Source organism: Mechercharimyces mesophilus (genome assembly GCF_059818345.1).
The window spans coordinates 1381995-1439665 of the sequence record NZ_JCBAPH010000001.1 but is presented as its reverse complement, the minus strand read 5'-3'; the positions used below and the strand labels follow the sequence as shown (position 1 = coordinate 1439665).

Here is a 57671-nt window from a genome sequence, read left to right as displayed (position 1 = left end):
CCCTTGGAGCGGGAGTGTTTAGAGACTGGACGGGTGCTTCGATTGAGAGTGAAGGAATGAAGCTAGGTTGGGACATATGGTCAGGAGTGGACCATGCTCTAGGTTTGAAGGATCATTTCAAATCCTTTAAGGAAATGCGAGGTACTGCTCGTAATGTATTTAATGGTGGTTCGCAAGGGGCAAGTGGTCTGTTTTCAAAAGCAGGCAATTTCTTTAAGGGTGTTACTAAATCTCCTGGGTTTAATGCGATACAGAAAGTAGGTGGGAAAGCACTTGGTGGTTTTGGAGCCGCCATCAGTGGTGTGGAATTCGTCTATAATGCTGTGAATGGCAATTGGGAAGATGCGGCTATGAACATCGGCGAGGGGATGATGTCAGCTTCGCTATTTCTAGCAGCTTCTGGGGCAGGAGCACCGCTCGCAGCGGGTATCGCTGTTGGTGGAGCTGCCATTTATGGTGGTGCCCTAGCAACCAAAGCATACAGATCAAGTAGAGAAGAATAAAATGATGGTCCCCACGGATTTGCAAGTCTTACATCCGTGGGACTATTTCTTTGATGGAGAGTGATTTTCTGATGGATATACTCAAGACATTCTTATTTGGTAATAAAGTACCATTACCTGAAGAAGTAATAGATAGGATGAGAGAATATCAGGAAAAGGGTGAAATAACAGATCACTTTTTTTGTAAGATTATGATGAATGAAGACGGCTATTATGAAATTACTTATAGTGATCCTAAAGATCCGTCAGCAATAGCCAAACTTATCGTAAGAGAAGATGGTACCATTCCTTCTGTGAAGGAAATTTGTCGTGATAATTTCAAAGATGTAGTATGGATTTCCACAGGGACAGATAATGCGGGCGCTTTTTTTGAAAAAAAAGCGAAAAAGTGGTCTAAGTACCCAATGTATCCTTACGAGAGAATAATCAAATTGTTATCACGTGTTAATGATGTTAACTGGTATGAATTTCCGATAGATACAAAAGAAGAATGGGAATCTTTTAATCAAGTTGCGACGGAATATATCAATAAACAGAAAAAAATTCGAGAAGGTTATGAAAAAGGAATAAAAGTCCTTGATGGACTCTTTAAGACACATATAGCTACTTTGGAGGATTGTGATAAACTTGACTTTTATTATACTGTAATGGTTCGTTCTGCATACGATCAAAATGATATTCAATTGAAAACGTATGAGGATCGTAAGAAGTTCCTCCGATACTTGCTTTCTCATACGAAGTGGTTTCAAATTGGTCGCTGGATAACAATATTTGAGTTGTTTTATCACCACAGTAGATTATTAAATGAGAAAAAATTGACCAAAGAAGATCATGTGGCTATTGAAAAAACATATGAGGTTTTAATTAATAACTCGAGGTTGTACCATGGTGATTTCTATTCTGATATTCGCTTAGCATTACGAAATCCTAAAGATGTGACGTGATTTGGTGGTGTACCTATTTTACCTACGTTTCCCATTCCTAATGGGCGGATGCGTACTGCACTATATTGAATTGAAACGACCGAAGCATCGTGGCAAGCAAAACGGCTACTAATATCACGGCGGACGTAGCGATCATAAACCCTTCAATCGGACTTCAATCAACACTCTAAAGACAGGGCAAATTTAGCATAGCGATCAAGGAGATCAGTTTACTTTCAAAGCGTTTGTCCGGTTCTGTGAGAAAAACGAGGTTCAACAAAGCATGAGTCAGGCAGGATGCCCATACGATAATGCACCCATGGAGTCCTTTTTCGGCAAACTAAAAAATGAACACCTTCATCATTTCGTCATCAGAGACGATGAACATCTCAACGTTCTCATCACGGATTATATCTTTCGTTATTACCATCATGTAAGACCTCACAGTGCTCTAGGTGGAAAAACCCCTATGGAGGCACGTTCATCTTAATCTTATTCTACTCACCGTTACAACTTTGCTTGACCAGGTCAGTTCCATTAGAGCAGATTTACTCGGGTGATAGTGGGGTGAAAATTGAGTTTGATGATGAGCAAGACGAAAGGTATATGATTCATTTCAAACCATTTCAAGGGGTGAAAGTGACAACCAGAGATTGCTTTAATATGCTCAGTATTCAAGTTAACGGTAGATTTAAAAGATGCCTCTTAGTAAATGAGAACTCCAATTGGATAGAAGCCCTTAAAAATGATTTAAAGCTAAATGATCCTTCTGCAGGTTTTCTAAATCAGGCGCATCATTACATTCTTCCATTAGGGGACAATATTGTGGAAATCGTTTCTTGGGATAATTTCACTTTAAAGAAAGTGTCAGAATGATATTATAGATGAGCCATCTCCCCGCCTCCTTTTTTGACAAAATCCGCGGGTTATGCTAGAATTCATTTGTTATTGTATCTAGAGACTGTCTAGACATTAGCTGCACCAGGGATACCCGGGGCATATAACCGCTCAGTCAAGGTTGCAAGAGGAATATTCCCACCTAGGGGCTGGCGAGACTGGACAAGAAGGAGGGACCCGGATGATGTACGCACTAATTCAAACCGGCGGCAAGCAGTACCGTGTTCAAGAAGGAGATACTCTCTATATTGAAAAGCTAACCGCTGATGCTGAAGAAACCATTACCTTTGACCAAGTACTATTGGTAGGAAACGATGGAGAAACCAAAGTAGGTAGCCCATTGCTCGATGGTGCGAAAGTTTCTGCTAAAGTAGTAGAACATGGCAAAGGCAAGAAAATCACGGTATTTAAGTACAAGCCGAAGAAGAACTATAAACGGAAAAAAGGCCATCGCCAACCGTATACCAAAGTACGGATTGAGTCGATCGAGGCGTAATTTCCATGATACAAATAACGGTGTATCATGATCAACAGAATCGTCTTCAACGGGTAGTTGTGACCGGACATGCTGACTATGCGGAGTACGGAAGTGACATCGTGTGCGCAGCGGTCTCAGCGGTCACGATTGGACTTGCCAACGCCTCAGAGGAACTCTTGGGTGTGCAAGTTCATCAAGATACCGATGGAGAAGGACATGTTGATTGTCGAATACCGACAGAGATGGAGCAAGAGCAGGAAGATCGAGTCCGCTTGTTGCTGGAGGCGATGGTGTCATCGCTCACTTCGATTGCTGCCTCTTATCCATCCTATATCCAGCTTATTCATCAACCATCGTAGGAGGTGGATACCATGCTAAAACTGAATCTCCAGTTGTTCGCTCAGAAAAAAGGAGTGGGCTCGACAAAGAACGGTCGGGACAGTATCTCCAAGCGTCTGGGTGCGAAACGTGCAGACGGGCAAACCGTTACCGCAGGGAGCATCTTGGTACGTCAACGCGGAACCAAGATTCACCCAGGCGTAGGCGTGGGCCGTGGTGGCGACGACACCTTGTTCGCAAAAGCGGATGGCGTTGTACGCTTCGAGCGTTTGGGTCGCGATAAAAAACAAGTAAGTGTGTACCCTGTAAGCGTTGCTGTAGAAGCTTAATTCCTGCTTCGAAGGAGCGAAATCCCCGGAACTTGACCGGGGATTTTTTATTAAGATGAAGTGTGGGAAGAGGAGGGAGCTTATTTGATGGGGATAGGTTGGAAAAGATGGGGTGCGATTATGGGTCCTATCTGGTTCTTCCTTGTTTTATTGTGTGTGCAGGACTGGGGAATCGTGGCGCAAGGGGCGATTGCGTGTGCGCTGGCAGGGAGCATTCTCTGGAGCTGGTGGCTACTAAGGCGATACATAAAACATGATCAAGGTGTGGAACAATCGGAAAAAGCGGTTTCGCTCATTCGCCGTTTGCGCCATGATTGGATGAATCATATTCAGGTATTGATGGGGTATACTTCGCTTAATAAAATGGAGCGCATTCTTCCCTATCTCCAGCGGTTAGCTGGACAGGCTATGGAAGAACGTGAGATCCGGCGTGCCTCCTACCCGCCTTTGGTGTTGTTTTTGATGGGGATGAATGAAGCGTTTTCTACGTGGCGTTGGTGTGTGGAAATCGACCCGGACTTTACCCTTAAAAGGGAGAAAGAAGGGGAATGGCTCTTGCAGGTGATCCAGGAGACGTCGATTTTCTTGTCGGAGCAACCCATGGAGGGATTTGAACATCCCCATCTCTTCCTGCACATAAAAAGAGAAGACGAAACGCATCCACTTGTCCTCTTTTCTCTTCACGAAACACATTTTGATGCTCTTGGATGGACGGAGAAGGATCGGAAAAAGCTATTACAGAGACTAAAAAGAAAAAGAGCAAGGTTAGAATGGCAACAAACGGCGCGGGAGATTCGTATAACTCCCTTATAAATTGAAGATGGATAGGTAAGGTGGCGAGAAGCATGTTTGTCGATAAGGTGAAAGTCTATGTGCGAGCGGGCTCTGGTGGAAATGGAAGTGTTGCCTTCCGGCGAGAGAAGTATGTGCCCAATGGTGGACCAGCGGGTGGCGATGGCGGACGAGGAGCCGATGTTGTCTTTCGGGTAGAAGAAGGCCTACGCACCTTGATGGACTTTCGGTACAAAAAGCATTTTAAAGCAGAACATGGAGAGCATGGACGGAGTAAAGGGCAACATGGGAAAGGACAAGAACCGTTAGTGGTGCTCGTCCCTCCCGGAACCGTGGTGCGAGATGCAGAAACGGGAGAGAAAGTGGCAGACTTAACCAAGCACGAGGAAGAGCAAGTAGTGGCGCGCGGTGGGAAGGGTGGACGAGGCAATATCCGCTTTGCTACCCCTAGGAATCCGGCACCTGAAATTGCAGAGAACGGGGAGCCAGGACAAGAGCGCACCCTGGAACTGGAATTAAAGCTCTTAGCGGATGTTGGCCTAGTGGGCTATCCCAGTGTAGGGAAATCCACATTGTTGGCATCCGTCACCGCAGCAAAACCAAAGATTGGGGCGTATCACTTTACCACCCTCGCTCCTAACTTGGGTGTGGTGGAGGTAGAAGATGGGCGTAGCTTTGTGATGGCCGATTTGCCTGGTCTGATTGAAGGGGCGCATGAGGGAGTTGGACTGGGACATCAGTTTTTGCGGCATGTGGAGCGGACACGCGTCATTGTGCATGTGGTGGATATGTCAGGGTCGGAAGGGCGCGATCCGTACGAAGACTGGGTGCAGATTAACAAAGAGTTACGCCTCTACAACGAGAAGTTAGCCAATCGTCCACAGATTGTGGCGGCCAATAAAATGGATTTGCCTGATGCAGAAGATCAGATGGAGTTGTTTCGCGAGCAAGTAGGGGAAGACGTAAAAGTGATCCCCATCTCGTCTGCTACCCGGCAGGGATTGCGGGAGCTCTTGTATCAAGTGGCGGATGTCTTGGATCAAGCGCCGGACCTTGCGGGCGAGGAGACAGAGGAAGTGGATCACAAGTTGTATCGTACGCCGATGGAGGAAGAAGCCTCCTTTACGATTCGCCGTGATAATGATGTTTATGTGGTCGAGGGAGAAAAAGTGGAACATCTCTTGGCGCGGACCAATTTTCATTATTACGATGCGCAATTGCGGTTTGCTCGTATCTTGAAGAAGATCGGGGTAGAGGATGCCTTGCGTGAACAAGGAGCTGTCGAAGGAGATACCGTTCGGATTGGTGAAATGGAATTTGAATTTATGACGTAAGGAAAGGATCGCCTGTGGGAAGGCGATCCTTTGTTTGCGTATTATATCCCTTCCTGTTCACGGATTTTTTGTAACAGTTGTTTGGAGGCACTGTCTACTAACTGGTATACCTCTTCGAAATTACCGGTAAAGTAGGGATCTGGAACTTCGGTATAAGTGGTGCCAGGTATGAAATCGGTTAAGCGGTGAAGTCCCGTAATGGGGTCTGTCAGTTTTTTTAAGTTGGTGATGTTGCTCTCATCCATAGCGATAACATAGTCAAAAGTATGAAGGTCCTTGGTTTGGACTTGACGTGCGCGTATGCCTGTATACGAAATTTTTCGTTCGGTGAGTAAGGAAGCGGTACCGTGGTGTGGGGGTTCATCAATATGCCAGTCGCCGGTGCCGGCAGAATCAATGTGAATCTGTTCACTTAACCCCGCTGTATGGACATGATGACGAAAAACGGCTTCTGCCATAGGGGAACGACAAATATTTCCCAGACAGACGAATAGAACAGATACCATATTTATCTCTCCTTCTATATGTGTATGAAAGTGCCATAACCTTCACTATCATAAACGATTCCCTGATGGGAGAACAAGCAAACTGTGGTATAATGGCGCAAAATAAAGCTTTCTTGTCCATAGATACGTGTGCTTGTCTGCGGTTGTAAAACTGAACCAATAAGTGTGTTTTATAGGAATTTTGCATTTCATAAGGAGGATCGCGCATGAGTGAGTATGAAGAGACGTATTATTTAGTACGGGCAGATTGCTTACCTGAAGCCATGAAAAAAACAGCGGAGGTGAAGCAGCGTTTACTAACAGATGAGGTTGCCTCTGTGCAAGAGATCGTACAAGAAGTAGGCATTAGCCGGAGCTCTTTCTATAAGTATCGTGAAGCCATTTTTCCTTTTAATGCAATGATGAAGGAGAAAATCTTGACGCTGTCGATCTGGCTAGAACATCGGGCAGGCTTGCTCTCACAGGTGTTGTCATCTACAGCACAATCCGGAGCCAATGTCCTTACGATTCATCAGACGATTCCCTTACAAGGTATGGCCAGCGTCGTTCTTGCAGTAGATACAACTTCTTTGCGAAAGGAGACGATGGGGTTTATTCACATGCTAAAAGAATTGGAGGGAGTTTATCGGGTGGAGATTATTGGACAGAGTAACATCTAAGAGAATGGATTGGGTCTTTTTTCGGAAGAATGGCAGCAAACATTTATCATATGCATAAGATAGAGGAAGTGCTTCTTTTGAGGAGGGAAAAATGTGAAGATTCACATTGCACAAGAGAAAGAATCGATGTGGAAGATAGCAGATAGGTACGAAGTCTCTGTTCAAAAATTAATGGAAGCCAATCCAAATGTGGAGGACCCGGATGACTTGGGTGAAGGGACAAAGATTCGTGTACCGAGTGGAAAAGTGCGGATCAATGTGTCAAAAGAGAAAGAGGTAGCTCCTGATGAGCAACATGATGTTACCCGCTTCATGCAGCCACAAGGCCCAACTTTTCCGACCAATATGATGGGTGATTTACCTCCTGTACCCGATATGCCGATTCCCCAGCCACCGACGGGATACGAGGGTTATCCATCCGCGCAAGGAGAAGCCCCTGCTCCTCCTGTTTGGACGGAGCCAACAGACGAAGCGGCATGGTTAGAGGAGATGGGATGGGCTCCTCCGCACGGCCCTGCAAGACCGGCTTCCGATTGTTGTGGCGGGGGGCAAGGGAGCGCGGCAGGTCCTTATCCTCCTGCTGGATCCACTATTTATCCAGGAATGGATGATCATTTAGCGAGTGAGCGTCCTTATCCGGAATATGGAGGGATGCCGTGGAATCATTATGCTCACTATGGGTTTCAGCGGGGGCCGGATATCTACCCTGAAGCAAGTGGTTACCCGGGGTATGGATATTCTCCGGAGAGCCATGGATACCAGAGGTTTTCGATGCCACCCGGAGGTGCGTCTCCTTCTGGGTATGGTATGTACCCCGGTGTCCATCCATATGGATTTGCACCACAAGGAGGCTATCCTTATCCTCCTCATCAGGGGGCGATTCAGGCTTATCCCCCTTATCCACAGACGGGAACGTATGCGAGCAACCAGCAAGCGATGCCTTATCCAGGTTATGGAGCAATGCCCTGGAGAGAAACGCATGCTGAACCCAGTTTTACTCCAGGAAACAACCCTTCTCCTTCTGCTTTTACGCCATCTTATCACTCGAATCAAAGTGAGACAGCAGGAAATCCATTCGCTCAGCCGCCAACCGATGCTTTCACAGGTTCCGCTCCAGTAGCCTCATTCTCACAAGGGCCTTCTCCATCTCTTTCAAGTGCACACATGGAGGAAGAGGATTATTCCTTTACCATCAATGTAGATAGCAATTGGGAAAGCAGTTCAGCAGCAGATGAATGGTAAAGCGTGAATCCTGCTCTTATTGCACATTGGGAGCATTTGATCGGGTCTTCTATTTTTCAACTGATGCAGCATGGAAAGTACCCGATAATACGTAGTTACCATGGAGATTGGCTGGTCAAAGAGATTCGCGCTCCACAGCACAGTCGTTGGTGGATGCAGGTAGATAGGGAAATGCGCATGCGTGGGTTTGACTGGATCCCACAAGTGGTATCGGATCATCAGAGGTGGCAACTCTCGCGCTGGATTGAAGGGAGAAAGGCAGACTACACGCAAGTAGAAGATGTGGAACAATCCATAGTCAGGTTGGCTCATTTTCATCGGCAGGGACAAAGGTTGACCACAGCGTGGAGGTATCCGCTGGAGCAGGATCTCTTTCATCAACGACTCCACCGCCGCATCCATGACTTTCGGTGTGTACTGGGAAAGCGAGACAAGATCCCTGGTAAGCCGGGGGAAATTTTGCGTGAACAAGGTTTGCTCCTTTATACACAAGGGCTTCATGTACTGAAAAGGTTGGAAGAAGAAGATCTTGCTTCCGCAGTGATGGAGGAAAGAGTAAACAAAAGCCTGGCCCACCGGGACTTAGCGAATCATAATTGGATCATCAACGCTCGAGGAGCTTGGTTGATTGACAACGATACCGCCAGTTATGACTTTCAAGTCGGGGATGTATGGCAATTCCTTGCCCGGGTGATGTCGGAGAATAACTGGAATCAGGGGCTATGGGAGCGGTTGTTGGGTCATTATGTGCGTATTCGCCCCATGACACAGCGCGAATGGAAGTTTCTATTCTTATTATGCGCTTTCCCCAATGAGTTTTACCGTGAAATGGTGGGTCTTGTGGAGAGAAAGAGTGGCTACCGACCGGAGAAGACGATTCCTTACCTTGAGCAGCTGGTACAGCTCCTTCCTCATTGGCGTCGCTTTCTACAGCGTGTTCCCCGCTGGTAAGCGAGGAGAAGCTTGTGGTATGATAAATAGACAAATAGGAAACTACTTTTTATCGTGATGAGGCAGGGGAATTCCCCGCGGGATAGTACATATCGATCACGATAGGAAACGAGGAATCCAACATGGAAATAGTTGAAGATATGTTAAAACAAGCTTCTTTTTTACGATTAGATGAGGAAAGAACCGTTAACCACCTAGCTGAAGAGTTGAAGAAGGCGATGGAGAAGGCTGGCTTTACACGAGCGATAGTTGGTTTATCTGGCGGGATCGATTCCGCACTAACCCTTTTCTTGACGGTTCGAGCGCTAGGTAAGAAAAATGTTGTCGCAGTTCGTATGCCCTACAAACATAGTAGCGCAAGCAGCTTGGAAGATGCACAAAAAGCGATTGATGAATTGGGAGTGGAGTCGCTCACGGTGGATATCACGCCACAAATTGATGCGTATTTTGCGAACTTCCCGGATGCGTCTGCTCTGCGTAGAGGAAATAAAATGGCGCGTGAGCGGATGAGTGTCTTGTACGACCTGTCTGCACAAGAGGAAGCGTTGGTGATCGGGACAGGAAATAAATCCGAATGCTTCCTGGGTTATGGAACGCAGTTTGGTGATCTCGCGTGTGCGATCAATCCCTTAGCGGATCTCTACAAAACGCAAGTTCGTCAATTGGCTGTTTACCTGGGTATTCCCGCTTCCATCATCACCAAAGCACCCAGTGCAGACTTGTGGCAAGATCAAACGGATGAGGGTGAGCTGGGCTATTCCTACTTGGAAGCAGATCGCCTCATGCATTTTATGATTGATCGCCGTTTTTCTAAGGAAGAATTGTTGAACGAAGGATTTCAATCTGAACTTATCGAATCCGTTATTAAGCGGATTAAGCAAAATCATTTTAAACGCTTGTTGCCAGTAACCATCCCTATTAGCGAGCGTACCATGACGGTTGACTATGAATATTTGCGTGGGCTAGGCCTGTAGAGAAGGTCCGTTATTTGATCATGTTCACTTCAATTATATAGGCAATATCGATATTCCGGCATGGGCTCAAGGGTGAATCGCAGTACGACTCTCCCTTGAGAGAACGATGCCGGTTTTTCTTGTAGTACAAATGGGATAGGAAGAGGGGATACCCGATGGCAGGTCATTCAAAATGGAAAAATATCCAGCATCGCAAAGGGCGGCAGGATGCGATTCGGGGAAAGTTATTTGCTAAGTTCGCACGCGAGATTTTTGTCGCGGCTCGGCAAGGAGGAAGCGACCCGGAAACCAATCACAATTTAAGACTGGCGATTAGCCGTGCAAAAGCAAATAATATGCCCAATGACAACATTGATCGAGCGATAAAGAAAGCAGCGGGTGCACAAGGTGGAGACGAATATGAAAGAATCGTCTATGAAGGTTACTCTCCAGGAGGAGCTGCAGTGATGGTAGAAGCACTAACCGATAACCGCAATCGTACAGCGGCAGATATGCGCCATATTTTCTCGAAAAGGGGAGGAAACTTAGGCGAAGCCGGTTGTGTTTCGTGGATGTTTGAACGGAAAGGACGCTTGACGGCTAAATGCGATCAAGTAAACCTCGATGAGGAGGAGATGATGCTCTTAGCCATTGAGTGTGGGGCAGAGGATATGGAGACCGAGGAGGATGTATACGAGCTACGGACGACACCGGAAGCCTTCTTGGAAGTAAAAAAACGGCTAGAGGAAGAGGGCATTGAGTGGGTTGAGCAGGAAGTGACCATGATTCCGCAAAACTTTCTTGTGCTACAAGGAGAAGAGGCAGAAAAAAGCATCGATCTGATGGAGGCATTAGAAGATCATGACGATGTACAGCAGGTGTATGCCAACTTTGATCTAGCGGATGAGGAGATGGAGTAAGTGAGTGAGATGAAAAACCTATTATGGGGAGAGAAGGTGCGTTTGACGGCGATTACGGAGGCCGATTGTGCGATGATCGCGCAATGGTTTGATAACCCCCATTTTTGGCGTTACTATGACGCCGTCGCCTATCCGCGAACGGAGGCACAATGCAAGAAATGGCTCCTGGCAGAGCAAGAGAAGAGCAATGGCTTTCTCTTCGCGATTCGTTCGATCGAAGAGGATCGCTTGTTGGGTATGGTGGAGTTGGATGGGATCTTGTGGCCACATCGGAGTGCGTGGGTGGCGATCGGGATCGGGGAAGAAGCCAATCACCATCACGGACTGGGGACGGAAGCTCTCCAATTACTGATGGCATTTGCTTTTCAAGAGTTAAACTTAATTCGTTTGCAACTCAATGTGTTTTCATTTAATGAAAGCGCGATTGCCCTCTACGATAAACTAGGGTTTACACGTGAGGGAACGTACCGCAGTTTTATTGAACGCGATGGCAAGCGCTATGATGCGTACCTCTATGGGTTATTGCGTGAAGAATGGGAAGCGCAAGCATGAACGAGGGACAGTAGAGAAAATCAGGGAAAAGAGAGAAGAGCCCCCGTTGTGAAAAGAAACTTTTCACAACGGGGGCTCTCTGCTTAATTTTCTTGCTGGAACTGTTCTCGAATCGCCTCCATCCGCTTTCGATTGACACCCATGTCGGAATAACCTACACGGGAAGACGAACGAAAGTGGATAAGTTTCTTCTCCTCATCGATCCAGAACTGAACATCATCAATGTAACGCATGATGAGGGAGGTGCATTCGGCGTGAATGTACTGCTCCTCTTGTGTCATGATCTTCGTGCGATCCATCGAGTTTAAAATGGCGAGCAATTTCTCTTTTGCTTCGCTAGCGGAAACAGAATAGGGAATGGGCTCAATAGCATGTGTCTCATCCTCTGCTTGTGTGGAAACACAGTTCGGCTTGTTGGGACAAGGAGCAAACTGTCCCTCTTCGACACCCAAATTTGTCGGGCGTGTTCCCATTCCTGTTTGCATTAGAATCAGCCAAGCTACCGCCAGCGCAAGAACCGCGATGATAATAAATGTGCTCACTTTCTTTCCTCCTCTACGCATGAAAGTGGCGAGGCTATTCCGTAACTTCATCCGCTATATAGCCCCATTTGAGTGAGTAGGCAGAACCATAAGGGTGACGGATGATGTCCATAACATTGCGGCGAACAACATAAGATTCCCCAACATGGTAAAGCGGGATCACAGCAGAATCCTCTTTGATTAACTTAATTTCGGCTTTTTCGATGAGGGCCAATTGGTCATCACCTGTGCTGGCATACGCTTTTCCGATCAATTGGTTAAATTCATCACTTTGATATCGCCCAAAATTCATGGTACTGTCTTTGGTCCAGATATCCAAGAAGGTCATGGGGTTGTTGTAGAAGGCGAACCAGCCGGACAAAGTAAGGTCGAACTCTCCATTCGCTTCTTTTTCAATTTTTTGTTCACGCGGGAGCGCGTTGAGTTGGACATTAAGTCCTAGGTTTTCTTGGAGCATCGTTTTGATTCCGACAGCCATCTCTTTGCGTTCATCATCGTAGCATAGCATCGTAATGCGAGTAGGGATATCGCTTTCGCTCATATTTAATTCTGCTAACCCTTTTTCTAAGTACTCTTGTGCCTTGTCATTGGCATTCTTGGGAATCAATTGCTCGTCGGCATATTGGCGGTAACTCTTGTCGTTGTAGGTGGTAACCGTTGGTGGTACCAATCCATCAGCCACGACGGACCCATTATTTAGCGATTCGATGAGGCGCTGTCGGTCGATCGCATAGCTAATCGCTTTGCGGATATTGGCATTTTGGAAAAAGGGTTTATCACTGTGATTGACCTGAATAAACTCAGTGGCAGCAATTTGTGTAGAGTCAAACTCAGAGGTGTCCTCAAAGGCTTCAACGAAATCACTGCTAAGGCGTGTGATATCTACATCACCCGCATTAAATTGGTTAACCCCAGCGGCAGTATCTTTTTCTACTTGAACGTCCACGCTGTCTAAATGAACCGCCTGGCTATCCCAGTATTGATCATTTTTCTTTAGTTTGACCACTTTGTTCTGCGAGATGTCCGTGAGAACAAAGGGTCCGTTATAGACCATTTTGTCTGCGCTTTTCGCATAATCCGCTTTATGATTTTCTACAATATCTTGTCGTAGAGGGGCAAAAGTGGGCAAAGTAATCCGACTGAGAAAGTCTGAGACGGGTCGATCCAAATCGACTTGTAACGTACGTTCATCGACGGCCGTAATTCCTACATTTTCAGCATTGGCTTGTCCAGTATGGTAGGCTAGAGCATTTTTAATAGGGAAGAAGACGAAAGCCATCTTGGAGTCGGTCTCCGGATTTAAGGCGCGTTTCCATGCATATTCGAAATCTTGAGCGGTAACGGCTTTTCCGTCACTCCATTTTGCGTCACGTAATTTAAAGGTATATGACCTATTGTCATCGCTTACATTATACGATTCAGCGATGCCGTAGGTTGGACGGTTATCCTTGTCCAGTCGCAATAAACCTTCAAATGAGTTATTAAGGATACTAATCGATAAGGTATCACGAGATGTGGACAAATCTAGATCGGAGATAGCGGCTGGGACGTTAATCACAATGTGGTTATCTTGTGCACCCTTTCCGCCCTCTTCATTTTTGCTGTCCTCACCAAAAATGCCGCAGGCGGTAGTAGAGATGAGGAGAGCAAAAACAAGTATAAAAGAAGATAGTTTACGAGTGTAATGCATGAATGGTCCTCCTTGAGAATGCGTATAAGATTGAGAAAAATACACGTGTTTTAATTCTACATAGAATGAATAAAACCCTCTTTCTTGCTTTCTCCAATCTTTTCAACTAGCTTCATTATAGCATAATGTCAATGAAAGAGTGAGGGTGAACGACGATCCATGAGGTCATAAACAACAGGAATAATCACAAGGGTTAATAGGGTGCTACTCAGTAAACCACCAATTACGGTAATGGCAAGGGGTTGTTGAATTTCGGTTCCTTCTCCCCAGCCGAGTGAGAGTGGGATCAATCCCAGAATGGTGGTTGTCGCTGTCATCACAATGGGACGAAAGCGGGTCAGGGCAGCTTGAATGACCGCTTCACGGGCAGGTTGGCCCGCTCGGTTTTGTTGGTTGGTATAGTCTACGAGGACGATTCCATTGTTTACGACGATTCCAGCAAGTACGATGAAACCGATCATAGCCGTCACACCAATGGGGGTGTGGGTAAGAAATAATGTGAGTGCTACGCCAACAAAGGTAAGGGGGAGGGTAAACAAGATGACAAATGGGTATTTGTAAGACTCGAACTGCCCAGCCATGACAAAAAAGACGAACAAGAGAGCCAAGATACCAGCGAGGAGAAAGTCAGAGGTGGTATCGGCGAGCAGTTCGGAAGCGCCAATAAAGGAGACATGGAGGGCAGTGGGCAAAGCAACTTCGTCCAAGCAATGACGTACTTGCTTTTGATACTCTCCAAAGCTGGTATCGCGATAACGGAGGGTAAATTGAATAGAGTCTTCTTGATTGCGCCGGTTTAAGGTGATCGGTCCGTCCGCGATATGAAGGGAAGCTACTTCATGCAATTCGATTTCTCCTGTTTGTGTGGTCAGAGGGAGTTTCTCCAGGTCATCGGGTGAGGAAAGGTAGGAAGAAGGGTACTGAATCCGCACCTCGATCTTTTCTCCATTTGCCTCCTCCAGTTGGATACCATGGTTACCACGTGTTGCCTGAGCGACCGTTCCACCGATATGAGCCGGTGTTACTCCGTATGTCCGCGCTTTGTCTGCATCGATTCTTACTTCTAATTCCGGACGGATTTTTTCTTCTGACGTTGTGACTTGAGAAGTTGAAGGCAAGGATTCCAAAGCTGTTTTTATCTCTTCCTTGTGACCATCGAGGAGATCGCGATTGCCACTTAACACAAACTCCAGAGTATGAGGAGCCCCTAAGGTTTCGAAGGAGGACTGTTCTTTTATTTTAATTTTTGCATGGGGGTCGATTGTCTGTAGAGGAGAACGCAAGCGTTGGATGATTTCAGAAGTGGATTGCTTTCGTTTGTTTGCATCGACGGCGGTGACATAAAGCTGGGCGATATGACGTCCACTCTCTCCGGAGAATGCTCGCTCATCTTGTGCACTTCCGATAAACGCTTGATAGGACGCTACCATCTCTTCTTTCGCTAAAAGCTCCTCTGCTTGTTCGGAGACTTGTGTGGTTTTTTTGAGTCCGGTTCCTGGTGGCATCTCAATTTTCACGGTGAAAACCCCTTCGTCCGAAGCAGGAAGAAACTCCGTTCCCACTCGAGGGAGTAAAGCGATCCCACCAACGAAAAGAAGAAGGGATAAGAGTAGGACCCACAAGCGATGAGAGAGAGACCACGTTAAGAGTGAACGATAAATAGCATAGGTGCGGGGGGAAGTATGAACAGAGGGTGAGCGTGGCGGACGGTGCTTCATGATAAGGACGAAGAGTACGGGAATGATGGTGAGCGAAACCAGTAGAGAGGCAAGCAGGCTAAAGGAGACGGTTAGAGCGAATTCACGGAAGAGATTGCCGATCAAACCTCGGACAAAGATGACGGGGAGGAAAACAGCCACGGTGGTTAGAGACGAGGCAGTAATCGCTCCTGCCACTTCCGTGGCTCCATCGATGGCGGCTGTTTGGATGGGTTTATTTTCTTGATAATGACGGTGAATATTTTCGATGACCACAATGGAATTGTCTACCAACATGCCTACGCCTAAGGTAAGTGCCCCGAGCGTCATGATATTTAAGGTGAAGTTTGAGAAAAAGAGCAACACGAAGGTAGCCATCAGCGAAGTGGGAATGGCTAGTCCGATAAGGAGTGGACTACGCACAGAGCGTAAGAAGAGGAAGAGAACCAGCATGGCCAATGCTCCACCTGTGATCAAGGTGAAACCCACATTTTGAATCGATCGTTTGACATACGTTCCCTGATCAAAAATAGGAATAAGATGAATGCCTGATTCCTGGTTAAAGCGATCTAGTTTTTGATGAATCGCAGTGGACACCTCTGCCGTGTTTGCTCCGGATTCTTTAAATATATCCACACTGATACTGGGCTTTTGATTGGTCCGGGTTATGGTGCTTTTCTTTTCACGAACGGAGGCGATTTCAGCCACCTCTGAAAGGAGGACTTCTTTACCTGTTTGGGGATCGATGGTGATGGGAAGAGACTGGAGCTCCTCTACTCCATCCAGTTGAGCAACCAGACGGGTGGTAAGGTCTTGCTCTCCTTTCGCCACGATGCCACCGGGTAAGTGAACCTGACTGGCCTCAATCTTTTGTTGAATCATCGTTTGTGTAAGCTGATAGTCACGCAACTTATCTGGATGTAAGGTAATCTCAATTTCTTTTCCGCTGAGTCCGCTCTCATTTACACTGGCTACACCATCAATACGGGCCAGAGATTGCGTTATCTTTTCCACCCAATCCGCTGTTTGTGTGGCTGTCCCGTTTTGGAGAATAGCCACCTGCATGATGGGGAGGGCGACTGGATCAAAACGAAGAAAAGTAGGAGCTCCTACTTCCTCGGGAAGAGATGTTTGATTGATACGGGCAAGGATATCTTGTTGCAAGGCGACGATATCTTCCGTCCACTCAAACTCCAAGATGATCAAAGCAGCTTCTTCTTTGGTCTGGGATTGCATGGTTTTTAAGGCAGGTAGGGTCCCCAGTTGCTTCTCCAGTGACTTGGTCACTTCTTCTACTATTTCTTGCGGACCGACCCCTGGATAAGAGGCAATGACAGCTCCGACAGGTGGCTCAATTTTGGGAAGGAGGTCCAATTGCAAGCGCGTTACGGAAACTAGCCCCAGTATGAGGATAAGAAAGAGAAAGACAGTGGTGAAGACAGGACGCTGGACACTCATACGAGAGAGATTCATGATGGATCTCCTTATACGGTTGATATGAAATCTAGATGGGGTTGGAGAAGATTCCAATATAGGATTAGTCTGTCCGATGGATCGACAAAAGATGAGTGAATAAGGCGTGAAAAATAGTGTTTTTGCACGGCTGGTAAGGGTTTCTGATGAAAATCTACTATTCTTTTATCCCTCTTTGTGATAGATATGATAGAATGAGCTGAATAGAGAAGAGTTATATACATAGGACAAAGGTGTCTTTAGTGCATTTCGTACAGTTACGATATAAATCCTCAATGATTAAAGAAATTTTATTTATAAGGGGTCGAGCGGATGCAATGGATAAATAAGTTGGGGCTGTTTCTAGTCATTACGATGCTTATCAGTAGTTGCCAAATAGAAGATGGGTCCAATCCCTCCCATGTGAAGGAGGATCAACAGGCTGAGTCTCCCTCCTCCGATACAGCTGTAACGGAGCAAGAGCAAGAGTCTAGTATACCAGCAGAAGAAGCTGAGGATAGCGAGAACGGAGAAAAGGAAGACGAGCAATCGGCTGATGAAAATAAGCAAGAGGAAGGGGAAACCTTACCTGCTTCAGACTCGTCTTCTCAACCAGCAACGGAGAAAGATGAGAAGGTAGAAGAAGAGAAGAAGCAAGAGGAGGAAGAGAAGCAAGGAGAGCCGAAGCCAAAGAAAGAGACCATTATTCATTATAATGGAAACACCGCGAGACAAGAGGTGGCGCTCACTTTTGATGACGGTCCCGATCACATTTATACAGAGCAGATTTTGAAAATCCTGAAAGAAAAGAATGTCCGTGCCACCTTTTATATTGTGGGAAGCAAAGCAAAGGCCTATCCTGAGATGGTGAAGCGCATCCAACAAGAAGGGCATGTGATTGCGAATCATTCTTGGAATCATGCGGATTTTCGGGAGTTATCTGACAAAGAAATAATGAAGCAGATCGAGCAGACCAATCAAATTTTGCAAGATATCACGGGAGAGTCTCCAAGCCTCTTTCGCCCACCTTACGGTGCCCTTCATTCAGAGCAAGCGAAGCGAATCCATAAGGAAGGGTATATCATCACCAATTGGAGTGTGGACACACGTGACTGGTCAGGGATTACCAGCCAGCAAATTGTGCAAAAGGTAAAAGAGCAGACGAGATCGGGTGGCATCGTGCTCCAACACTTTGGTGGAGGAGATCGCTCGGCAACCGTAAAAGCCTTGCCACAGATTATTGATTATCTACGTGGTCAGGGGTATGAGTTGACGACTGTTCCTGATCTACTAGAGCAATAAACAAAGGATTACCAATTAGAGACGACGGAAACGTCGTCTTTTTTTAGTTAGAGGCAGAAGGTATTACGGGCGCTCAATGGTTTTCCAATCGACTTTGCCGGAGTTTTCTTGGCCTAAGCGTTCATAGTTCTCTTTGCTGATGTAACCGCCCTTTTTGAGACTGTAAGTTTGTTTATAGTCTTTTACTTTCCACTCGCCGTCTCGATATTGAAGGCTTACTTTGTAATCCCGTTTATCGGGGCGATGAATGAGAAAGGTTTTACTGTAACCTGTCTGGACATCGATCGGAGATAAAGCGATTTTAATGGAGGTATTGTTGGGTGGATCATTTTTTGTTTCTTCCACTCGCCAAGATAATTCCTCTACTTGCTCGTTTTCCATGAGTTGCGCACTTGCGTGTTCGAGATCCCCTTCTACCCATGTTGCTTTATAAAATCGAATGGCTTCTGCTTCTGCAGCGGATGTACTTCCTCCACACCCTGCCAAGAGACTGGCTAAGGGGAATAATATCAACAATGCTGCAACGACATGACGACGATAGATTTTCTCCATGGGAAATAATCATCCCTCTCCCGTAAAGTTCATGGTATAAAACTAGGCTTTACGTTGGGAAGGAATTTCATACATCTTTTTATGCTTTTTTGTCATGATCCCCCATAATAAGACCAGGATGAAAATGAGATAAATAGTAAAGGCAAACAAGGGCCAGGTAGTGCTGGCAAAGCGGATAACTTCCACCACATTCTCATGTAGATAGTTGCTCATCGCCCACACTAAGAATGCCAAGGGAATGAGCACAGAGTGATAACTTGGACGCTTGGAGATATATTGTAAGCCGTGACAAGCAACCAGGTAGGCGAGGGTCATCTTGATGAAGATTCCCGTCATCCAGATAAGTCCAAAAAAGATTTCAACCCGTTCAAACACGCGACCAGCCGAAATATCCCTCATAATGGTGTAGGTAGGGTATGTATAGCGTTGAATCATAAAAGCTCCTTCCTCACCGATGGTGGCGATGATGGTTATCAATAAAATGACTCCCCCAGCGATGATCCCAAAGAAAAAAGAGCGGATCACTTTTTTACGTGGTTTCTTAAAGGTGACCAGTGCGCTTAAGATGAAGATCTCCAAAAAAGGGAATCCAAGCGGGGCATAGATTCCCTTCCATACGGGGGCCCAACCATTTTCTAAAATGGGTTTCAGGTTACTTAGTTCAATCTTATTTATAAGGAGGAGCACCCCGCCAAAAAGAGAGAGGATGATGATGGGGGCCATCCATTCATTGACGCGTCCAATATTGGTGAGTCCTTTACTGGAGGAATAGACGACGAGAAGGAGAATCATCGTTTGGGATAACCACGGATGCGTTTCTTCGATCATATAAGTGATGAGAAAGTCACTAATATCCCGTACGACCAATGCGCATATATAGGTTGCATAGAAAGTGAGTAGGAGGTTGAGGAGATTGCCCAGCCACCTTCCACATACGGCTTCCATCACGAAGAAGATGGAAGGATAGCGATACAGACGGAGCAGATAAAGCCATAAGCAATTGAGAAGAAGTCCGATAACTGTACTGAGCATCATAGATATCCAGGCATCTTGCTGGGCAACGGAAGAGACCATGGCAGGTGCGATAAGTAATGAGGGTCCTAAAGTGAAGGTGAAGACGAGCAAAGTGAACTGTCTGTTGTTTAAGGATTCAACCATGCTGTTCTCCTTTCATTCGTTGGTCCTTAGCCCCCTCCCATGATCAGATGATAGAGAGGGGAATACAGTTGTTCAAGCAGGGACGTAAATTTAAAAGCAGGAAGTCTCTTGAGGTAGCCAACCACATAGAGAAGGGAAAATCCCCAAAATGCATAGAGAAACCAAGTGGACGAGGGAGGATAGCTAGTTGCTTTCTTCTTTTTCTTCTTCTTCATGGACACTTTGGATCCGCTCCTCTGTCGATTCTAGTGTCATGTTCACATCAATCGAAAAAGTTGCCTGGGAAAAAACCTCTTTCCAATTGTCTTCTACCTTTTTCCATGTGTTAGGATCGTCCTTTCGTAAGATTTCCCCAAAACCAAAGACGTCACTTTGTATGTCTTGTGCTTTGTGGATGGCACTCTCCATCTGATCTTCTAATTTACTGCCCACCAATTCTTCAATCTGTTGAATGACACGTGGATCCTCAATTTTAGCGGGGCAAGTGATTTCTTTTAAGTTGATTCGTCCTCTCGTGTGAATCGTGTAATGAGGGCGGGAGCCGTTCATACTTGTTTTGGTCGTGGTTTTCATCTCTTTAATGAGGATACCAATATTCCCGCTCTCATTTAAATTTTCTCCTTCGTCTTTCTCTAGACATTTGTGCAAGTTATAAACAAATTCTTGATCGATTCGGTCGGTGATGATGGTCCATGCCTGTGACTGGGGAATGTCAAACCAATCGATGAGCTCATCTCCACAGAATATAGGGAATCCTGTTAGTTCATAACTTGCGGGATTAGCATTGATGTTGTTCATCACTTGATCGATGGAAGAGCGATTGGTTCCCTTTTGTAGTGGTCCTGTTCCGAGAGCAAGAGCTTCTTGTCCCTTTGCATAGCGCCATTTAATGGTGTCGGTTAAGGTGATCCCCTCCATGCTCCCCAGCGATCCAGAGGTGATACGGGCACGGTTTAGTACAGCTAGACCCGGGTTTTTTTCCAAGGGGTCATAAGATTGTAGGAGATCTCTGGCTGGACTATCTTTGGTAACAAAGATGAGTGTCCCACTACGCAACTCTGGATCACGCTCTAGCAAGTCAAAGAGAAGAGGCAATCCTTTTGCACGAGCAAACTCTTCACTGACAGCAAAATAAAATACGTGAGAGAAGAACATTTTACGTGGAAGGATGTTGCGAGCATGCCCATAAGCATCTAAGAGGGTTCTGCCCGAAGTGGAATAGGTATAGACGGCGCTTTTTTCCCCTCCACTGGATCCACTTCCTTGTGAGGAAGTATTTCCTCCGGGATTAACAATCTGAAAATGGACTTCAACACAATGATCTCCCTTTTTGTCAATACCGATTGCCGTAACGATGGCCAATTGGTTGATTTCGTTTTTTCCTGCGCAACCGCTTAAAAAGGACAGAGAGAGGATGAGAAGAAGCGTGAAAGACTTTCTCATTTATGGCACCAGCTTTCGGAGGCTCTTCAGCGGATGGTTCTTTTTCCACCACAGAGGAAAGCGGAAGAGGGTATCCTTTTGTTTTTGCAATCGGAAAGGAGCCATGGGTGCGAAGTAAGGTTGACCGACTGATTCTAGAGAACAGAGATGAATCAGGATGCCGAGAAGAAAAAACATCATGCCAAATAGCCCAATGGTTGCTGCAAAGCTAATCATGGCAAAGCGTAAAAGGCGAGCGGCGTTAGATAACTCGTAATAGGGAGAGACGAAGCTGGAAATCGCCGTTAAGGCAACGACCATGACCATAGCAGGCGAGACGAGCCCCGCGTTGACGGCGGACTCGCCGATGACAATCGCGCCTACGATGGAAATCGCTGGCCCAATGGGGCGAGGCATACGAACGCCCGCTTCTCGTAACATCTCAAAGATTAATTCCATCATGAGGGCTTCCAATAAGGCTGGAAAGGGCACCCCTTCTCGTTGCGCCGCTAAGCTAATTAGAAGCCCGGTCTCAATCACTTCTTGATGGTAGGTTGTGATTGCGACATAAAAGGAAGGCAGGGTGAGTGTGATGAAGAAAGCCACCACCCGTAGAAAGCGGACAAAAGTAGACATATCAAAGTGCTGATAGTAATCTTCTGCGGATTGAAAGAAGGAGAAAAAAGTAACCGGCAGAATCAAGCAGAAGGGAGTGCCTTCGGTTAAGATGACCACCTTGCCTTCCAGGATTTCAGCTGCCACCACGTCGGGGCGTTCGGATGCTTGAGATCGCGGGAAAGGAGAGTAACTAGGGGTCTGAATGAGTTCTTCTACCATATTGCTTTCAATGATCTTATTGGTGTTGATCTTCTGAATTCGTTTAACCACTTCGTTGAGCAGAGAGGGTTTCACCATTCCCTCAAGATAGACCACCCTCAGCTCGACTTGTGTGTGTTTTCCTACGTGGTATCCTTGAATGCGCAAAGCGGGATGATGGATTCGTTCGCGTATAAGAGAAATATTGGTATTTAAGTTTTCTACAAACCCATCCCGCGGTCCTCGAATCATGGTTTGCGTTTGCGGTTCACTTACTTGGCGTTTCGCCCCTGCGAAGAGAGGGAGGAGATAGGCTTCGGTCATTCCTTGAATAAAGAGGGCGACACTGCCATCTGCCATCTTGCTTAAGAGCGCATCATAAGAAGTAGCGCTATTTACTTGAGATAGCTCAATATGGGCTATGATATCTTGGGGTAATAGCTTGGATGTTGTGGTCTTGTCTTGGGTTTGCCACTTCAAAATAGGAGAGATGACCGACAGATTTAGCGACTCCTTATCGACGAGATCATCAATGTAGTAGACGGCAAACGGGACAGGAATATTCTCAAAAGCACGACCGGCGATGTCACTGCTATCGCCCATGATTTCTTTAAGTTGCTCAATATTGATCGACAACTCGGGGGAGATGGGTAAGTCTTGATAGGAGGGAAATCCTCCTCCTCCCTGTTGTTGCTGTATAAATGGCCCAGGCGGTGCCATAGGATGGGCTCCCTCCTTTTTAAAAGGTAGTGAGGATGTTGGATGTGAAGGAGAGAGACTGTACGCTTTATCTCCAACATCCTACAAGCGGTATCTATACGTATTATTGGAAATCTCGTCTGACAATATGTATGCCAATGAAAAAGGATATCGATGAATAGAGAAGGCAAATGGTTAATAAGCGGACTATGATATAATCGGTAAGAATAAATGTTCGAATGAGGAGAGAGAAGATGCGTGTTTTTGGAATTGATCCTGGATTTGCTATCGTCGGTTTTGGCATAGTGGATAAAGCAGGAAGCCAACTAAAGCCCATTCAGTATGGAAGTATTGAAACGGAAGCGGGATTGCCCCTACCGACGCGGATTAAACAAATATATGATGCTTGCACGAAGTTGTTCGCAGAGTATCAGCCCGATGTGGTAGCCATCGAGAAATTGTTTTTTAACCGTAACGTGACGACCGCCTTAAAGGTGGCCGAAGCGCGTGGCGTCATGGTACTCGCGGCAGAAGCGGCCGGGATACCGATTGTCGAATATACACCTTTGCAAGTGAAGATGGCGGTGGTCGGTTATGGACAAGCAGAAAAAAAGCAAGTACAAGAAATGGTGCGAATGTTATTGTCTTTACAGAAAGTTCCTAAACCAGATGATGTGGCGGATGCGTTAGCGATTGCAATCTGTGAAGCTCATGCTGGCTCAGTAGAGCGAAGGGGTCAAATAGGAGGGGAAAAATTGTGATCGAGTTTGTAAGGGGAAGTATTTTTTACATAACGGAAGAGTACGCTGCGGTAGACTCTGGTTCACTGGGGTATCAGGTGTTTTGCAAAAATCCTTATCGTTTCGCAGAAGGAGAGTCGGTTTTGTTTTATACCCATTATGTGGTCCGGGAAGATGCCCACCTTTTATATGGTTTTGTCGCAAGGGAAGAACGAGATTTGTTTCGCTTATTATTAGAAGTGTCTCGTATTGGACCCAAGGCGGCATTAGGCATTCTATCAGGAGGGTCGCCACAAGAAGTGGTCGCTGCGATTGAGGGAGAAGATATTGCTTTCCTCACGCGCCTGCCGGGCATAGGGAAGAAGACGGCACAACGCATGATCCTCGATCTGAAAGATAAGTTAGAGAAAGAAGGATGGACCAGTCAGCTTCTTCCACCGACAGAGAGGGAAGATAAAAAACCTGCGTCAGCGAAGCAAGGCGGTGCTATGGATGCGATTGAAGCCTTAAAAGCACTCGGATATAATGAAGGGGAAGCCAAACAGGCGGTGACAGAAGTTGGCCGTCACTTAGCTGATCCCGATATCAGTGTGGATGAATGGATTCGTAAGTCACTTGCAGTTTTAATGAAGGGATAAGGAGGGATGCAGGTGGATGATCGTGTGATTTCCGCCCAGATGGCAACAGAAGATGAGGCGGTCGAGTACAACTTGCGCCCTCGCTATTTACGAGAATATATTGGGCAAAACAATGTAAAAGAGAATCTGAGTATCTACATAGAAGCGGCGAAAGGGCGCGGAGAAGCACTGGATCATGTGCTCCTCTATGGACCACCAGGACTAGGGAAAACGACGTTATCGTGCATCATCGCCAACGAATTGGGTGTCAATATTCGTACGACCTCGGGTCCAGCGATTGAGCGCGCGGGGGATTTAGCTGCGATTTTGACCAACTTGCAAGAGGGAGAATTGCTTTTTATCGATGAAATCCATCGCCTGACCCGCTCGGTGGAAGAGATTTTATATTCTGCGATGGAAGACTTTGCCCTCGATATTATGATCGGAAAAGGACCGAGCGCCCGCTCCGTACGACTGGATCTCCCTCCTTTTACTTTGGTGGGGGCAACGACGCGCGCGGGCTCTCTTTCTTCCCCACTGCGTGACCGTTTTGGGGTCGTCAGCCGTCTAGAGTATTATAGCCCTGAAGATCTCATCTTGATTGTCCAGCGTGCGGCCGACTTGCTGGGAGTGGGGATCTATGAAGAAGGAGCGACTGAAATCGCTTCGCGGGCACGGGGAACGCCACGTGTCGCCAATCGCCTCCTGAAAAGGGTGCGCGATTTTGTACAGGTACAAGGGGACGGTGTGATTACCGGAGAAGCGGCGCGCGACGCATTGGACCGCATTCAGGTGGATAAACTGGGGTTGGATCAGGTAGACCAGCAGATGTTGCATGCTATTATGGAAAACTACCGAGGTGGCCCCGTTGGTTTAGAAACGATTGCAGCGACGATCGGAGAGGAAGCACATACCATCGAAGACGTATATGAACCCTTTCTTTTGCAGATTGGGTTTCTGCAACGAACCCCACGTGGCCGTCAGTTAACTCAACGTTGCTATGACCATTTTGGATGGGAGCGACCATCATGAACCCGATGGCGAAAATCCTCATCGCGGGAGGAGTCCTTCTTATTGCAGCGGGTATCATTTGGCAAGTGGGCGGTCGCTGGCTTGGGAGGCTCCCGGGGGACATTCTCATCGAGCGAGAGAATGTGAAGGTCTACATCCCCATTGTAACCTCGATCATCATCAGTGTGATTCTTTCGCTCCTCTTTTACTTGGTTAGCTTGTTCCGATAAAGTGGAACGTTTTCTGCTAACCTAGTCGTCTACTTTTTACGATCGACGAAAGGGAACATGAAGCCAAGGAGAAGGTTAGCTTCTAACTTCGTAACTTATAAATGCTGTTTAACCGTAGGACACACGGGGTTCACTTGGCGATCTTGTCAGTAGACTCGGATCCCTTTGAATCCCCCGCTGTTAGGCGAGGAAAGTGTCAAAAACGTATTGGTTGATAGATTGGAGAAGAGAATGGACGTATCTTTATTTGATTTTCATCTTCCTGAAGAACTGATTGCCCAGACTCCGATAGAAGACCGCGCTAGCTCACGGATGCTGGTCCTTCATCGTCAGACGGGAGAATTGGAACACAAGCAATTCCACGATCTGCTTCACTACCTCCAGCCCAATGATGTCCTGGTACTTAATGACTCACGTGTGCGTCCGGCACGCTTGTTGGGAAGTAAGGAGGAGACGGGAGCCAAGATGGAGCTCCTTCTCTTGAAGCCATTGGGAGAAGATCGCTGGGAAGCGTTAGTGAAGCCAGCGAAACGAGTGAAACAGGGGACTGTTATACAATTTGGAGAAGGCGCATTGCGTGCGATTGCGGAAGCACCTGCAGACATGGCTGGCGGTTGGACTTTTCGCCTGCAATATGAAGCGAATAATTTAGAAAAATTATTGGAACAGCTCGGTCAAATGCCTCTTCCCCCCTATATTCGGGAACGACTGGATGAGTCGGAGCGCTACCAAACCGTGTACGCCAAACAAGTGGGGTCCGCTGCGGCACCAACAGCCGGCCTTCACTTCACACCCCACTTATTGAAAGAAATCGAGCACAAGGGTGTGCATATTGCTCCGCTTACTTTGCATGTGGGACTCGGCACTTTTCGACCAGTGACTGCTGAACAAGTGGAGCAACATACCATGCATGCGGAGTATTATGAATTAGGAGAAGAAGCGGCTGAGACGATTCGTGTGGCGAAAGCGGCTGGTGGAAGAGTGATCGCTGTCGGTACCACCTCTGTGCGAACGTTGGAGAGCATCATGCAACAAAAGGGGCAACTAAAGGCGTGTAGTGGGTGGACGGATATCTTCATGTATCCTGGCTATCGCTTTCAAGCAGTGGAGGGAATGGTAACCAACTTTCACTTGCCGCGCTCTACCTTATTAATGCTCATTAGTGCGTTTGCTTCACGTGAGCAAGTAATAGAGGCCTATCAGGAAGCGGTCCGTGAGCGATATCGTTTCTTTAGCTTCGGCGATGCGATGCTCATCTTATAATCAAACACCAAGAAGGAGTTTCTCTATGACTCATGGGGAAGCTCCTTCTGTTATGACTGAACCTTTTCTTTCTTCTCTCATACGCTATAGAAAAAGGGACATCGCTTGATCCACACGCTTTAGAAGGGAGCGTGGGGAGATCCAAGGAAGGCTGGAAAATGCGTGGGTGAAGAAAGAGAGGATTCGTATGCTTCTTTTATACTCTAGCTTCTTAGGAGGAATGGATGCAGAGGATGGACGCGGGATTGTCGTTGATGATGAAGGAAGTGCTTATGTGACGGGAGTGACAGCCTCAGCTAACTTTCCTGTCACCTCGGGTGCCTTTCAGACAGAGAGGGTCGGGTCGCGTGATGTGTTTATTGCCAAAGTGAATGTGACGGGCTCGTCCCTTCTGTATTCCACTTATGTGGGTGGAATAGGGGTGAATGAAGGAAATGCGATTGCTGTTCAATCGACAGGAGAAGTGCTGGTAACGGGGGTGACAGGGTCAACGGATTTTCCTGTGACATCAGGTGTTTTTCAGACACAGTTGGCGGGATCTACGGATGCCTTTGTTACGAAAGTGGACGCGACCGGTTCTTCGGTGCTCTATTCTACTTACCTCGGCGGTGCGGACCCAGATGTAGGTTTGGGGATTGCCGTGGATCAAGCGGGCCAGGCGTATGTAGGTGGGGTGACGGAATCACTCAATTTTCCTGTGACCACGGGTGTGTTTCAGACGGTGCGCCAGGGAGAACGTGCGGGATTTGTGACAAAGGTAAGCACGGATGGAGGGGAGCTCGTTTTCTCCACTTATGTGGGTGGAGGAGGGATAGGGGTGCGTACGGACATCAACGGGATTGCTATCGATGCGGGCGCAACGGCTTATGTGGTGGGGACGACGACTTCAGCCAACTTTCCGGTTACTTCAGGAGCCTTTCAGACGGTCCTACGAGGCATCTCAGATGCTCTTGTCGTTAAGTTGAATCAGACGGCCACTTCCTTGGTGTATGCTACCTATTTAGGTGGGAATGCCACAGAAGAAGGAAATGCGATTTTTGTTGACGTCGATGGCGAGGCGACTGTTGCGGGGACAACCTTTTCTACTGATTTTCCCATTAAAAGAACGGCTTTTCAAACAATCATGAAGGGGGGCTCGGATGCGTTTATTACGAAGGTAAATGAAGAAGGGGGAGGGCTTGTTACTTCCACTTTCTTGGGAGGAAGTAGAGGCGATTTTGGCAACGGGCTAACAATCGACCCTTTCGGTAATGCTTGGGTCACAGGGGAAACAAACTCGACTGATTTTCCAACGACCCCCAATGCATTTTCTCCACAATTTATTGGTGGAGCAGATATTTTTGTGTCACAGCTCAGTTTAACGGGTTCCAACTTGCTCTTTTCTTCCTACTTAGGAGGGTTTGCTTTATCAATAGGTAAAGGAGTAGCGGCTGCACCTACAAGTACTGCGTATATCATTGGGCAAACCAACTCTCCTGACTTCCCTGTCACCCCTGCTGTCTTTCAGTCGGTCATCGGAGGTGGAACCGATGCGATCGTTGCAAAAATCGGTTCTCCTCAAGAGCGAGGCAGAAGGGGAGCGACGGGTCCACCAGGTCCCCGTGGTCCGCGCGGTCCACGCGGGGCAAGAGGAGCGCGGGGTGGAAGAGGAGAGGGAAGTTCGTGAAGCTTATACAAACCTTCTTTTCTTGCAATTGGCCTTCAGAAATTCGTTGCGCTCACAAATCATGCCCCACTTCCAGCCCATCTTGTGGCCAAAGTGGGGCATGATTTTCTGACTTGGTTAGCGCAATCGCAGCAACCGAAGCTGTGTAAAGACTTGTACCAACTTCTGCCCTTTCGGTAACATCAAGAGCTCTTTTTCTCCGAGCGCTCCCGACCGTAGTAAACAGATGAGGTAGACGCCACCCCCTAGGAGGGTTAATCCGATGCTAATCCATGCATAGGCCAGTCGATCAAAGGTTTCAATAGCAAACAGCCATTCTGCGCCGACCAATGAACCGTACAAGAAAATACCCATCACAACGGTACTGAGGAGTGGTTTAACCAGCAACTTGAAAGGAAAAGCGGTGTGCGTCTTCTTGGTTACCATCCAAACATTAAGTAAGCAGATGACGAGATAGGCGCTGATGAGCGCATAAGCGGCACCTTTTAGTCCGAAGAGTGGGATGAGCATAATATTGCCACACACCTTTACCAGCGCACCGATAAAAAGGTGGCGAACAGGCAAGCGATTGTATCCCATTCCTTGTAAGATAGCAGAACTTGAAACGGCCAGGGTACTAAAGAGGGCAGAGACGCCAAAGAGTGCGAGCACCCATGTTCCTTGAGAGAGTGCAGCTTCCGCTGTGATCCCTTCTTGGTTTGAGTGGGCATACATCATGGCATTGATGGGCTGGGCCAGTAGGATAAGACCTGTACACGCAGGGAGACTGACGACGACAGTCATGAGCCAGGCTTGTTTGGTTTTTTGATGGATGGAATCCCATTCGTTTCGTGTCATATGTGTCGAGATGGCTGGGATCAAGGCTAGAGCGAGTGCAGATGAAAAAGTAGCAATTAAATTGATGTAAGGATTCCCCCGACTATAGATTCCAAACAGAATGGTTGCCTGATCTTTGGTATAGTTGGCCCCTTCGAGGAAACGGGGGATGGTCGTTGTATCCAAGAGATGAATAAGGGGGATTACCAAGGTTCCTAGTGAAATCGGGATGGCATATAGGATCATCCGTTTTCCCAAGGATGAAAAGGATTCTTTTGACTGTCGCCGACTGGGCATCGTATCTTCGTTTAGTGGAAGTGAAGGAGATAATGCTTTTTGCTTACGATCTCGTGCAAGATAAAGAAGTACGACAATCAACCCACCGATGGCACCGATTACCGCCCCTAAAGTGGCACTCGCAGCCACTTCTGCATGCGTATTGCCTGCACGTACCAGTAAATAAATGAAGATAAGAGCAGTAAAAACACGTAATATCTGCTCGATGACTTGCGACAATGCCGTGGGAATCATCTGTTGATGACCTTGAAAATATCCACGAATAACGGCCATACCAGGGACAATTAAGAGGGCAAAGGCCAACACCTGAATGGATTGCTTCGTTTCGGGGTTATCAATCATGACGGACGAAATCCAGTCACTACCGAAGTAGAGAAGGGAGAAGCCAAAGAGGCCCGTCATCGATAAGATGACCAGTCCGGTACGCAAAACATGTTGCGCTCCGCGCTGATCTCCATAGGAAAGTTTCTCTGACACAAACTTAGAGACGGTGATCGGAATACCAGCAATCGATACCATCAATAAGATCGAATAGTAAGGAAAAGCTTCCATGTATATTCCCATCACTTTATCTCCAGCCAGGTTCTGAAGAGGAATGGTAAAGATCGTACCGAGAATCTTAGAGAGAAAAGCAGCTGCGCTTAAGATTAATGTGCCTTTAATTAACGTATTTTTACTCATTGTTTCTAACATCCTTCAACTTATATAATGAGAAACCAAAAGATGAACGGTTTTGCAAAAAATGCGCCTCTTCTATTCTAGCAGGTTGTCTCCTTTTACGCATGCATGAATTTACCTGAGTAAGTAGGGGAGGTAGCTGGATAGTGGACAGGAAGGGATGCTTCTTTTAAAATAAAGCCATGGATACTCGAATTGTAAGTATGACAGGATATGGACGTGGAGAATCGGTCGAGGATGGCAGAAGTTATGTGGTGGAAATGCGTTCAGTAAACCATCGTTACTTGGATTTGTCCGTCCGCCTGCCCTCTGGCTGGTTGGCACTAGAAGAGAAAGTGAAAGCTTATCTGAAGGAACGCTTACAGCGTGGACGGGTGGAAGTTTTCGTCTCTACGCACGGAGAGCAAGGGCATAAGCGCAAGGCTGTCATTGAATGGAACGTGGTGCAATCCTTGCAACAACAGCTTCACTTGTTTCCGCAAGGGGAGATGGAAGCGGCAAAACTCACCCCTGCGGAGTGGTTGCAACTCCCGGGTGTATGGACCGTGGAGGAGGAACAGGTGGATCTGGACCTTCATCGAAGACCGCTATTGGAAGCGGTGCAGCAAGCTACTGACGCACTGGTACATATGAGGAAGAGCGAAGGGAAGGCCCTCCAACAAGACCTGGAAAAGCAACTGACGCTACTTGAACATGAAGTGGAAGCGATGGAAAGACGTGTACCGGAAGTCGGATTGGAGTTGCGTGCGCGCTTGCAGAAGAGAATACAGGAGGAGCTCGGGCAACTGGAGGTTCCCACAGAACGATTACTGACGGAGGTGGCGTTATGGGTGGATCGTGCAGATATTAGTGAAGAGCTGACACGCCTTCATAGCCACATCGGTCAATTTAAGCAAAACATAGAGATGAGTAGCCCTGTTGGGCGCCGTCTCGATTTCTTACTACAGGAGATGAACCGCGAAGTGAACACGATCGGGTCCAAGGCGAGTGATGCTCAACTGGGAGCCAAGGTTGTGGAAGCGAAGAGTCTGCTGGAAAAAATGCGAGAACAAGTGCAAAACATCGAGTGAAGAGGTTATAATGGAAAGGCGCGTTAAAATCCACGGTCTAACATAGGGATCTTCTTATATAGAGAGAATGATAGGGATAGATCGTTTTGGTGGAAAGGATTGGTTGTTTTTGCATCAAGAGAAGGAAGGCGTTTTATTTGTACTTTCCGGCCCCTCAGGAGCAGGGAAGGGGACGGTTTGTACAGCATTACGAGAACATCTGCCGGAGCTGACCATTTCCATTTCGGCAACGACTCGTGCCCCGCGTGTAGGAGAAGAAGATGGGGTGAACTACTTTTTTAAGAGTCGGGATCAATTTGAAGAAATGATCCGCAATGATGAGGTCTTGGAATGGGCAGAATATGTTGGGAACTACTATGGAACCCCACGGCGGTTTGTTGAAGAGCGCCTGGCTCAGGGAAAAGATGTGTTACTGGAGATTGAAGTGCAAGGAGCGTTGCAGGTGAAAAAGAAATTTCCAGAGGCGGTCTTTCTCTTTTTGATGCCACCCTCTTTGGATACCCTGCGAGAACGCATTCAAGAACGTGGAACGGAAGATGAAGAAGGGCTGACGCATCGATTGGAAGCGGCGCGAGGTGAGATGAACCACATCCAAGAGTATGATTACGCGGTGGTGAACGATGAAGTAGCCGATGCTTGTAGAAAGATTGAGGCGATTATGATTGCAGAAAGATGCCGCGTCCGACGTTAGAGGATGCGCCCCTCTCTTTTTAATCGTTCTTTTACTATTTGCTAGTAAGAAATGAGGAGGATGAAAAGATGTTGTATCCGTCGATTGACGAACTGATGACCAAAGCAGACAGCAAGTACACCCTGGTATCCTTAGCATCGAAGAGAGCACGCAAATTGTTGGAAGGGGCTACACCAAAGTTGACGCCTCACTCTAACAAATATGTCGGGGTTGCACTCGAAGAGTTGGCTAGTGGTGCGATTGATCCCGTTCTCAACACAGATCCAGATAAAAAATAACAACCTGCAGGTTGTTATTTTTTCTTAATAGAGAGGAAGGAAGTCACATGCGGGGGAAAAAGATTATCGTTGGAATCACTGGTGGCATCGCGGCTTTCAAAACCGCTTCGCTGGTAAGCAAATTAGCACAAGCAGGAGCAGACGTGCACGTGATTATGTCGCGCGCAGCAACACAATTTGTGACACCGCTTACCTTTCAAGCTTTGTCTCATCATGAAGTGTATACGGATATCTTTGATGAGCATAACTCCGATGGTGTGAGCCATATTGATCTGGCAGATGAGGCGGATTTGGTCGTCGTAGCTCCAACAACCGCCCATTTATTAGCCAAAATGGCACATGGCATGGCAGATGATATGCTCTCCACCACGATGTTGGCTACCCGTGCCCCCATTTTGCTTGCACCTGCGATGAATGGCCATATGTATGCCCAGGAGATCGTACAAGAGAATCGGGCAAAAGTGTTGGAGCTAGGCGTGCACTTTATTGAGCCAGCGGAAGGACAATTAGCATGTGGCTATGTGGGCAAAGGGCGAATGGTGGAGCCGGAGGAGATTTTTGAACGCATCCAAACATTCTTTCAAGAGCCAGTGCTTAAAGGGAAACATCTGTTGGTGACGGCAGGACCGACGAGGGAATCGATGGACCCTGTACGCTACTTTACCAACCACTCTTCCGGAAAGATGGGTTATGCGATTGCGCAAGCTGCCCAAGAAGCAGGGGCAGAAGTGACCCTGATTAGTGGTCCAACAGCATTAGAAACGCCGATTGGCGTAAAGCGAGTAGATGTCGTCTCAGCTGAGGAAATGAAAGAGGCGGTCTTCGCCACCTTGCCACAAGTGGATATCGTCGTGAAAGCAGCAGCCGTAGCGGACTACCGTCCCCAACAAACCTATGAGCAAAAAATGAAAAAGCAAAAGGACGAGCTCGTGGTGAAGATGGAGCGGACGCCGGACATTGCCAAGCTGATCGGAGAACGAGAGCAGAAGCCTTTTTTTGTTGGCTTCGCCGCGGAAACGCATCACGTTGCTGACTTTGCTATAGACAAACTGACGCGTAAAAACATGGACTTGATCGTGGCCAATCAGGTGAACATTCCTGATTCTGGATTTGAGTCGGATTATAATACCGTGAATATATATGATCAAACCGGTGAGGTCGCTTCTTTTCCCAAAATGGAGAAAAAGCAAGTGGCTCACGCCTTGATTAAGCTGATCGGTGAGCGGATTTTATGATCGAAGAGTCCTTTATTGCTGCTGTCATGGTGGATGTACCAACCAAGCAAACGGATCGGCCCTTTGACTACCTGATACCAGAAGAGCTTGAGCAAGAAGTTCAAGTGGGAAGCCGGGTCCATGTCCCTTTTGGTCGGCGCCAGTTGCTTGGGTACGTAGTAGGCGTGAATAGTCATTCGACTGTGGATCGTAAAAAACTAAAGCCGATCACCGATGTAATGGATGTGATTCCTCCCCTTACGCCCGAGCTGGTACGGCTTGCACAATGGATGGCGGATGTCTATATCTGTCCCACCATCCTCGCTTTGCATGCGATGGTTCCCGCCGTTCTAAAAGGAAAATATGAGCGTTGGATTCGCCTTCATCCTGCGATGGAGGACAGGGAACTGTGGACGGAGGTAGCTCCTGAAGCGGCCCAGCAATTACTTACTCTCCTTGTGAAGAAGGGAGATTTGCGTGAAAAAGAAGTGCTAGAAAGAGGAGTGACACGTACGCAGCTGCGACAGTGGTCGCAGAAGCAGTGGCTCCTTGTGACAGAGGAAGTGGGCGATCGCATCACGCGCAAAAAAGTGACCTGGGTGAAGCCACAGGTCACCAAAGAGGTTCTGCGAGATGTGTGGGAGAGCACGGCGGCACAGGCTGTAAAGCAAAGGGAAGTGCTGGAGTATTTTATAAAAGAGGAGCAGGAAATTCCCTTATCCGAGCTCATGACAAAACTGACAGCGAGTCGTTCGACTATCACCAGCCTCGTCAAGAAGGAATGGTTGCTACTAGAAGAACGAGAAGAGAAACGAGATCCTTATGAAGGGCGCAGCTTTAAAAGAAGTACGCCTCTTCCACTAACAGAGGAGCAACAACAAGCGTATGAAGCGATTGTTCGCCCTTTGAAGCGGAACACGGAACATACGATACTCCTGCAAGGGGCTACAGGAAGCGGAAAAACGGAAATTTACCTACAAGCGATCGAGACGGCGTTGGAAGCAGGGCGCGAAGCAATCGTGTTGGTACCGGAAATTTCGTTGACGCCACAAATGGTTAGCCGCTTCAAAAGCCGCTTTGGTTCAAGGGTGGCTGTTTTACACAGTGGGTTGTCCAATGGAGAAAGATATGATGAGTGGCGGAAGATCAGGGGAGGAGAGGTCGAGGTGGCGATTGGAGCCCGCTCCGCAATCTTCGCCCCTTTTCAACAGTTGGGTCTTATTATTATTGATGAGGAACATGAGAGCTCTTACAAACAAGAAGAAAGCCCACGTTACCATGCGCGTGAAGTGGCGCGGATACGTGCGCGCGAACATGGAGCCGTCGTGGTGCTAGGAACAGCAACGCCCGCTGTTCCAACCTACTATGATGCGCGGGTGGGGAAGTATGAATGGGTAGAGCTTAAGGAGCGCGTGCACGGGCGTCCTTTCCCGACGGTTCATGTCGTCGACATGAGAGAGGAATTACGTGAGGGCAACCGCTCCATGTTTAGTCAGCCCTTAAGTAAGAAGCTAGAAGCTTGCATCGAGCGAGGAGAGCAAGCGGTCTTGTTTTTGAATAGGCGTGGCTATTCCACTTTTGTGATGTGCCGAGATTGCGGAGAAGTGGTGGAATGTCCTGCGTGCGATATCTCCCTTACCTATCATCATACCAATCAAAGCTTGCGTTGCCATTATTGTGGTTTTGGGATGCGCGTTCCCTCCTCTTGTCCGCAGTGTGAGAGTGAGCACATTCGCTACTTTGGTACCGGAACACAGCGGGTAGAGCAAGAGTTGGCGAAGCGTTTTCCGGGGATGCGTGTCATACGTATGGATGTGGATACTACCAGCCGCAAAGGGTCACATGAACGCTTATTGACACAATTTGGTCGGGGTGAGGCAGATATCTTATTGGGGACACAGATGATTGCGAAAGGTCTCGATTTCCCGCGCGTTACCTTGGTTGGAGTCATTGCTGCGGACACGTTGCTTCGCTTACCCGACTACCAGGCAGCGGAACGAACGTACCAATTGTTGACACAAGTTAGTGGCCGCGCGGGTCGCCATGAAGCACCAGGAGAAGTGGTGGTGCAGACCTATACACCCGATCACTATAGTATCGAGATGGCTTCGCAGTATGAAGTGGAGGCTTTTTATCGAACGGAATGCTTGGCCCGAAAAGCACATGCTTATCCTCCTTTTTGTGGACTATTTACCTTACGATTTAGTCATCCTGATCAACTTCATGTGCTTAAAGTCGGGCAACAAGCGGTGCAAGCGATCTCCAATCAGCTACCCACTCATGTCAAAGTGCTGGGTCCTGTCCCAGCTCCTATTCCACGTATCAAAGAACGGTACCGCATGAATGTGATGATCAAGTGTGAACGAGATGAAAAAGTAGAGCAACAGGTACGAGAACAGTTGCGTATGATGCAACAAGAGTGGGAGGACCCCCAATTACGAGTATGTATCGATTTTCATCATTAAAGTAAAGGAGGGATGCGCTGATGGCGCTCCGTCGTATTGTACAGTATCCAGATCCCATACTAAAGAAGAAATCGAGAGAGGTAACCAAATTTCATGAGCGGCTGCATAAACTCATGGACGACATGGCAGAAACGATGTATGATGCCCCTGGTGTCGGTCTAGCCGCTCCCCAAGTTGCGATATTAAAGCGGGTGATCGTGGTCGATATTGGGGAAGGGCTGATGGAAGCGGTCAATCCAGAACTATACGATCTAGAAGGAGAGCAGTTCTCGCCACCAGAAGGGTGCCTCAGTATTCCGGGTCTTTTGGGAACGGTTCGTCGAGCAGAGCGTTTGACACTTAAGGCACAAGATCGATATGGTAAGCCCTTTGAATTGCAAGCAGATGGGTACCTCGCGCGGGCTATTCAACACGAAGTGGATCACCTTAATGGCGTACTCTTCCTAGACATTGCCGATCATGTATTTAAACCGGAGGAGGGAGAAGATGAGTAGGAAACCACGTATTGTCTTTATGGGCACCCCAACTTTTGCGGTGCCTTCCTTACGCGCATTGGTGGAAGCGGGGTATGATGTTGTGGCGGTCGTTACCCAACCGGATCGTCCCAAAGGGCGAAAAAGAGTTCTGACCCCTCCTCCTATCAAAGAGGAAGCGCTTCATCATGGAATAGATGTTCTGCAACCGGAGAAACTACGTGATCCGGAGGCAGTGGAGGAAGTGTTGGCTTATCGCCCTGACCTGGTGGTGACTGCGGCTTATGGCCAATTATTGCCGAGAAAGCTGTTGGAGTCTCCCACGTATGGATGCATCAATGTTCATGCCTCGTTGCTTCCCAAATATCGTGGAGGAGCACCTATTCACCATGCACTTATCAACGGAGAAGAAGAAACGGGCATTACGATTATGTATATGGTGAAAGCCTTGGATGCAGGGGATATCTTGACGCAAGAAGCGATTGCCATTGAGAGAACAGACCATGTGGGGACGCTTCATGATCGCTTGAGTCAAGTAGGAGCTAAACTGTTGCTCTCCACTTTACCCTCCTTATTGGCGGGAGAATTGACACCGCGCCCGCAGGCGGAAGAAGAGGTTACCTACTCTCCTAATATTCGGCGCGAGGATGAAGAAGTAAACTGGCAGCAAAGTGCGCATGCCATTTACAATCAGATTCGAGGACTCCATCCATGGCCAGTAGCTTTTACCCAATGGCAAGGAAAGCCATTGAAGCTTTGGTGGGCAGAAGTGAACACAAGCGTGGAGAAGTCAAGAGAAGTTCCTGGTACGATCGTCAACGTTGAAGAAGAAGGGGTTCATGTGGCGTGCGGTTCGGGTGTGCTTGTATTAAAAGAAGTCCAACCAGCGGGCAGGAAACGGATGGATATTGCGTCGTTTATCCGCGGGTCCAAGATTGAGTCAGGTGAGAAGCTAGGGGATGAGTAAATGAAGAAAGTAACGAGTGCGCGTGAAGTTGCCCTCGATGTGCTGGTCGGGGTAGAGGAAAAGGGCGCATATAGTAACCTTTTATTAAATGATCGACTGCAAAAAGAAGGCTTGTCTGCTCGTGACCGTGGGCTGGCGACCGAGTTGGTGTATGGGACGATTGGCCGTCTGAATACATTGGATTGGCTCCTTGATCACTATGTGAAAAAAGGAGTTTCATCACTAGAAGGCTGGGTACGTCAACTCTTACGGATGGGGATGTATCAGCTGCACTTTCTGGAGCGTATACCGGATCGAGCAGCAGTAAATGAGACGGTCAACTTGGCGAAGAAGCGGGGTCACAAAGGGATTGCCGGCCTTGTCAATGGCGTACTGCGTGCGTACATACGAAAAAAGCCAGATACGACCCGTCTCGACGATCCACAGACGGTAGCGGACTGGGCGATAGCCACATCGCATCCAGAATGGTTGGTGCGGCGCTTGCAAAAGGTATATGGTGACAAAAAGACAGCGCAGATCCTCACCAGCAACAACCGACCCGCAGCAGTAGGGATTCGTGTCAATACACTTAAAATGGAACGCGATGAGCTACTTCGTCAGCTACAAGAAAGCTATCCCGAAGCAACGATTGCTCCCACTCCTCTTTCCGAGCAGGGCTTAACCTTTTCTGGAGGGGGCAATCCAGCATATAGTCGTTGGTTTGAAGAAGGGTATTGTACCATCCAAAACCCCAGCTCCATGCTGGTTTCAGAACTTCTCGCTCCTACTCCAGGGCAAGTCGGCTGGGATGCCTGTGCTGCTCCGGGAGGCAAGACGACACATATTGCGGAGAAGATGAAAGGGGAAGGGACCCTTTATGCAACCGATCCATACAAACATAAAGTAGGATTGATTAAAAGAAATGCTGCTCGCTTAGGTTTGCAAAACATTGAGGCTTGGCAAGCGGATGCACGCTCACTGCCATCGGGGTTGCCCCAACCATTTGACTTTATTTTGCTGGATGCCCCTTGTTCGGGAATAGGTGTCATTCGGCGTAAGCCGGACTTAAAGTGGCAAAAGAATGGAGAGATTGAAGAGCTGGTTCATTTGCAAAGAGAACTGTTAGAGCAAGCGGCCGAGCGCCTTCGTCCAGGTGGTGTGCTCGTTTATAGTACATGTACGCTTGAGCCTCGTGAAAATGAAGAGCAAGTCGATCGGTTCCTGAAGGAACATCCCTCCTTCGCATTGGATGCACAGTTGGAGGAGAAACTGCCTTCTGTTCTAAAAGTGGAAGAAAACCTTATCCAACCTGGGATGGTACGTATTTTGCCTCATCAGTTTGAGAGCGACGGATTTTTCATTGCACGCATGGTGAAGAAGTAGCACAAAAGAAGAAGGACAGACCCGAGGGCCCGCCCTTCTTCTTCTACTCCACCTATCTAGGAGGAAGGGGAGGGAAGATTTCTCTTCCATCCCGCTTCTTGGTTTCATTATATGCAGGTGCGCCTTCTTTATGTGCATCAGGATAAGAAGAAATTTTTGCTCTTCCCCCAATGGACTTTGTCATAATCATGGCAGACAGACATATTTTACAGCGAAAGCATATGAGGGGGAATAGTGGATGGATGAGCGTTTGCTGGAGCAACTGGGTGTGCCGTTCTCGTTTGTTCCAAATCAGGGACAGAGAAAATCGAATTGTCTTTTTTATTCACTAGGGGAGTTTGCTTCTTCCTTTTCTTTTTATCCAGATGGGGTGCTATTTTCTGTCTTTAAGCCCATTGAGATCGACGACGAGGAAGAAGAAGAGAGCACAGGGATTACCGGGTATTCCGTTAAGCTTTGCTTGGTCGATTGTTCCCCACATGTAAAAGTGGAGGGGAGAAAGGAGAGTGAGGAGCGGTTACACTATTATCGGGGCAGAGATGATAGCAACTGGATTCAGAATGTTCCTACTTATGATGTGATTACCTATCAAGATGTGTGGGATGGCGTCTCAGCGGTCTTCAAACGACAGCAAGAACGATTAAAATACGAGTTTCATGTGGAGCAAGCTGCCTCTACTGCCTCGGTCCGTCTCCGATATGAAGGGGCTGAGCGATTAATGTTAGATGAAAAGGGCAATTTGGAGATTCATACACCCTCTGGTATCTTAGTCGAAGAAAAGCCGATCAGCTTCCAAGAGACAGAGCAGGGGAGAGAGGAGCTACTCACTTCCTTTCAATTATATGACAATATGGAGATCGGTTTTTGTGTAGAGGGTGCAAACGAGGATGCCCCCATCATCATCGATCCGCTTCTCCTTTATTCCAGCTACATTGGTGAAGGGCATGATTCGGAAGGAACGGCGCTTGATCTTGATGGAGAGGGAAATATTTATGTGGGTGGATATGTGAGCCAGTGGGAGATTCCCGATGGTAGCGGTCCGTTTTCCTTAGAAGAAGGAGAACATAAAGATGCGTTTGTCACCAAGCTGAATGAAGAAGGTGTGCGTCAATTTACAGCCTATATGGGAGGAGAAGATGCTAGCTTTGCCAACGGGCTGGTAGCTGATCAGAAAGGAAATACGTATGTGGTAGGACAGACTTACGCTACCCATTTTCCAATGACCGCGGGTGCCTTGAAAAGAGAAACAACAGGGGAGTTTAGTGGTTTCATTACACAAATCGATGCTTCAGGCGCATTGATCTATTCTTCTTATATCGGTGGAGAGGGAGGCACCTACTGCAATGCGGTTACGTTTGATGAATGTAGCAACCTTGTGCTCACTGGCGGAACCGATTGTGAGGATTTTCCTACTACCCAACATGCCGTACAAAGAGAGCTAAGAGGAGAACAGAATGCTTTTATCCTTAAACTAGAAAAAGAAAAGAAAACCCTGCTTTATTCTTCTTTTTTCGGTGGGGAAGGCGTAGATGATGGAAACCAGCTGGTCGTGGATAAAGAAGGGTGTGTTTACTTAACGGGTTCAACCGATTCTGCTGATTTTCCTGTCTCGGCTCGTGCGATTCAGGCAGAATTAAAGGGAGAGTGCAGTGCGTTTGTCGCTAAGTTAGACCCTACCGGTTCGAGAATAGTGTTTGCCACTTTTCTTGGTGGGAGTGAGTCCGATATGGGGCATGCCATTTCCGTAGGGAAAAGTGGGCATGTCTATGTTGTGGGAGAGACGACTTCTACCGATTTCCCTGTTACCAAAGGCGCCTATCGGAAAAAAGGAAAAGGACTTCATCACGCTTTTGTTACCAAGATTCATCGCTCTGGTAGCCACTTTCTCTATTCTACCTTGTTAGGAGGAAGTGCTTCCGATCTGGCTTTCGCTGTACAGGTGGATGCGCTGGGCCATGCGTGGGTAGCGGGAGAAACCTACTCTGTGGACTTTCCAACAACGGCAAGCGCTATGGAAACCCGTCGTACGGGTTACAAGAAGGCTTTTGTCACGCAAATCAACCTGAATGGGACCGATGCTCTCTATTCTACTTACTTGGGGGGGAATGTTGGGGAATCTGCGAACGCTCTTGCCCTGGACGCAGGAGGGCGGGTTTACATTGCTGGTACGACGGAGTCGGAGAATTATCCTGTCGTAGAAGGAGCGTATCAAGAACAGCTATATGGGCAAACGGCAGGGTTTGTAGGTATATTGGGAGAGTAAACAAGGTTATTAGTTGCGGCTATCTTTACCTCATTTTGAAAAAGAACCGACCTGCACAGGTCGGTTCTTCTGCTTTTATTGCTTAGGAGGATGTGATTTTTTGATATTGTCCGATCGTAGTGGAGCCATTTTTGGGTACAAAGACAAGAAACTGCTGGCCGGTGTCAGGTACATCAATGCAGAAGCGCAAAACACTACTTTGATCATCAGCAATTGTTTTGATGGAACCACTGGTTGAGGAATCGAGACTGAGAGGAGCTCGTAGGAAATCCAGCTCTGCCTCATAGGTCACTCCCATATCCACATCAATAAAAGTACCCGCTCCAGATAACACCAAGACATTGCTGCTGGTTTTTGTCGCATTTATCTGGCGATTATTCGCTAGGAAAGCATAGTTTGTTCCTAAAATATTAAAGCTTATAATCAAAGGTCCTCCAACGACTGTTCCGGAAGGAGAAGGAAAGAACAAATCTCCGACGATATTGATCGTAGCGGAATTGCCATTACTACTACCAGAAAACGATGTGGGAGGTGAAAAAAAGCGAGCTCGTAATGTTGTAGTCATAAATCGGTTTCCCACCTTTCTTTGTGGTATGAAACTTCATAAATCAACTGTTAATAAGTTCTGAATAGACCGATATCGGTCGATCCAGCGTTTCTCCGTACATGCACAAGAAAATCTTCCAACGTATCCGGTACAGTAATAAAGAAACGGAAAACACTAACTTCGTCAAGGGCAATTGTTCGCATCACACCGTTGCCAGTTGGATCGATAAGGGGGATGCGTAGAAAATCGAGTGTAGCGTCATTTGCTTCTCCTGTCCCTACATTGATGAGTGTTCCTGATCCGGATAAGACCAAGATATTGTTACTGGTTACTGTTGCAGATAATCCACCATCAGTAGAAAGGAAGTTATAGTTGGTAGTGTTGATTGTAAAGGAAATGACCAGTGGTCCCCCAGTAGGGGTTGAACCAGCAGTAGTATTAAAAAACAAATCTCCAACGACGTTTATATTTACGGCTGTTCCATCCCTTTCGACACCTGAAAATGATGTGGGTGGCGTAAAAAAACGAGCTTCAAACTGGCTAGACATATTTTTCCTCCTTTCTCTATCTAATCTATTATATGAGATTAGTTTTTAATAGTTTCTTAAATTGTATTAAAAGGAAAATACACATCGATCAAGGTATGAGAGTGCATAGGATGGGGCACGGTAAAGTCAGGGTGATAACAGATGGCAAAAGGCTTTATTCGTCCCAAAAAGGTGAAAGAAAAGAAAAAGAAAGAACAACTTCAAAAGCGGTATGAACAAAAGTTGGACCAAAAAGTAAGCGAGAAGAAGATCTCGAAGAACATCGAAGAAAACACGCAATTTGTTACTACTTTATTGGGAGATGGAGCGGATGTGATCCTCCGTTCCTTCACAATTCAGTATCAACCGGATCGGAAAGCAGCGCTTTTGTACCTGGATGGAATGGCAGATGTGCCCCTATTGGACAAGTTTGTCCTGAGTACATTAATGATGGGCGCCGAAAAGATGGAATCAAAAGAAGAAGACTTACAAAAGTTGATTGAAGAAAGCTTGGTGCAAACAGGGGAAACACAATCTACAACGAAGCTGAAAGACCTGGTAGACGGGATCTTATCAGGAGATGGAGCTCTTCTGATTGATGGTTATGATAAAGGCATTGTGATCGGCTCCAAAGGTTTTCCCTATCGCTCCGTATCCGAGCCATCGACCGAATCCGTGGTTCGTGGTCCGCGGGAGGCGTTCAGCGAAAGCATTCGTGTCAATACAGCCTTAGTACGTCGTCGACTCAAAGATCCGGACCTGCGTATTAAGGACTTAAAGGTAGGGAAACGAACACAAACCAACGTGGAGCTCTTGTACCTCCATGGGGTGACGGACAAAGGGCTTCTAGATGAAGTGACGAAGCGGATCAAAGAGATTCACATTGATGGTATTTTAGAGAGCGGCTATATCGAAGAGATGATTCAAGATAATATTTGGACCCCCTTTCCACAATTGCAAAACACCCAACGCCCGGATGGAGTAGTTAGTCATTTGTTGGAGGGAAAGGTGGCCATCTTAGTCGATGGAACGCCTCATGCTTTGATTGCCCCGGCGGTTTTTTCTCAGTTTTACTATAGTCCAGAAGACTATTATGAGCGCTACCTCATTTCTTCCTTCCTAAGGGGATTGCGCCTCTTGAGCCTCTTCATTGCCTTGCTATTACCCTCTCTGTATATCGCTTTCGTTTCCTTTCATCCTGAGATGATCCCGACACGCCTAGGGATTGCTATGGCGGCCGGTCGAGCCACGGTCCCCTTTCCCTCCATTGTGGAAGCACTTGCGATGGAGTTGAGTGTGGAAATTTTACGCGAGGCGAGTATTCGCTTACCCGGACCGATTGGTCCGACGATTGGCATTGTGGGGGCGTTGGTTATTGGTGATGCAGCGGTGTCGGCAGGAGTAGTGAGTCCCATTATGGTCATCGTGGTTGGTTTGACCACGATTAGTTCCTATGCGAATCCGAGTTACAATGCAGCGATTTCTGTGCGTCTGCTTCGCTTTCCGTTTATGTTGGCTGCGGCTGTGTTGGGTTTATATGGGATTATCCTGGCCTTGCTGTTGGTCTTGCTTCACCTTGTCAAGTTGCGTTCGTTTGGTGTGCCGTATACAGCTCCTTTCGCTCCCTTCCGTTGGAATGATGTAAAGGATACCTTGATTCGGGTCCCTTGGCCCTGGATGAAAGAGCGACCCAGTCTATTTAAGCCACAGGACAACAAAAGAGAAGGAGGGCCAGTCGAATGAGAGGACACCCGAACTTACGAGAGGCGGGAGGCGCTTCCATCTCTGGTTATCAGGCATTTGCCCTGATGTTTAATTCCATATTGGGGGTATACATTTTCCTTCTGCCAGCTATCATGGTTCATTACACGAGAGAAGACGGGATCTGGGCGATTCTTCTTGGTGGCGTGCTCATTCTTGTCGTTGTGTCTATCATCACATTACTTTGTGCGCGTTTCCCTAGAAAGAACTTGGTTCAGTTCACGGAAGAGATATTAGGAACAAAATCACTCCCCTGGTTAGGAGTAGTATTGGGTTCGGTCGTCTTTCTTTCCTTTGCTGTCTTCTGGCTTACTTCCGCCGGCTTCGCTGCTCGATTGTTCGGAGAGGTCGTGGTTAGTTCCATCTATGTGCAAACCCCGCTTTCTCTCATTACGGGAACGTTGATATTAGGTGCGGTTTTGGTCGTGGCAAATCCTCCGCATGTGGTGGCTCGCTTTAACGAGTTTATCTTGTTGATTTCCTTTATTCCGGTGCCATTGACGGTGGCGACAGGGTTTCAAAAGGGTGAGATCAACAATTTACTTCCCCTCTTTCAGGTATCTGGCAACAACATGCTTCATGGCTTGGTGGCGGCAGGGGTCATGTTTGGTGGCTATTCGGTTATATTGATGTTTAGTGCCTACTACCAAGAGCCAAAGCGCTCTTGGCGCGTGCATTTCGGTGTGATCATCATGATGACGTTTCTTTATCTTCTCACCTTTTTATCCACTCTGGCCGTCTTCGGCTCTAATGAAATCGCCCATTTAATGTGGCCGGTATTGGAATTGGTCAAGGCGGCAGAGTTTAAAGTACTCATCTTTGAACGACTGGAATCGCTGGTGATCACGATTTGGGTGACCACGGTGTTTACAACATTGATTAATTATATGACTGCGTTTATTGCACTCGTGATTTCTCTATTTCGGCTGAAAGCTCGTTATCGCAGAGGGATTGCATGGGTATGCGCGCCGGTGCTGTTTGGTATTGCTGCTTGGCCAAGTAACATTCAGGATATCTTACTGTATTCAAAATGGATTGGTGTGCTGGGATTGGTAATGACAGTGGTCTTTCCTTTGCTATTACTCTTGATTTCCCTTGTGCGAAAACAAGGGAAAAAACGGGGGGATCAGCATGCCACCCAGCAGTAAGAAGTACATTTTTCTTCTTCTTTGTTGCGTGTTCCTGTTAAGTGGCTGTTGGGATGCACGTGAATTAGAAGAACGCACTACGGTCATGGCCATTGGGTTTGATAAGTTCGAAGAGGGATATGAGATTACTGTACAAGTTCCCGTTCCTACGATGATAGGTGGCTCTGATGGAGGAGGGGGTGGAGGAGGGGCGGCCGTACAGATATTTAAAGGACAGGGAGACACCCTGAACACGGCCTTAAGTAGTGTGCAAAAGCAGACCAACCAAGAAGTCTTTCTCGGCCATACACAGGTGATTGTATTTAGTGAAGAGCTCGCACAAGAGGGACTACAAGACCTGATGGATGGTCTGAGGCGTCAGCCTAGCCTTCGCCGTCGTTTGTGGCCTTTGGTAGTCAAGGGGAAAGCAAGCGAAGCATTAATGTTTAAACCGAAATTGGACCTCCTGCCTGCTATGTATATTCGTGACCTTATCGAAAACGGCTTGAAAGATGGATGGTTGCCTGATGCGACACTGGGCACGGTTTTTAATAAAATTTCTAACCCAGCAACCAATCCCTTGATTAATTTGATAGAAGTAAAGGAAGAAAAGATCGAATGGAAAGGATTAGCACTCTTTGATAAAGAAACGAAAATGATTGGTTCGGTTGACGCGGAAAAGAGTGCCATATTGGAACAAATTGATGGGAAACGGGCAGGAGAAGTGGTTCAAGCCTCTGTTCAAGGAGGAAAGGTGATTTTTCGACCCGATAACATTAAGAGCAAGGTGAAAGTGGAGTTAAAGGGATCTCAAGTAGTGATTCAAAACCCCATTAAGATACAAGGAACGATCATTGAGAAGATGGGGACATTTAATCTTTCCCAATCGGAAGTTTTACAAGAGGTGGAGAAAGCGGTTGCCAGTAAATACAAACAAAACAGCAACGAGTTGTTACAGATATTGCAACAAGAGTATCGCAATGATGGATACATTTATGGGGATGATATTCGTGCACGTTACCCTGCGATCTGGAAAGCGATTGATTGGGAGGATCAAGCTTTTGTAAAGGCGCAAATTGATGTCCAATTCGATGTAAAGGTGAAGCGGATTGGGCTGGAGAATCGTTAGTCCATGGAAGAAGAGCAGGGGATGCTTTTCATTGGTCGGGTTGCTTGATATAATAAGGAAAGTTTTGAAGGGGATTTTTGAATTTATTTATACTAAGAGAGTTGTGGTACCATGCGTTTGGCATACGATTATCGGCATCAAGACTGGTATGCCTGGATGAAAGAAAACAAGCAGCCTTCCTTTCGGGCTGATCAGATGATGAATTGGCTTTATCAACAACGGGTCTCCTCTTTTGATGAGATGACCAATCTCCCGAAAAAGATGCGGGAAGTGCTCCAGGAGACATTTACTTTAAAGCCATTAGAGGTTTTAACGAAGCAGACGTCGCAGGATGGGACGATCAAATTTTTGTTCTCCCTTCACGATGGGCATGCCATCGAAACAGTTCTCATGCGGCATAATTATGGGGTGAGTGTCTGCGTCACCACACAAGTAGGTTGCCGTGTGGGGTGTACTTTTTGTGCCTCCACTTTGGGCGGTCTAAAACGCAACTTGTCAGCCGGAGAGATTGTGGCTCAAGTGGTAGAAGCCCAACGAGCGCTGGATGAATTGGGTGATGAGCGCGTTAAATCGATCGTCATCATGGGGATTGGTGAACCGTTTGAAAATTATGAGCCGACACTTCAATTCTTGCGCATCATGAATGAAGAAGAGGGTCTTCATATCGGTCAGCGCCACATCACGGTCTCGACCAGTGGGATCGTACCGTCGATTTATAAGTTTGCTGACGAAAAGCTTCAAGTAGGTTTGGCGATCTCCCTGCACGCACCCAATCAAGAATTGCGTAAGAAGCTGATGCCGGTGAGCTATCGCTATCCCTTGAGCGAGTTGATGGAAGCATGTCACTACTATATTGAGACGACAGGACGCCGTTTAACCTTTGAGTACCTCCTGATTAAAGAAAAAAATGATCGGGATGAGCATGCACACCAACTGGGTCAACTTCTGACCAAGATGAATTGCCTTGTCAATCTTATTCCCATTAATAACGTGATGGAACGCGATATGCAGCGAACACCGCGCAATCAGATATTCCAATTCCAGCGTATATTAGAGACCTATGGGGTAAATGCAACCATACGCCGCGAACACGGGACGGATATTGACGCCGCTTGTGGGCAGTTGCGTGCGAAGCATAACGAAAAGACGGGTCAGACGTCTTAGAGGTAGGGGAAATGAGACAACTGATCTCCTACTCCATGGTGGGAGTAGGAGATTAACTTTTCTTCGCAAGGGAATCTGCTATTTTGGTGGCTAACGGACACAAACTCAACGTATAATAGTGGTACAGTAGAGTAGAGACGCACTGGTTATGGGAAAGGGGAGCGCTGTATGGAAATGGCCTGGCGAACGCACACGGGCAAAGTGCGTGATCACAATGAAGATCGAGTGGGTCTATTTGAAACAGGTAAGGGCTTGTTGTTAGCCATTGTAGCGGATGGCATGGGAGGCCATCAGGCTGGGGAAATTGCGAGTCAACAAGTCGTAGATGTGGTTCAGCGTGAGCTGAATAAGCTGGCGACGGATACCGCGACGGATCAAATCCAGCGTGAACTGAAGAAAGCGGTAAAATTGGCCAACCGTGAAGTGTATCAGATGGCAGAGAAAGACCCTTCCTTGCATGGTATGGGAACAACGGTTGTGGCTGCTGTGATACGTGAGGGAGAGATTGTGCTCGCTCATGTAGGAGATAGCCGAGGCTACTTGCTTCACCGAGGAGGGTTGTATCAACTGACTGAGGACCACACTTTGGTGAACGAATTAAAGAAACATGGGGAAATTACAGAAGAAGAAGCACTCCATCATCCGCAAAAAAATATCATCGTAAAGGCGATTGGGACGGATAGTGAAGTGGAACCTGATGTGATTACGACTCCATGGGCAGATGGGGATACATTGTTAATCTGTTCGGATGGACTGGTAGATATGGTGAAGGTTAATCAGATTGGGCGAACGCTTACGTCGGATCGTTCCATTGCTGCCCAAGCGGATCACCTCTTGGAGGAAGCCTTGGCGGCAGGTGGAGTAGATAATATCTCCCTAGTATTGGTTAACTACAAAGAGAACTCCGAACGGAGGGAGGAGATAAACCGATGATTGGGAAGAAATTAGGGGATCGTTATGAAGTTGTCAGCCGAGTAGGCGGGGGCGGGATGGCGGTTGTTTATAAAGCGAAAGATATTATGCTCAATCGTTATATTGCCCTTAAAGTACTTAATGAATCACTTAGCAATGATCGTGAATTTTTACGACGGTTTAGTCGCGAAGCACAAGCAGCAGCGAGTCTCTCGCATCCCAATGTGGTAAGTGTATATGACGTTGGACGAGATGGCTATACCCATTATATCGTGATGGAATATGTGGAAGGTCCTACCTTAAAAGAGATGATTGAGGAACATGGACCGGTTCCCCCAACGGAAGCGGCCCACTTAACTGCGCAGATTTGCGATGGATTGGCCCACGCACATGATAATGGCATCGTGCACCGTGATATTAAACCTCATAATATTTTAATCGGGGCCGTCGGACGGGTAAAAGTAACAGACTTTGGGATCGCCCGCGCCACGACCTCGTCTACCATTACCCAGACGGGTTCAGTGATGGGATCTGTTCACTACTTCTCACCTGAACAAGCCCGCGGTGGTTATATTGGACAAAAGTCGGACATTTATTCATTGGGTGTCGTCTTGTATGAGATGGCAACGGGGCAATTGCCTTTTGATGGTGAATCGGCCATTAGCATTGCGTTGAAGCACTTGCAAGAAGATCCAGTTGATCCGGCGAAGTTGAATCCTGAGATTCCGGAGAATCTACGCCAGATTATCTTACGCGCGATGTCCAAAGAGCCGGACGAACGCTTTGGTTCGGCACGGGAGATGATGAAAGAGATCCGTGCTGCCTTCCCACCTCAATGGGGAGAGGAACCACAGTGGACTCCGATGCAGAAGCATTTTGTAAGAGAAGAGCAACACCCTACCTTGCCACCGCGCTCGACGACGCGTGAATTTGTCAGCGCTGCCTCACAGGACAAGAGAGAGCAAACAGGGGAAGGGGCCACTTCTTCCGCACCTAGATATGAAGAGCAGGCCGCTTCTAGTAGGCAAAACACGGTGGGGCAAGATACGATGACCCGCTTGGAGCGCTTAAAAAATGTTCCAGCGGACAAGGATAAAACCGTGTTTCAGAAGACCGTCGTCTGGCTGGAAAATGCACAGGCCAACATGCCCTTCTGGCAAAAAGCGATGTTTGGTCTGTTTACAGTTAGTGTAATCATTATTCTGGCTTTTGGATTGTTTAATTTCTTACTCGGAGTTCCTAATATGCTTGAAAGAGACTCCGCCGAATCTCCAGCTGGTGAGGAGCGTGGCGGGGAAGCAATAGAACTAATCAATTTTGAAGGGAAGTCTAGGGCTGAAGCGGAGAATTGGTTAGAGGATAAGGGATTAAAAGCCCAGATTGAAGAAGAACAGAATGGTGATTTTGGTTCCGGTGAAGTGCATGGTCAGAAGCCGGAACCTGGCGCCAGTGTGGACGCGGGAGAGACCGTGACACTGTACGCCAATTCGGATGGAGACATGGTGGAGGTTCCGAATTTCGTAGGTTACTATGAAAAGTCGGATAGAGGAGCAGAGTATGGTATAGAGCAGTGGGCTAACAAGTATGATCATTTGGATTTAAAAAAGGAGAGAGTTTACGAGGGTAATGGGGAAATGTGGACTGTGGTTGATCAGAGTCCTAAGCCTGGAGAAATGGTTGGGAAGGGAACTGAGGTTACTGTTTTTATACGATCCAGGTAAAGATAAAATAAATTCCTACCCCAAGGAGGGATGATATGCCAGAGGGCCAGATTGTGTGCGCCATCAGTGGTTTTTACTATGTGCGTACACCGGAGGCAGAGAAAGATATTCAGTGCCGTGCGCGGGGAGTTTTTAAGAAGAGGAAACTCTCTCCGCTTGTCGGTGACCGGGTGATGTATGAGGAGACGACGCCGGGTGAAGGTGTGGTGACGGAGGTTTATCCGCGCCAGACACAGTTGGTTCGCCCTCCCATTGCCAATGTGGAACAGGCGATTGTGGTGTGTTCACTCCGGGAGCCTGATTTCCAATCGACGCTACTGGATCGCTTTCTTGTCCACTGTGAGCGAGAAGGATTACGTATCGTGATTTGCTTGACGAAGCGTGACTTATTGACCGAGGATGATGAGGGAGAAGTAGAGCAGATTCGTACGCGCTACCAACAGGCAGGCTACCCCATCGTCGTAGTAAGTACAAAAGAGGAAAAAGGTGCGACCGAGCTCATCCCTTACTTAGAAGGGGTGCTTTCTGTGTTTGCGGGTCAATCGGGAGTGGGTAAATCCTCTTTACTTAATCTTCTTATGCCACAGTGGCAGCTAGAGACGGGAGAGGTGAGTCACAAAGGCGGGCGTGGTCGCCACACGACACGCCAGGTGCGCATCTTGGACCTAGCGGTAGGTGGACAAGTAGCGGATACCCCCGGCTTTAGCCAACTGGACTTTACCGGAATGGAAGCAGAGCAACTGAGCCCTTGCTTTCCCGAGTTGGATGCCCTCTCGGCATCTTGTCGCTTTCGTGGATGTCTGCATCACCAAGAACCGGGTTGTGCCGTACGCACGGCGGAAGCTACGGGTGAACTGAGCTCGGAACGTTACGCACACTATATTCAATTTCTTGAAGAAATCCAAGAACTATGGAGGTATAAGAAATGGTAAAACTGGCCCCGTCGATCTTATCGGCGGATTTTGCTTGTCTGCAGAGTGAAATCCGCGAGGTAGAAGAAGCAGGAGCAGATTGGATTCATGTAGATGTGATGGATGGTCATTTCGTTCCTAATATTACGTTAGGCCCCTTGATCGTAGAAGCGATTCGTCCACATACCAACCTGCCGTTGGATGTTCATCTGATGATCGAGAATCCGGATGCCCTGATCCCGGCTTTCGCCAAAAGCGGTGCGGACTACATAACCGTTCATCAAGAGGCGTGTCCTCATCTGGCACGTACGGTATCTCTCATCAAAGAACATGGCGCAAAAGCGGGTGTGGTATTAAATCCTGCTACGCCAGCTCTCATGTTAGAGCCGATCCTAAAGGAGTTAGACCTGGTGCTGTTAATGACCGTCAACCCTGGCTTTGGCGGACAAGCTTTCTTGCCAGGCGTGTTACCCAAGATTAAAGAGGTGCGTCAGATGTGCGTCGAGCAAGGACTGCCCGATATTCACATTGAGGTGGATGGTGGTGTCTCCCCTGCGACGGCGGGGGAAGTGGTGCGACATGGGGCAGATGTGTTGGTGGCGGGTTCAGCCATTTTTGCCCAGAAAGATCGGCAAGGGGCGATGAATCAACTGCGTAAGGCAGCTGAGACGATGGACTAAGGATGGGAAGTGAGACGGATGGAGACGCCACATGAAAAGTTGTTTGCCTCGCTACAGGAGAAAAAGCGACTGGTGGTGGTGGCAGGAGGAGAAGTATCCCCGTCAGATTGGGAGATCGTAGAGGAAACAGACGGGCTGATTGCCGTGGACAGTGGGACATGGGCCGCGGGGGAGGTAGGAATAAGACCCGACCTTGTCGTGGGAGACTTCGACAGTGCGGGAGCTTCTTTGGTGCCGTTATTGAAAGAAAAGCAAATTCCTTATAGGCATTTACCAGCCGAAAAAGATCGCACGGATACCCATTATGCTTTGGAGTGGGCTGTCCGTCTCGCTCCGGAAGAAGTGGTGATACTGGGGGCACTTGGTGGTGGGCGGTTGGATCATGCCCTCGCCAACCTCTCGCTTTTGGAGTGGCTAGCCAACCATAATCAGAAGGGGCGACTGGTTCATGTGACCAATCAGGTGCGCTTGCTGGTGGGGCAGTCGACTCTTACCGTCGAAAAGCTTCATCCCTACCTCTCGTTACTTCCCGTGACCGAAGAGGTGACGGGTGTTACGCTGACGGGCTTTCGCTATCCCTTGACCCATGCCACCTTACAGCGTTCTCACCCGTTAGCAATCAGCAATGAACTGATCGGAGAAAGTGGAAAGATTGAGTTAATGACAGGGAAGTTATTGGTCGTTGAAAGTAGAGATTAAGTGAACAAGAGACGACTGGGGAAGGGGAACTTGACTCTTTTCCCTTTTTGTCTCGGCTTTTACCCAAGAAAATATGTGAGAAATGACCCTGAGTGAATAAAAAAGGCAAGAGTATATTTGCGGATCGGGTAATAGGCACCCTTTTTCTCCTATAGAATATAAATAACGATAGGGCCTAATGATCCATTATTTCTAAAAGAGATTGGGCTACTTGAGACTTATAGGGGCAAGGAGGAGGGGTAGGGGTGAGATTTTATACGATAAAGCTCCCGAAGTTCCTCGGCGGAGTCGTAAAAGCTTTTCTTAGTACCAATAACAAAAAAGAGCGTGCTGTAAAGAAGGAAAAAGGGGAAAAAACAAAAAAATAAGCTTATATGGGAAAAACCCGCGATCATTAGACGCGGGTTACTTTTCCGGATTTTAATGCTTTGGTGCTAACATAGACGCGCTTTGGTTTGCCATCGACTAGGATACGTACCTTTTGTACGTTGGCACCCCATTTGCGGCGTGTTTTCCGGTTGGAGTGGCTGACTTTGTTGCCAGCATGCCCTTTCTTACCGGTTACATAACACTTACGGGCCATAGGTATAACCTCCTCTAAAACAACCTGCAACTTTCTTGAAGGAAAAACGATCTCAAGAAATGACTACATCATTCTAGCATATCCCGGTAGGGCTTGCAAGAATGATGGGCGCTTTAGTAAGATTACCTTGGGTCACCTTTTTTTCTTGATGGGGATGTTGTACAATAGCCCTAATACAGAGGCAAGAGGTTAGAAGCAGGAGAAAGTGTCCCAGCCTTTATCCTCCGCATGTTGTCTCGTGATTTATACCCTATCACAGGGAGGCAGAAGTGATGAGCTTAGAGATTACAAGCACGCTTGGCCAAATTGATGTTTCCAATGAAGTAATTGCCAACATTGCCGGAGTAGCAGCGATGGATTGCTATGGTCTGGTAGGCATGGCTTCACGGAGTCAGTTGAAAGATGGAATTAGCGAGCTGTTAAAGAGAGAGAATTGGAGTAAAGGCATCGAGGTTCGTTCGGTGGATGAGGATATCGTGCTCGATATGTATATTATCGTCGGCTATGGAACGAAGATTTCGGAAGTTGCCTCCAATGTGCAGTCAAAAGTGAAATACACACTGGATCAAATGATTGGTTTAAAGGTTAAGGAAGTTAATATCATAGTTCAAGGTGTTCGAATGGTGAACGAAGAGTAAGGAGGAGCACTGTTGGCACACCAGCAGATCGATGGAAAACAATTAACGGAAATGATGCAGACGGGTTCTCATAACTTAAGTAAGAACGTGGAAATGGTAAATGCACTAAATGTATTTCCTGTTCCAGATGGGGATACCGGTACCAACATGAATTTGACACTTACTTCTGGCGTAGAAGAAATGAAGAAGAATGCTTCTCACCACATTGGCGAGAGCGCTGCTGCTTTCGCCAAGGGGTTATTGATGGGGGCACGCGGAAATTCCGGTGTCATCCTATCACAACTCTTTCGTGGCTTCTCTAAGAGAATGCAAGGAGAAGATGTGATTACGGCGAAGAAATTAGCAGACGCTTTCCAAAAGGGTGTTGACACCGCGTATAAAGCAGTGATGAAGCCTGTTGAAGGAACGGTGTTGACGGTGGCGCGCGAAGCAGCGGAGAAGGCAATCGAAACCGCTAAATGGACCGACGATGTAATTACTGTCATGGAAGCGGTCTTGGAAGAAGGCGAAGCTTCGCTGGCACGAACCCCAAAGCTACTGCCCGTGCTCGCTCAAGCGGGTGTGGTAGATGCAGGAGGCAAGGGCTTGCTGGTTATTTATGAAGGGATGCTCGCTGCCTTGAAAGGCGAACCGCTAAAAGTAACCACAACCCCGTCGGGTCAAAGTGCATCCATTTCTATGGAATCGCTTTCAAAAACGGCCCATGAACACGTGGGAGCTCATATGGACCCGGCAGATATTGAGTTTGGTTACTGTACGGAATTTATGGTGCTCTTAAATTCAGAGCGTCGTGAGACGAAGGCTTTTCATGAGCAAGATTTCCGTGAGCGGATGAGTAAAATGGGTGATTCCCTCTTGGTGGTATCGGATGAGGACTTGGTGAAAGTTCATGTACATGCCGAATACCCTGGGGATGCGCTTAATGTTGCCAGTGAATATGGAGATTTGACACGCATTAAGATTGATAATATGCGTGAACAACATAGCGAAATTGTTCGTAAAGAAGGCGAAGCGGCGCAGCAAAACGTAGCCACCCCAGCTCCAGCGGTCGAACAAGCACCCGAGGAAGAGAAAAAATACGGCATTGTGGCCGTCGTCAGTGGAAGTGGTGTCGCTGAGATCTTCCGCAGTATCGGAGTGGACAAGGTGATTGAGGGCGGTCAGACGATGAACCCGAGCACCGAAGACATTGTCAAAGCTGTCGAAGAGTTACACTGTGAGCATGTCTTGATCCTACCGAACAATAAGAACATCATCTTGTCGGCAGAGCAAGTGGCCCATGTAGTGGAAAGGCCGATTACTGTTCTACCAACGAAGACGATTCCCCAAGGATTGTCTGCGATGCTTTCTTTCCGTCCGGAGGCAGAGCCAGAGGAAAACAAAGAGCAGATGTTGGAAAGCCTCTCCCATGTGCGCTCCGGAGAAATCACCTATGCGGTACGCGACTCGCAGTACAATGGGTTTGAGATCAAAGAAGGGGATTTTCTCGGTATCGAAGAGGGGAAAATCGAGACCGTCGGTCCTGACCTCTTGGAAACGGCCAAAGAACTCTTATCCAATATGTTGGATGAAGATGTAGAAATCGTGACGGTGATTACGGGCGAAGATGCAACAGAAGAACAAGTAACCGCTCTCAGCACCTTCTTGGAGGAAACGTATCCGGAAGTGGAAATCGAAGTTCATCAAGGAAAACAGCCGTTGTATTTCTTCATCTTTGCAGTTGAATGAGTCAGGAGGGATGAGGGTGGCCCAGGTACGGATTGTCACTGATAGTACATCCGATATACCGCAGGAGATGATTGAAGAGCTGGGGATCGGAGTCGTTCCCCTCAAAGTGCACTTTGGCGAAGAGACCTATTTGGATAAGGAAACCATCTCGCCAAAAGCGTTTTACCAAAAGTTACAGGAAAGCGATGTACTACCCACAACTTCTCAACCATCCCCTCTGGACTTTGTAGAGGCTTATCGCAAAGCCGCAGCCGATGGAGCAACGAAGATCTTATCTATTCATTTATCTTCTGCGATGAGCGGGACGTATCAATCAGCGATGTTGGCGAAGTCCATGGTGGAAGAAGAAATTGAAATCGAAGTGATCGATTCCAAGAAGCCTTCTTATGTATTTGGGATGATGGTGGTGGCGGTAGCACGTGCGGCCAAAGAAGGCAAGTCATTAACCGAATGTGTGGAACTTGCTTATCGCATGCGTGATCATGTAAAAGTTTATTTTTTGGTGGATACGTTGGAGTATCTTCAGAAGAATGGACGGATCGCAAAAGCGTCTGCCCTGGTAGGAACACTGCTTAATATTAAACCGATCTTATCCGTCAATGATGAGGGTGAGGTGTGTCCGGTGGAAAAAGTACGCGGGAAAAACCGGGCTACGAATCGGATTATGGAGCTCCTGAAAGAAGATCTTTCTTCTCCTATTACCGTGGCGGTCATTCACGCGGATGATGATGAACAAGCAGATAAGTTCGAAGGAAAGTTAAACGATGCTTTCGACGTTACCGAGTTAATCCGAACGTATGTCGGTCCTGTGATCGGAGCTCACGCGGGACCGAAAGCCATTGCCATTGCGGCCATTGAGCACGAGAAAGTACGGGGGGAGTAAGATGAAGTTTCGGTCCGTATTTGATATTATCGGCCCCGTCATGATTGGACCGTCGAGCTCGCATACAGCGGGTGCAGCACGCATTGGTCGTGCGGCCCGCTCCCTTTTTGGGCGAAAGCCGACGAAAGCGGTCATTACCTTTTATGGTTCATTTGCGAAAACGTACCGCGGTCATGGCACCGATGTTGCTATCGTAGGCGGAATCTTAAACTTTGATACCTTTGATAAACGAATTGTACAATCTTTGGATTTAGCGGAGCAAGCGGGAATGGAGATTGAGATATCGGAGTCAGAAGAGATTCCTGATCATCCCAATACGGCTCGTTTGCGACTGGAAGATGACAGAGGGACGTTGGAAATTGTGGGGATTTCCATTGGGGGTGGCAAGATGGAAATTACCGAACTGGATGGCTTTGATTTAAAGTTGTCGGGGAGTGCTCCGGCCTTATTGGTGATGCATCAAGACCAACATGGAGCGATTGCCCGTGTAGCTACCGTCTTGGCAAAACATGAGATCAATGTGAGCTATATGCAAGTTTCGCGAAAGAATAAAGGTTCACAGGCTCTGATGACGATCGAAACGGATCAGACGGTGAAAGAAAAAGTAAAGGACGAGATCACTCAACTAGAGGGGATCACGGGAGTGACCATCCTCTAAATGGAAAGGAGCGTTTCCATTGCAATTTCGCACGATCGCAGAATTAGTGGAATTAGCAGAATCAGAAGGCATCGCCATTTCTGAGGTGATGATTCAGGCAGAGATGGCCTCATCTGAGAAGACGAGAGAAGAAGTATATGCGGAGATGGAGCGCAACTGGGAAGTGATGGAAGAAGCCGTAGAGCGGGGGATATCCGAAGATATCCGTTCCCATAGCGGTCTTACAGGAGGAGACGCACGAAAGATAGAAACGTATCGGCAAACCGCTGATGTGTTACTCTCTGGGTCCAACGTATTAGAAGCGGTGGCAAGAGCGACCGCTGTCTCTGAAGTAAATGCGGCGATGGGGACGATTGTGGCTACCCCAACTGCAGGCGCATGTGGCATATTGCCTGGAACCGTCTCATCGGCCGGGGAACGCTTGCAAGCGAAGCAAGAGACGAAGGTGCGTGCCTTGTTTGTCGCGGGAGCGATGGGATACTGCATTGCCAATAATGCCTTTATCTCAGGTGCCGCTGGCGGTTGCCAAGCGGAAGTGGGCTCAGCAACAGCGATGGCTGCTGCGGCCGTCGTGGAAATGGCAGGAGGAACACCCTCACAATCCGCACAGGCATTGGCGATTGCCTTAAAGAATATGCTGGGCTTAGTATGCGATCCGGTAGCTGGCTTGGTAGAAGCTCCTTGTGTGAAACGGAATGCCATGGGATCTGCTATTGCCATGGTAGCGGCCGATATGGCTCTTGCTGGTGTGGAGAGCGTGATCCCGCCTGACGAAGTGGTGGAAGCGATGTACCGCGTTGGACGCGATATGCCGGTTTCTCTGCGCGAAACTGCCCTGGGTGGCTTAGCAGACACGCCTACGGCTCGTGCACTGGAAAGAGAAATATTTCAAAAGCAAACTCCCTGTAGCAGGCGAACAGATGAAACTTGATACGATTCCCATAACCAGCTTGTCAGGAGTGGGCGAAGCAAGGGCCCAGGACTTAGCTCACATGGGGATTCATTCGGTAATGGACCTCATGCTGTACTTTCCTTACCGGTACGAAGATTATCGCGTACAACCCTTACATGAGTTGGAGCATGAACAACGTGCCACCTTGGCAGGGAAAGTGGTGGGACCCATCAGCTTAGCCTGGTTTGGTAAAAAGAAATCACGGTTGAGCGCAAAATTGGAAGTAGAAGGGGCTTTGCTCT

Annotated in this window: 59 protein-coding genes and 1 pseudogene (2 of these 60 cut by a window edge); 47 read left to right on the top strand and 13 right to left on the bottom strand. The window is 47.6% G+C overall.

Annotation, left to right across the window (positions count from 1 at the left end):
• The 9 genes and pseudogenes from AC6RGY_RS07090 to obgE form a co-directional block, all read left to right on the top strand.
• Positions 1 to 503, top strand: the 3' portion of a protein-coding gene (locus tag AC6RGY_RS07090) for a hypothetical protein (protein ID WP_499861106.1). The gene continues 241 nt to the left of window position 1, outside the view; the window shows 503 of its 744 coding nt (coding positions 242–744); the start codon falls outside the window, past its left edge; the stop codon is at positions 501 to 503.
• Positions 504 to 574: 71 nt separating this feature from the next.
• Positions 575 to 1447 (top strand): hypothetical protein, encoded by an 873-nt coding sequence (locus tag AC6RGY_RS07085; protein WP_499861104.1) that lies wholly within the window; start codon positions 575 to 577, stop codon positions 1445 to 1447.
• Between the two features lie 259 nt (positions 1448 to 1706).
• Positions 1707 to 1916: pseudogene (locus tag AC6RGY_RS07080) on the top strand (integrase core domain-containing protein); the annotation flags it as partial.
• Between the two features lie 77 nt (positions 1917 to 1993).
• Positions 1994 to 2302, top strand: a complete 309-nt coding sequence (locus tag AC6RGY_RS07075; protein WP_499861102.1) for a hypothetical protein — start codon at positions 1994 to 1996, stop codon at positions 2300 to 2302.
• 205 nt (positions 2303 to 2507) lie between these two features.
• A complete protein-coding gene (gene rplU / locus AC6RGY_RS07070) occupies positions 2508 to 2819 on the top strand; it encodes a 50S ribosomal protein L21 (protein WP_499861480.1) in 312 nt (103 codons plus the stop codon).
• A 5-nt stretch (positions 2820 to 2824) separates the two neighbouring features.
• Entirely contained in the window at positions 2825 to 3160 is a 336-nt protein-coding gene (locus AC6RGY_RS07065; protein WP_499861100.1) for a ribosomal-processing cysteine protease Prp, read from the top strand.
• A 12-nt stretch (positions 3161 to 3172) separates the two neighbouring features.
• Positions 3173 to 3469 (top strand): 50S ribosomal protein L27, encoded by a 297-nt coding sequence (gene rpmA, locus AC6RGY_RS07060; protein ID WP_499861098.1) that lies wholly within the window; start codon positions 3173 to 3175, stop codon positions 3467 to 3469.
• Between the two features lie 87 nt (positions 3470 to 3556).
• Positions 3557 to 4282, top strand: a complete 726-nt coding sequence (locus tag AC6RGY_RS07055; RefSeq protein ID WP_499861096.1) for a Spo0B domain-containing protein — start codon at positions 3557 to 3559, stop codon at positions 4280 to 4282.
• Between the two features lie 32 nt (positions 4283 to 4314).
• Positions 4315 to 5595: a GTPase ObgE gene (obgE, locus tag AC6RGY_RS07050; protein ID WP_499861094.1), complete on the top strand. Its 1281-nt coding sequence runs from the start codon at positions 4315 to 4317 to the stop codon at positions 5593 to 5595.
• Positions 5596 to 5636: 41 nt separating this feature from the next.
• Here obgE and AC6RGY_RS07045 read toward each other — a convergent pair whose 3' ends face one another.
• Positions 5637 to 6101: a low molecular weight protein-tyrosine-phosphatase gene (locus AC6RGY_RS07045; protein WP_499861092.1), complete on the bottom strand. Its 465-nt coding sequence runs from the start codon at positions 6099 to 6101 to the stop codon at positions 5637 to 5639.
• 206 nt (positions 6102 to 6307) lie between these two features.
• On the opposite strand from AC6RGY_RS07045, the gene AC6RGY_RS07040 reads away from it, so the two are divergent.
• The 6 genes from AC6RGY_RS07040 to AC6RGY_RS07015 all read left to right on the top strand — a co-directional run bounded on the left by AC6RGY_RS07040 (position 6308) and on the right by AC6RGY_RS07015 (position 11378).
• Positions 6308 to 6760, top strand: a complete 453-nt coding sequence (locus AC6RGY_RS07040) for an ACT domain-containing protein (RefSeq protein ID WP_499861090.1) — start codon at positions 6308 to 6310, stop codon at positions 6758 to 6760.
• Positions 6761 to 6853: 93 nt separating this feature from the next.
• Entirely contained in the window at positions 6854 to 8002 is a 1149-nt protein-coding gene (locus AC6RGY_RS07035; RefSeq protein ID WP_499861088.1) for a LysM peptidoglycan-binding domain-containing protein, read from the top strand.
• Between the two features lie 3 nt (positions 8003 to 8005).
• Complete coding sequence (locus AC6RGY_RS07030) at positions 8006 to 8953, top strand: hypothetical protein (RefSeq protein ID WP_499861086.1); 948 nt, start codon at positions 8006 to 8008, stop codon at positions 8951 to 8953.
• 122 nt (positions 8954 to 9075) lie between these two features.
• Positions 9076 to 9927, top strand: a complete 852-nt coding sequence (locus AC6RGY_RS07025; protein WP_499861084.1) for an NAD+ synthase — start codon at positions 9076 to 9078, stop codon at positions 9925 to 9927.
• A 155-nt stretch (positions 9928 to 10082) separates the two neighbouring features.
• Positions 10083 to 10826, top strand: a complete 744-nt coding sequence (locus AC6RGY_RS07020) for a YebC/PmpR family DNA-binding transcriptional regulator (RefSeq protein WP_499861082.1) — start codon at positions 10083 to 10085, stop codon at positions 10824 to 10826.
• Positions 10827 to 10835: 9 nt separating this feature from the next.
• Positions 10836 to 11378 (top strand): GNAT family N-acetyltransferase, encoded by a 543-nt coding sequence (locus AC6RGY_RS07015; protein WP_499861479.1) that lies wholly within the window; start codon positions 10836 to 10838, stop codon positions 11376 to 11378.
• 83 nt (positions 11379 to 11461) lie between these two features.
• On the opposite strand, the gene AC6RGY_RS07010 is transcribed toward AC6RGY_RS07015, so the two are convergent.
• The 3 genes from AC6RGY_RS07010 to AC6RGY_RS07000 all read right to left on the bottom strand — a co-directional run bounded on the left by AC6RGY_RS07010 (position 11462) and on the right by AC6RGY_RS07000 (position 16780).
• Complete coding sequence (locus AC6RGY_RS07010) at positions 11462 to 11920, bottom strand: DUF1499 domain-containing protein (RefSeq protein WP_499861080.1); 459 nt, start codon at positions 11918 to 11920, stop codon at positions 11462 to 11464.
• Positions 11921 to 11954: 34 nt separating this feature from the next.
• The gene (locus AC6RGY_RS07005) at positions 11955 to 13610 is read right to left on the bottom strand and encodes a peptide ABC transporter substrate-binding protein (RefSeq protein ID WP_499861078.1); all 1656 of its coding nucleotides are present in this window, start codon (positions 13608 to 13610) and stop codon (positions 11955 to 11957) included.
• A gap of 128 nt (positions 13611 to 13738) precedes the next feature.
• Complete coding sequence (locus AC6RGY_RS07000) at positions 13739 to 16780, bottom strand: efflux RND transporter permease subunit (RefSeq protein ID WP_499861076.1); 3042 nt, start codon at positions 16778 to 16780, stop codon at positions 13739 to 13741.
• A gap of 312 nt (positions 16781 to 17092) precedes the next feature.
• On the opposite strand from AC6RGY_RS07000, the gene AC6RGY_RS06995 reads away from it, so the two are divergent.
• On the top strand, positions 17093 to 18061 hold the full coding sequence (locus AC6RGY_RS06995; protein ID WP_499861074.1) for a polysaccharide deacetylase family protein: 969 nt from the start codon (positions 17093 to 17095) through the stop codon (positions 18059 to 18061).
• Positions 18062 to 18124: 63 nt separating this feature from the next.
• Here AC6RGY_RS06995 and AC6RGY_RS06990 read toward each other — a convergent pair whose 3' ends face one another.
• From AC6RGY_RS06990 to AC6RGY_RS06970, 5 genes are read right to left on the bottom strand one after another with little or no spacing between them, the layout of a single operon-like run.
• Positions 18125 to 18613: a hypothetical protein gene (locus AC6RGY_RS06990; RefSeq protein WP_499861073.1), complete on the bottom strand. Its 489-nt coding sequence runs from the start codon at positions 18611 to 18613 to the stop codon at positions 18125 to 18127.
• A gap of 42 nt (positions 18614 to 18655) precedes the next feature.
• Positions 18656 to 19771 carry a GerAB/ArcD/ProY family transporter gene (locus tag AC6RGY_RS06985; RefSeq protein ID WP_499861071.1) on the bottom strand — a complete coding sequence of 372 codons (1116 nt, stop codon included), beginning with the start codon at positions 19769 to 19771 and terminating at the stop codon, positions 18656 to 18658.
• 26 nt (positions 19772 to 19797) lie between these two features.
• Positions 19798 to 19992 (bottom strand): hypothetical protein, encoded by a 195-nt coding sequence (locus AC6RGY_RS06980; RefSeq protein ID WP_499861069.1) that lies wholly within the window; start codon positions 19990 to 19992, stop codon positions 19798 to 19800.
• Positions 19955 to 21214, bottom strand: a complete 1260-nt coding sequence (locus AC6RGY_RS06975; RefSeq protein ID WP_499861068.1) for a Ger(x)C family spore germination protein — start codon at positions 21212 to 21214, stop codon at positions 19955 to 19957. Before AC6RGY_RS06975 ends, AC6RGY_RS06980 begins: the two co-directional genes overlap by 38 nt.
• Positions 21215 to 22729: a spore germination protein gene (locus AC6RGY_RS06970; protein ID WP_499861066.1), complete on the bottom strand. Its 1515-nt coding sequence runs from the start codon at positions 22727 to 22729 to the stop codon at positions 21215 to 21217.
• Positions 22730 to 22962: 233 nt separating this feature from the next.
• On the opposite strand from AC6RGY_RS06970, the gene ruvC reads away from it, so the two are divergent.
• The 6 genes from ruvC (at position 22963) to AC6RGY_RS06940 (ending at position 28235) form a co-directional block, all read left to right on the top strand.
• Positions 22963 to 23469 (top strand): crossover junction endodeoxyribonuclease RuvC, encoded by a 507-nt coding sequence (ruvC, locus tag AC6RGY_RS06965; protein ID WP_499861064.1) that lies wholly within the window; start codon positions 22963 to 22965, stop codon positions 23467 to 23469.
• Positions 23466 to 24086, top strand: a complete 621-nt coding sequence (ruvA, locus tag AC6RGY_RS06960) for a Holliday junction branch migration protein RuvA (RefSeq protein ID WP_499861063.1) — start codon at positions 23466 to 23468, stop codon at positions 24084 to 24086. The genes ruvC and ruvA overlap by 4 nt, the downstream gene beginning before the upstream one ends.
• A gap of 12 nt (positions 24087 to 24098) precedes the next feature.
• A complete protein-coding gene (ruvB, locus tag AC6RGY_RS06955) occupies positions 24099 to 25097 on the top strand; it encodes a Holliday junction branch migration DNA helicase RuvB (protein WP_499861061.1) in 999 nt (332 codons plus the stop codon).
• Complete coding sequence (locus tag AC6RGY_RS06950; RefSeq protein ID WP_499861058.1) at positions 25094 to 25306, top strand: DUF2905 domain-containing protein; 213 nt, start codon at positions 25094 to 25096, stop codon at positions 25304 to 25306. Before ruvB ends, AC6RGY_RS06950 begins: the two co-directional genes overlap by 4 nt.
• A gap of 231 nt (positions 25307 to 25537) precedes the next feature.
• On the top strand, positions 25538 to 26569 hold the full coding sequence (queA, locus tag AC6RGY_RS06945; protein WP_499861055.1) for a tRNA preQ1(34) S-adenosylmethionine ribosyltransferase-isomerase QueA: 1032 nt from the start codon (positions 25538 to 25540) through the stop codon (positions 26567 to 26569).
• Between the two features lie 187 nt (positions 26570 to 26756).
• Positions 26757 to 28235 carry an SBBP repeat-containing protein gene (locus AC6RGY_RS06940; RefSeq protein WP_499861052.1) on the top strand — a complete coding sequence of 493 codons (1479 nt, stop codon included), beginning with the start codon at positions 26757 to 26759 and terminating at the stop codon, positions 28233 to 28235.
• A 117-nt stretch (positions 28236 to 28352) separates the two neighbouring features.
• Here the strand turns inward: AC6RGY_RS06940 and AC6RGY_RS06935 are convergent, their stop codons facing one another.
• The gene (locus AC6RGY_RS06935) at positions 28353 to 30029 is read right to left on the bottom strand and encodes a putative polysaccharide biosynthesis protein (RefSeq protein ID WP_499861049.1); all 1677 of its coding nucleotides are present in this window, start codon (positions 30027 to 30029) and stop codon (positions 28353 to 28355) included.
• Positions 30030 to 30208: 179 nt separating this feature from the next.
• Here AC6RGY_RS06935 and AC6RGY_RS06930 point away from each other — a divergent pair, with 179 nt between their 5' ends.
• The 9 genes from AC6RGY_RS06930 (at position 30209) to AC6RGY_RS06890 (ending at position 40809) form a co-directional block, all read left to right on the top strand.
• The gene (locus AC6RGY_RS06930; RefSeq protein WP_499861046.1) at positions 30209 to 31096 is read left to right on the top strand and encodes a YicC/YloC family endoribonuclease; all 888 of its coding nucleotides are present in this window, start codon (positions 30209 to 30211) and stop codon (positions 31094 to 31096) included.
• Positions 31097 to 31199: 103 nt separating this feature from the next.
• The gene (gmk, locus tag AC6RGY_RS06925) at positions 31200 to 31787 is read left to right on the top strand and encodes a guanylate kinase (RefSeq protein ID WP_499861044.1); all 588 of its coding nucleotides are present in this window, start codon (positions 31200 to 31202) and stop codon (positions 31785 to 31787) included.
• Positions 31788 to 31855: 68 nt separating this feature from the next.
• A complete protein-coding gene (gene rpoZ / locus AC6RGY_RS06920) occupies positions 31856 to 32065 on the top strand; it encodes a DNA-directed RNA polymerase subunit omega (protein WP_499861041.1) in 210 nt (69 codons plus the stop codon).
• 11 nt (positions 32066 to 32076) lie between these two features.
• Complete coding sequence (gene coaBC / locus AC6RGY_RS06915) at positions 32077 to 33300, top strand: bifunctional phosphopantothenoylcysteine decarboxylase/phosphopantothenate--cysteine ligase CoaBC (RefSeq protein ID WP_499861039.1); 1224 nt, start codon at positions 32077 to 32079, stop codon at positions 33298 to 33300.
• Positions 33297 to 35744, top strand: a complete 2448-nt coding sequence (priA, locus tag AC6RGY_RS06910) for a primosomal protein N' (protein ID WP_499861037.1) — start codon at positions 33297 to 33299, stop codon at positions 35742 to 35744. Before coaBC ends, priA begins: the two co-directional genes overlap by 4 nt.
• Positions 35745 to 35764: 20 nt before the next feature.
• Positions 35765 to 36238, top strand: a complete 474-nt coding sequence (def, locus tag AC6RGY_RS06905) for a peptide deformylase (protein WP_499861033.1) — start codon at positions 35765 to 35767, stop codon at positions 36236 to 36238.
• Positions 36231 to 37184 (top strand): methionyl-tRNA formyltransferase, encoded by a 954-nt coding sequence (gene fmt / locus AC6RGY_RS06900; protein ID WP_499861029.1) that lies wholly within the window; start codon positions 36231 to 36233, stop codon positions 37182 to 37184. Before def ends, fmt begins: the two co-directional genes overlap by 8 nt.
• Positions 37185 to 38546, top strand: a complete 1362-nt coding sequence (gene rsmB / locus AC6RGY_RS06895; RefSeq protein ID WP_499861026.1) for a 16S rRNA (cytosine(967)-C(5))-methyltransferase RsmB — start codon at positions 37185 to 37187, stop codon at positions 38544 to 38546.
• 238 nt (positions 38547 to 38784) lie between these two features.
• Positions 38785 to 40809, top strand: a complete 2025-nt coding sequence (locus AC6RGY_RS06890) for a DUF7948 domain-containing protein (RefSeq protein WP_499861025.1) — start codon at positions 38785 to 38787, stop codon at positions 40807 to 40809.
• Positions 40810 to 40891: 82 nt separating this feature from the next.
• Here AC6RGY_RS06890 and AC6RGY_RS06885 read toward each other — a convergent pair whose 3' ends face one another.
• Positions 40892 to 41374 (bottom strand): hypothetical protein, encoded by a 483-nt coding sequence (locus AC6RGY_RS06885; protein WP_499861024.1) that lies wholly within the window; start codon positions 41372 to 41374, stop codon positions 40892 to 40894.
• Positions 41375 to 41424: 50 nt separating this feature from the next.
• A complete protein-coding gene (locus AC6RGY_RS06880; protein WP_499861023.1) occupies positions 41425 to 41904 on the bottom strand; it encodes a hypothetical protein in 480 nt (159 codons plus the stop codon).
• A gap of 141 nt (positions 41905 to 42045) precedes the next feature.
• Here AC6RGY_RS06880 and AC6RGY_RS06875 point away from each other — a divergent pair, with 141 nt between their 5' ends.
• The 10 genes from AC6RGY_RS06875 (at position 42046) to spoVM (ending at position 52355) form a co-directional block, all read left to right on the top strand.
• Complete coding sequence (locus tag AC6RGY_RS06875) at positions 42046 to 43626, top strand: spore germination protein (RefSeq protein ID WP_499861021.1); 1581 nt, start codon at positions 42046 to 42048, stop codon at positions 43624 to 43626.
• A complete protein-coding gene (locus tag AC6RGY_RS06870) occupies positions 43623 to 44792 on the top strand; it encodes a GerAB/ArcD/ProY family transporter (RefSeq protein ID WP_499861019.1) in 1170 nt (389 codons plus the stop codon). The genes AC6RGY_RS06875 and AC6RGY_RS06870 overlap by 4 nt, the downstream gene beginning before the upstream one ends.
• On the top strand, positions 44776 to 45900 hold the full coding sequence (locus AC6RGY_RS06865; RefSeq protein ID WP_499861017.1) for a Ger(x)C family spore germination protein: 1125 nt from the start codon (positions 44776 to 44778) through the stop codon (positions 45898 to 45900). The genes AC6RGY_RS06870 and AC6RGY_RS06865 overlap by 17 nt, the downstream gene beginning before the upstream one ends.
• A gap of 111 nt (positions 45901 to 46011) precedes the next feature.
• A complete protein-coding gene (gene rlmN / locus AC6RGY_RS06860; protein WP_499861016.1) occupies positions 46012 to 47064 on the top strand; it encodes a dual-specificity RNA methyltransferase RlmN in 1053 nt (350 codons plus the stop codon).
• A 168-nt stretch (positions 47065 to 47232) separates the two neighbouring features.
• On the top strand, positions 47233 to 47997 hold the full coding sequence (locus AC6RGY_RS06855; protein ID WP_499861014.1) for a Stp1/IreP family PP2C-type Ser/Thr phosphatase: 765 nt from the start codon (positions 47233 to 47235) through the stop codon (positions 47995 to 47997).
• Complete coding sequence (gene pknB / locus AC6RGY_RS06850) at positions 47994 to 49697, top strand: Stk1 family PASTA domain-containing Ser/Thr kinase (protein WP_499861012.1); 1704 nt, start codon at positions 47994 to 47996, stop codon at positions 49695 to 49697. Before AC6RGY_RS06855 ends, pknB begins: the two co-directional genes overlap by 4 nt.
• Positions 49698 to 49732: 35 nt before the next feature.
• Complete coding sequence (gene rsgA, locus AC6RGY_RS06845; RefSeq protein ID WP_499861010.1) at positions 49733 to 50629, top strand: ribosome small subunit-dependent GTPase A; 897 nt, start codon at positions 49733 to 49735, stop codon at positions 50627 to 50629.
• The gene (gene rpe, locus AC6RGY_RS06840; protein WP_499861008.1) at positions 50623 to 51288 is read left to right on the top strand and encodes a ribulose-phosphate 3-epimerase; all 666 of its coding nucleotides are present in this window, start codon (positions 50623 to 50625) and stop codon (positions 51286 to 51288) included. Before rsgA ends, rpe begins: the two co-directional genes overlap by 7 nt.
• Positions 51289 to 51306: 18 nt before the next feature.
• Positions 51307 to 51987 (top strand): thiamine diphosphokinase, encoded by a 681-nt coding sequence (locus AC6RGY_RS06835; protein ID WP_499861007.1) that lies wholly within the window; start codon positions 51307 to 51309, stop codon positions 51985 to 51987.
• A 245-nt stretch (positions 51988 to 52232) separates the two neighbouring features.
• Complete coding sequence (gene spoVM / locus AC6RGY_RS06830; RefSeq protein ID WP_499861004.1) at positions 52233 to 52355, top strand: stage V sporulation protein SpoVM; 123 nt, start codon at positions 52233 to 52235, stop codon at positions 52353 to 52355.
• A gap of 26 nt (positions 52356 to 52381) precedes the next feature.
• Here spoVM and rpmB read toward each other — a convergent pair whose 3' ends face one another.
• Complete coding sequence (gene rpmB / locus AC6RGY_RS06825; protein WP_499861001.1) at positions 52382 to 52570, bottom strand: 50S ribosomal protein L28; 189 nt, start codon at positions 52568 to 52570, stop codon at positions 52382 to 52384.
• Between the two features lie 272 nt (positions 52571 to 52842).
• On the opposite strand from rpmB, the gene AC6RGY_RS06820 reads away from it, so the two are divergent.
• The 6 genes in view from AC6RGY_RS06820 to recG are tightly spaced (at most 19 nt apart) and all read left to right on the top strand, a layout consistent with a single transcriptional unit that may run on beyond the window.
• Positions 52843 to 53208 (top strand): Asp23/Gls24 family envelope stress response protein, encoded by a 366-nt coding sequence (locus tag AC6RGY_RS06820; RefSeq protein ID WP_499860998.1) that lies wholly within the window; start codon positions 52843 to 52845, stop codon positions 53206 to 53208.
• A 12-nt stretch (positions 53209 to 53220) separates the two neighbouring features.
• Positions 53221 to 54936: a DAK2 domain-containing protein gene (locus AC6RGY_RS06815; RefSeq protein WP_499860994.1), complete on the top strand. Its 1716-nt coding sequence runs from the start codon at positions 53221 to 53223 to the stop codon at positions 54934 to 54936.
• Positions 54937 to 54952: 16 nt separating this feature from the next.
• On the top strand, positions 54953 to 55819 hold the full coding sequence (locus AC6RGY_RS06810; protein ID WP_499860991.1) for a DegV family protein: 867 nt from the start codon (positions 54953 to 54955) through the stop codon (positions 55817 to 55819).
• A gap of 1 nt (position 55820) precedes the next feature.
• A complete protein-coding gene (gene sdaAB, locus AC6RGY_RS06805) occupies positions 55821 to 56477 on the top strand; it encodes an L-serine ammonia-lyase, iron-sulfur-dependent subunit beta (RefSeq protein WP_499860989.1) in 657 nt (218 codons plus the stop codon).
• 19 nt (positions 56478 to 56496) lie between these two features.
• Positions 56497 to 57408 (top strand): L-serine ammonia-lyase, iron-sulfur-dependent, subunit alpha, encoded by a 912-nt coding sequence (gene sdaAA, locus AC6RGY_RS06800; protein WP_499860985.1) that lies wholly within the window; start codon positions 56497 to 56499, stop codon positions 57406 to 57408.
• Positions 57398 to 57671, top strand: partial view of an ATP-dependent DNA helicase RecG gene (gene recG, locus AC6RGY_RS06795; protein WP_499860982.1) — the beginning only. 1772 nt of this gene lie beyond the right edge of the window; the window shows 274 of its 2046 coding nt (coding positions 1–274); it begins with the start codon at positions 57398 to 57400; the stop codon falls past the right edge of the window. Before sdaAA ends, recG begins: the two co-directional genes overlap by 11 nt.

Bases quoted from the DNA above. Each gene is read 5' to 3' on its own strand.
- AC6RGY_RS07085 (WP_499861104.1), top strand. From the start codon at position 575: ATGGATATACTCAAGACATTCTTATTTGGTAATAAAGTACCATTACCT.
- rplU (WP_499861480.1), top strand. From the start codon at position 2,508: ATGTACGCACTAATTCAAACCGGCGGCAAGCAGTACCGTGTTCAAGAA.
- AC6RGY_RS07065 (WP_499861100.1), top strand. From the start codon at position 2,825: ATGATACAAATAACGGTGTATCATGATCAACAGAATCGTCTTCAACGG.
- rpmA (WP_499861098.1), top strand. From the start codon at position 3,173: ATGCTAAAACTGAATCTCCAGTTGTTCGCTCAGAAAAAAGGAGTGGGC.
- AC6RGY_RS07055 (WP_499861096.1), top strand. From the start codon at position 3,557: ATGGGGATAGGTTGGAAAAGATGGGGTGCGATTATGGGTCCTATCTGG.
- obgE (WP_499861094.1), top strand. From the start codon at position 4,315: ATGTTTGTCGATAAGGTGAAAGTCTATGTGCGAGCGGGCTCTGGTGGA.
- AC6RGY_RS07045 (WP_499861092.1), bottom strand. From the start codon at position 6,101: ATGGTATCTGTTCTATTCGTCTGTCTGGGAAATATTTGTCGTTCCCCT.
- AC6RGY_RS07040 (WP_499861090.1), top strand. From the start codon at position 6,308: ATGAGTGAGTATGAAGAGACGTATTATTTAGTACGGGCAGATTGCTTA.
- AC6RGY_RS07025 (WP_499861084.1), top strand. From the start codon at position 9,076: ATGGAAATAGTTGAAGATATGTTAAAACAAGCTTCTTTTTTACGATTA.
- AC6RGY_RS07020 (WP_499861082.1), top strand. From the start codon at position 10,083: ATGGCAGGTCATTCAAAATGGAAAAATATCCAGCATCGCAAAGGGCGG.
- AC6RGY_RS07015 (WP_499861479.1), top strand. From the start codon at position 10,836: ATGAAAAACCTATTATGGGGAGAGAAGGTGCGTTTGACGGCGATTACG.
- AC6RGY_RS07005 (WP_499861078.1), bottom strand. From the start codon at position 13,610: ATGCATTACACTCGTAAACTATCTTCTTTTATACTTGTTTTTGCTCTC.
- AC6RGY_RS07000 (WP_499861076.1), bottom strand. From the start codon at position 16,780: ATGAATCTCTCTCGTATGAGTGTCCAGCGTCCTGTCTTCACCACTGTC.
- AC6RGY_RS06995 (WP_499861074.1), top strand. From the start codon at position 17,093: ATGCAATGGATAAATAAGTTGGGGCTGTTTCTAGTCATTACGATGCTT.
- AC6RGY_RS06990 (WP_499861073.1), bottom strand. From the start codon at position 18,613: ATGGAGAAAATCTATCGTCGTCATGTCGTTGCAGCATTGTTGATATTA.
- AC6RGY_RS06985 (WP_499861071.1), bottom strand. From the start codon at position 19,771: ATGGTTGAATCCTTAAACAACAGACAGTTCACTTTGCTCGTCTTCACC.
- AC6RGY_RS06975 (WP_499861068.1), bottom strand. From the start codon at position 21,214: ATGAGAAAGTCTTTCACGCTTCTTCTCATCCTCTCTCTGTCCTTTTTA.
- AC6RGY_RS06970 (WP_499861066.1), bottom strand. From the start codon at position 22,729: ATGGCACCGCCTGGGCCATTTATACAGCAACAACAGGGAGGAGGAGGA.
- ruvC (WP_499861064.1), top strand. From the start codon at position 22,963: ATGCGTGTTTTTGGAATTGATCCTGGATTTGCTATCGTCGGTTTTGGC.
- AC6RGY_RS06950 (WP_499861058.1), top strand. From the start codon at position 25,094: ATGAACCCGATGGCGAAAATCCTCATCGCGGGAGGAGTCCTTCTTATT.
- queA (WP_499861055.1), top strand. From the start codon at position 25,538: ATGGACGTATCTTTATTTGATTTTCATCTTCCTGAAGAACTGATTGCC.
- AC6RGY_RS06940 (WP_499861052.1), top strand. From the start codon at position 26,757: ATGCTTCTTTTATACTCTAGCTTCTTAGGAGGAATGGATGCAGAGGAT.
- AC6RGY_RS06935 (WP_499861049.1), bottom strand. From the start codon at position 30,029: ATGAGTAAAAATACGTTAATTAAAGGCACATTAATCTTAAGCGCAGCT.
- AC6RGY_RS06930 (WP_499861046.1), top strand. From the start codon at position 30,209: ATGGATACTCGAATTGTAAGTATGACAGGATATGGACGTGGAGAATCG.
- rpoZ (WP_499861041.1), top strand. From the start codon at position 31,856: ATGTTGTATCCGTCGATTGACGAACTGATGACCAAAGCAGACAGCAAG.
- priA (WP_499861037.1), top strand. From the start codon at position 33,297: ATGATCGAAGAGTCCTTTATTGCTGCTGTCATGGTGGATGTACCAACC.
- def (WP_499861033.1), top strand. From the start codon at position 35,765: ATGGCGCTCCGTCGTATTGTACAGTATCCAGATCCCATACTAAAGAAG.
- fmt (WP_499861029.1), top strand. From the start codon at position 36,231: ATGAGTAGGAAACCACGTATTGTCTTTATGGGCACCCCAACTTTTGCG.
- rsmB (WP_499861026.1), top strand. From the start codon at position 37,185: ATGAAGAAAGTAACGAGTGCGCGTGAAGTTGCCCTCGATGTGCTGGTC.
- AC6RGY_RS06890 (WP_499861025.1), top strand. From the start codon at position 38,785: ATGGATGAGCGTTTGCTGGAGCAACTGGGTGTGCCGTTCTCGTTTGTT.
- AC6RGY_RS06885 (WP_499861024.1), bottom strand. From the start codon at position 41,374: ATGACTACAACATTACGAGCTCGCTTTTTTTCACCTCCCACATCGTTT.
- AC6RGY_RS06880 (WP_499861023.1), bottom strand. From the start codon at position 41,904: ATGTCTAGCCAGTTTGAAGCTCGTTTTTTTACGCCACCCACATCATTT.
- AC6RGY_RS06875 (WP_499861021.1), top strand. From the start codon at position 42,046: ATGGCAAAAGGCTTTATTCGTCCCAAAAAGGTGAAAGAAAAGAAAAAG.
- AC6RGY_RS06870 (WP_499861019.1), top strand. From the start codon at position 43,623: ATGAGAGGACACCCGAACTTACGAGAGGCGGGAGGCGCTTCCATCTCT.
- AC6RGY_RS06865 (WP_499861017.1), top strand. From the start codon at position 44,776: ATGCCACCCAGCAGTAAGAAGTACATTTTTCTTCTTCTTTGTTGCGTG.
- rlmN (WP_499861016.1), top strand. From the start codon at position 46,012: ATGCGTTTGGCATACGATTATCGGCATCAAGACTGGTATGCCTGGATG.
- AC6RGY_RS06855 (WP_499861014.1), top strand. From the start codon at position 47,233: ATGGAAATGGCCTGGCGAACGCACACGGGCAAAGTGCGTGATCACAAT.
- pknB (WP_499861012.1), top strand. From the start codon at position 47,994: ATGATTGGGAAGAAATTAGGGGATCGTTATGAAGTTGTCAGCCGAGTA.
- rsgA (WP_499861010.1), top strand. From the start codon at position 49,733: ATGCCAGAGGGCCAGATTGTGTGCGCCATCAGTGGTTTTTACTATGTG.
- rpe (WP_499861008.1), top strand. From the start codon at position 50,623: ATGGTAAAACTGGCCCCGTCGATCTTATCGGCGGATTTTGCTTGTCTG.
- AC6RGY_RS06835 (WP_499861007.1), top strand. From the start codon at position 51,307: ATGGAGACGCCACATGAAAAGTTGTTTGCCTCGCTACAGGAGAAAAAG.
- rpmB (WP_499861001.1), bottom strand. From the start codon at position 52,570: ATGGCCCGTAAGTGTTATGTAACCGGTAAGAAAGGGCATGCTGGCAAC.
- AC6RGY_RS06820 (WP_499860998.1), top strand. From the start codon at position 52,843: ATGAGCTTAGAGATTACAAGCACGCTTGGCCAAATTGATGTTTCCAAT.
- sdaAB (WP_499860989.1), top strand. From the start codon at position 55,821: ATGAAGTTTCGGTCCGTATTTGATATTATCGGCCCCGTCATGATTGGA.